Here is a 57,671-nt window from a genome sequence, read left to right as displayed (position 1 = left end):
GTCCTCAAACTTATATCATCTTAAAAAACTTTAGTGCCTCAGTAATAGCATTCTCCTTTTCTGGTGTTGTTCCAGGCTGTCTGCTATTCTCAGATTTTGGCTTATTGTAATTCTCGCGCTCTATGATTCCATGCTTCTGCTTTACCTGAGCGATATTAAGATTTGTTACATGAAATCCGTAGTGTTCCTGCACCCATTCTTCAATTTCTTTGTATGTAGCTTTAGCCTCAGCACTTGTAAGATCAAGTTCATCCATATCTAACTTAACATTGACATGATGTTTTGCTTCATGAAGGTTGGACAATAAACATACCGTCTCGAGTATTGTTTCATTTTCCAAGGACAATTCTCTAACATTCCTACCATTTATCGGAACGGGGAAATTGAAGACTATATTCTTTACCCAGCAGCCATTAGCAGGCTTTTCCGGATAGATGTCTATCCTGTCAATGAACGCTCTCATGAATTCCTTCTGCTCAGCTTCGGTAAAGTCCTTATAGAGTTTATTGAACACAAGCAGGAGATTGTAGACACTTGTTCCAGACAGATTTTCCTGCACGATACTGTCTATCTGCTTCTGTACTTCATCAATCTGGTTCTCTATATCCTCTATAATATCATACTGCTCATCATAACGGCTCTGCAGATCTGAAACTTTCCTGTCATAGTGCGGATCATCAACATCGAGGCAATCCATCTGCTTTGCCAGTCGATTCTTTGTGCCAACAGCCTGCTTAAGCTGCCCCCTGAGAACATCTTTCTCATTCTCAAGTTCCTCTGTATCCAAAGCATTTCCAATCTTTTCCTTGATAGCACTCTTGAATTGATCATCCTTTACCATTGCTGATATGATGGATGCGACTAGATTATTCATTTCATTCTGCTCAATGTTCAGCCTGAAAGTACACTTGTGTCCTGTTGCACCAAGAGTATTCTTACAATAGTAATAATACCTGGTCTTGTTATCCTTGCTATGAGCCTTGGCTATATTTCCATAGAGGCTTTTTACCACAACACGGGCATTTCAATATACCTGATAAGATGTGAGCATGATCAATGTCATGAACCTTCTGCCGTACATATGCATTTTCCTTTCTCTTAGCCTGAGCAAGATTCCAGTCCTCTTCAGAAATAATGGCTTCGTGAGCACCCTCGTAGATAGGGAACTCTGACTACTCCACCACATGCATCTCGTTACGTGTGCCTATCTTCTTTTCTGTCTTGCGTCTTCCATATGCAATTTTCCCCATATAAACCGGATTATCCAAAACATCCTTTACAAAACTGGATGAAAAGCCTGATATGGTGTTGTTCTGACGAAGTTTCTTCGTATAGCCATGACTGTTAAGATAGCTTGCCACACCATTGATACCGGAATTAGTGTGAATATAACGATCATAGATCAGCTTAATGATCTCCACCTCATCATCTGCTATCTCAAGCCCGCCTTCAACAAGCTTGTAGCCATAAGGGGCAAAACCTCCGTTCCATTTGCCTTCACGAGCCTTCTGCTCACGACCTGCCATTGTCTGAACTCTTATATTCTCACGCTCCATCTCAGCTACAGCAGCAAGGATTGATATAAGAAGCTTTCCGGCCTCCTTCGAGCTGTCGATGCTATCTTCTACACAGATAAGGTTTACACCAAAGTCCTGCATCAGCTGCAATGAATTAAGGATATCCGCAGCATTCCTTCCAAATCTCGACAATTTGAAAACAAGGACGTATTTTACCCCGTCCTTGCAATCTTCAATATCATTAAGCATTCTCTGGAATTCATGCCTGCCCTTTATGTTCTTACCGGAAAATCCTTCATCAGAATACTCGCCTGCAATTTCCATATCCTGGTATTCCGCATACTTTCTGATTTTCTCTTTCTGAGCTTCCAGAGAGTATCCATCAACCTGAATAGCGGTGGATACTCTTGTATATATGTAACACTTAGTTTTCTTAGTCTTTGTCATAAATTGTCATCTCCCTCCATTTTTCTGTTGACAACTGTAACAAACCTATTTAAGATAAAGATTAAGAAATGGGTTTTTCACCGGGTAGGGCTTCGGCCTGACAGGACTTGCTCGTTTCTTTTTTTATTTCCATAACATCATATAGATATTTCTTCCCACTGCCTGCATGTCTTATCAATAGTCTGGCGTGAAAAATATTGTATCCAGTGATTTCATCATCTTCACCATAGATTGGTAATCCAAAACGAGTATCATACCTATACCATCCATTCTTAGCATCACGGCCATGCTTTTTCTTCCTGTTTTCTTCGAACACCCCATTCGTAGCTATTTCAATCATTTCCGGTATTCCCTGTGCAGCATTTGCCTTAGCTTTAGCAACCGCACCTTTCAGCTTCTTGGTATAAACAGATCCGGCATATTCCCCTGGAAGAGTTGTCCCAATATATATGATTTCTCCATCCTCTGCTATTGAGTATAACTCTCCCACATAATCTTTAAGATACTGTTCGACATCTTCCCAGTTCAGGCTTCGCTTACCCTTAAAGATAATGTCATTTATCATGACAATGCTGTTTCCATCTGCATCCTTAATTACAGATACATTTCTTGATTTGTTTCCTTTTTCCATATTGCTCCTCACTTCTTTTAAACCCGTCGAATTCGAGGGGTTTAGGATCATTCAGATTATAAACAGGTCGATTTCGACCTGTTTAAACATACTGATTCCAAGACAATTATTCCTTCTCATCATCCTTTTTCAGCAGTTTTTCCATCCTTATGTAATACTCCAAAAGCCTCACAACATAATCAGGTGCATGCCTCATATCACGCTCCCACTCAGTAACTGTCCTGTAAGGAATATTAAAATACTCGCAGAATTCCTTGCGGTTCATACCAGTACTTTCGCGTAGTTCTTTTATTTTTTTCGCTTTATCATCCATGAGACGCCCCTTTCTCAATTACACGTTGTGTATAAGTTTACCATAAATAATTCTTGTACACAACGTGTAATTCATTGTTGTCAGGCAGCACTTACTACATAAGAATAGCCAAGTACAACATCAGGATCATTTGTGAAAGAATCTGATTCTGCCCCATCCGTGCAGAACTCGTAATCTATCATATACAAGACCATGTTTTCCTTCTCCAACCTCTTAAGCAACCCTGGGCCGTACTTCACCATCAGTCTTGCAGTAACATCTACCCATCTCTCAAAAGCAATGTTATCTTCCCTGTTATCATAGTACTTTTTCATCATTCCTCCTTTCCCAAGCTGGCAAGTTCCAATACTACACCTGCCATGCCTGTAAATAATATGATTTCTTCTGTGACACTACAGTGACATGCCCTTATCTTTGTCCTTTTCCTTGACTTTTCTGGGTATTCTTGCTGCAACCTCCTTATCTGCCCTGAGATCTGCAAGGAGAGATTTCTTCTTGTTTTCTGTCTCTGGCATTACAGATGGCTCAATCTCTGATAGTGTCGCATCCACTTCTTTAATAGCTTTAGCAAAAAGGTCCTTATCAGAGGATTTCTTTAGGCTATCGCTTAAAATCTGTCTTGCCTCATTGACATGTTCATCATGGATCTTTGTTCTTTCCTCAGAAATCTGAGCAAACATATCTGAGCTGAGAGCATGGATCTCAGCTTTATACTTTCCAAGAGTATCTTCCTTGGACTTTTTGATTTCAGGTATCTGACCACCCAGCTTTTCCACTATACCTTCAGCATCCTTGATTTCCCTTCTTATATCCGTGATCCTTGTTTCCACAGGCATGCCATATCTGGAAAGAGCAGCAGACCTTTCACTCTTAAACTCCTCAATTTCCTCAGTGAGCAGAGCTACCTGACTGGTATACTTTATGAACTGGATTTTCTGATATGGTTTCAAGTTCTTAAGCTTTCCGTTGAATTCTTTCCGCTCTTCAGCTCGGGAGCTTATCTTTGCGGTACAGTCTTCATAGATTTTCTTAAGTTCTTTCAGTTCACCAAGCCTTTTCTCGGCTGCTTTTTTCTGTTTCTTCTTCAAGTGTAGCTGAAAAGTGTAAACGACAAGGCTTTTAAAGAACTTTTCAAGCTTTGAAGCAATTGCCGGGATATTGTCAGATGCAGCTTTTGAGTACGCCTTTACTTTCTTCTGAAGTTTTCGAAGAAGGCTGTTATCTGCTTTTATCTGACGGTTGATCTCGCATCTGTCGGATACAAGCCCTTCTTTTTCCATGTTCCTTGCATAATAACCTTCGTGTATAGTCGGCTGTTCCTTGATGCCCCTTGCAGCATGGCTCTTGCAGCTAACCCGCTCAGCTATGCCATATCTTTCCTGATAGCTGTTTATGATATCTTCCCATGACTTTCGCCAGGTCTGCAGCTGCCTGTCGCTGTTCCATTCCTCGCATATGGGATTCTGTCTTCCATATTTTGAACTCTTGGGATACTTGGATGTCCTCTTGGAACCTTCGATAGTGGCAGCCTGAGCCGGAGTAAGATATATCTTCTTTTTCTTACCCGGGATACTGTAGAGATACTGCTTCTCCCATCCAAGATTCTTTGCAGCTTTAAATTCTTCAGCAGTAAAACCTTTTTCAACTCCGTCCTTATAACAGATGTATTCCTTCTGAGTCTTTGCCTGCCATGAGCCGTCATCGTTAAGAGGACGCATGGTTAGCATTATGTGGGCATGCGGATTGTACTTATTCACATCATGGATGCTGAAATCTGCGCACATCCCTTTTGATACGCATTCTTCATTAAGATATTTTTCAAGCATTTCTACCCATACGACGGGATCCAGCTCCCTTGGAAGGGCTACGACGAGTTCCCTTGACAGTCGGCTGTCCCTTGTTTTCTCAACTTCCTCAACTGCATTCCACAGCTTTTCCCTGTCAGCCCATTCTGCAGGTGCCATTGTTGGCAGCATAACTTCACTGTAAACAAGTCCTGTCTTCTTACGGTAATCATGGGTCACGCCATCATAATCGTTATATATCTCGCTGCAGGATGCATAGGCTGATGCTGCTACTGCAGAACGCCCGGATCCGCGGCTTATTACTTTTGCTTCAAGATGAAAATAGTTCATTGTGTCAATCTCCTGATATAAATGGAAAAGCCAGGAAAGGAGTTCTTTCCTGGCCGTAAAGCTTTTGACCTCGTAGAGCGCACGCCACCACCTGCCGAAGGCAGGTGGTGAGTAAGTGCGCCCTTCTTTTCGAAGGGAGGCCTATGTTATGTTTCTTAGTTCCTATGAGGCAAGCTTAAAGAGTTCTGTAAGATACTCCTCAAGTTCTTCCATTGTCATATGCTGGGATGCAGGAAACGCTTTTTCCAGTATCCTGCCCATATCTATGTGGCACTTTACCTTTGCCTTACTTTCCTTTGCCCTGTCTCTGTTCTCAGCCTGTTCCATGCGGTGTCTTGCCTGAATAGCTGCTTTTTCTTCCGGTGGCATTACTTTGTTTTCGTTATCACTCATGATTTTGGTCCTTTCTAAATTATTGAAGCAGTACCGGTTTGATACCACTTTGCTGTTTTTTGTCATTAAAAAAGCACCAATACGCTCTGATTGAATTTGGGGATCAGAAGGCAGGTGCCCAAATCCACTTATTTCAGTCAGTATTGGTGCCAAAACAATTCTTGTCTGGTGCTACAAATAGAATGCTCCAGACCATTAGTCATTTCTGTAAGAATATAATTCCACTTCATCTTATAAATATCTGCCATTTATCATCCATCAAGATAGTCCCATGGGATGTCTTCAGGATTTACTTCAATATCTGCCTCATCAGTCCCGCTTTTATCTGCGCTGTCCTCAGTCGCTATTCCTGCCGTACTTTTTTGAATGACCATCGTTCCATCCGGTGCTGCTGTGCATAAGGCAGTAGCATAGCCGGATAAAAACAGCGGCAGAGCATTCCCTAAGGTATGCTCCACCGCTTCCACGATCTTTTGTACAAATCTTTCTTCTTTTTCCCTGGTCTCCAGATAGGGATCATCTTTTGCCTTATAGTATCTGTCAAAGAAATAATTGACGCTCGTAGCAACAGCATGGCTGTATGAGCGGAATTCTTCTTTATCCATTGTCTGCAGATACTCCCAGGCCTTTCTATCAGCAGCCTTATCAAGATTAAAGCGAAGACTTGTGCTCTTTACATTTTCGCTCATGCACATTCCTTCTTTCTGTTAAGACTAAGATATGCTAGCAGTTCATAACCCTTGGCCGTTGCGCAGATATCATCGATGATCGTCACCCTGGAAGCATCATAATTTCCAAAGTTCTTGATAATACATCCTCCACCACCTACGATATAGAGCCTCATAAGATCAGGGTTATACCCATGTTCTCTCAAGGCAGTGAATACCTTCGCCGCATATTCCCTGGCGGTATTTCTAATCACCTCAAGATATGCCTCCGAAATATCAGCTTCGTTTTTCCTTAAAACCTGCTGGATCACGCGCTCATCAATTGTGGTCTGGAATTCTTTAGATACTGCATCTCTTACAGCTATGACACACTGGTTTACTCCAAGTTTTTCGGTGAAACTCCGCTTTTCATCTGGCTTTTTTCCATTAAGGAAAATGAGATTCATGGTTCCGTTCCCAATATCAGCAAGAAGATTCAGTCCCAGGCTGTCATTAATCTTTCCTATAATAGCAGGGTATCCCTGGGGATATACAGAGCAGCCTGTGATATGGATTTTGTACATCTCACTGTTCCATTTAAACTCAGCATAATCATTCTTAAGCATGTACTGTCTGAAGTCTTCCTTCTGCCTGTATATCCATGTAAGTAGCAGTCCTACAGCCAGATGCACTGTAGCTTCACGCACGTGCGCTGTATACAGTTCACGAGCTATTGCCATTAGTGTCAAAAGATAGTAGTCTTCATCAGATACCTTATTGTCAACAAATTCTTTATGGGTGTCACCGATGCGATAGTATACGCCTTTGTATTCCAGAATGTTTTCCGAAAAAATCGGCTCAGTATCATAAGCAGTGATACCAGTGGGAGTACATGTTGATGCTGTTTTGATGTTTCCGTAGCCATGGTCAATGCCGATGACTACAATTTCTCCATGCTCCTTCATTTCGCAGTTACCTCCTTTCCTTCAGTATTGCCGGACAATACGAAAAAAGAGACCAGGAAATCTGCATTCCCAATCTCTTTGCCGTAAGTTCCAAAATATTTAGTTGTAAATATACCGGTCATCTTTTGACCACCTTTCCGGATCAAGCAGATTTGGTATCAATGTGGAACTGTTTTGATACCACTCGATCCATTATAAGGATAAAACACATAGAATTGCTATGCATTGACCAACAATTGACCGACAATTGACTTTTTGGCATTTTTTCTGAAAACAAATTTATCCCAGCTTTTTATCACAAAGGCTTCTTGCATTATCCAATAATGGAAATCTTGCATCATCCGGCTTCGGAAAGTAAGTGCATAGTCTTTCGCATATCCTGCACAGGAATTCAGGATCATATTCGTATATTTCAGCATACGCCTTTAGAACTTCTCTAAAGTGGTCTATTGCATCCCTTGTTTTCCCGGCAGATGCAAGGATGCTTCCAATTGTCTCTTCTATGTTTGCATAGTCAGTTGAGTATATGGAAATTTCTCTAGCCACGACTTTCCCTGCCTTTTTCAAGATGCTAAGTGCCGCATCTACATAGCCATATGCCGCCTGCAGCTGGGCAAACAGACAGGTCTGTGGTATTGCATCATGCATATACAGAAGATCAAACTCCTGTAATATCCTGATACCTTCTTCAATATGAGGACGTGCATTATCAAGTTCGTCCCTCATAAAATATAGTGTTCCAAGATTGGCATGGATATTTGAATATAGCAGCGCATTGTCTGCGGTAACTTCTGTTATAAGTGAAGCTGCCTCTTTCTCAAATTTAAAGGCTTCCTCATTATCATCATCATCCTTTGCTTGGGATGCTTTATAATCAAGCAGAAGGATTCTATCCCGGACATCTCCGATACCTTCCTTTTCTATCATGCTTTTCATAAAAGAAATCCAGAATAACAAGTCAGCAGTAGAAATCGGTCTGTCAAAATATGCATATGCATCTTCCACGACCCTGAGTAAAATGAGGGGCTCGTCATAAACAAGGCTCAGTATTGCCTTATCAATCACATCAGGAATAGCATTATAATATGCAGGTTCATCATTTCCATGAAGAGTGCAGTCATACTGGATATTTTCCAAAAAAATCCTACAGCTGCTTATGCTTGGTTTAAGCTCAGCTATAATAAGTTTCTGTATGATCCCATGGATACTTATCCGGTGACCTTCACCTTCATGTATCAGCCCCATTTCTATAAGCTCGGTCACTGGATTAAGATTGGTAAGTCCCATCCATCTTGCAAAATATTTCTTGGATGCCCCGTCCTCAGGCATGAGCGTCATACATTTCAGAATATCGAAATATTCCGGTGACAGCTTATATAAACCGAAAAGAGTCCTGATATGCTCTGCATAAGTGGCTTTTTCGGTCTCACCATCCTTTGACACCTTTATCTTATCAGAGGATGACATATCCACCGGTGCAATGAACAGCCTTTCACTCAGTTCTTCAGGCGTCATTATTCCTTTCTGCAGCATTCGCGCAGCCAGTTCTATTGCAAAGGTATGATTTTGTACGTTAAAGATAATATTTGAGATCGCATGCGCATGATCAGCAGAGTCTTTATAAAGGTTCTGCATAAGTGCTTTCTGATCATCAATATCCAGATCATCCAGATAGATGCATTCTCCGCCACTTATAAGATTTCTTGTTGTAAAAAGAACGTGGCATGAATATTTCAGAACAACTGACAGGATGGGATCGGGATCGGATTCAATATTAAAGTTGTCAATGATAAGCAGGGTATCTTCCTTAAGAGTTCTGAGAAACCTATTATGCTGCCTGAACAGCTCATCTACTGTTGCACCAAAAGGATCATTAACAAATTCCAACGATGCAATGTCTTTTTGGAGACTTCCCGAATAGAAAATATAGATCTGATTTGTGTATTCTTTTCTGTAGGTCTTGGCATAAGCCTTCGCTGTCTCGCTCTTGCCCATACCTGCTATTCCATGCAGAAAAACCTTCCCGGAACCGGTCAGGACTTCTCTGATATTTTTAATCTCAGATTGCCTACCAACAAAGTATTTACATGGTAAAGGCGGATTGCTGCCTATTATATATTTTGAAACAGCAGGAGAAAGCTTTCCATCTGCAATGGAAAGCATGGTATCATCCGTGTGCTTTATAAAATTCCGCTGAAGCGTGAAGTAAAGAGTCCTGCCTATGAGTCTCGCTATTCCTTCAGGATCAGCGCATGGAGATTGTTCTGCAATGTGTGCCTTCATAGTTCCTGAGATCGTATCATCAAGCATAAGAAGATCATATATCTTCTCAGCGCACATAGGGGCATCATAAAACAACGAAACAACATTTTCCCTGATATCATGTATAAGAATATCTTCCATCTGATGTTCCTGATAATACCTGGATATCTTTGGCGTAATAGCCTTCTGACCATTAAACCATCTACATACAAGAGCTATATCAAAATCGTAGTCAGCGTTCTCTTTATCACTCATAAAAGTTGCAAACACTTCATAAAGAATATCCGTCTGGCTAAGTTCCCTCGAATCACTGATATACTCTTTTATTGTCTGCATTACAGAGCCGAAATCACATATCCTCAAAAGATCTACCTTAGTTAACCTTTCCATGATTCATTACTATCAATTTCTGATTATATATTATTTTCCGCTGCCTATCATACAAAATGTGGGGTCACAAAAAATAGACCATGGATTATCACCATGGCCCAGAGCGTTTTATATGTGCATTATTGGTTCAATCTTCCAGCCATTATCCTGTGAAATATACGTCATTCCAACCTCAATGCCTGCACCGAGGGTATCGTCTCCAGCATACCAGCAGATAAAGATTTCATCATTATCACCCTTAACCCTGTAGTGGTTAGCATACTGCTCTGTAGAAAGCTTATCTACTACAAAGCCGTACATATCATAATCATCAGACCTTCCTGCTCCGCCTGCAGCCTTAGCCATAGTTTCGTCTTTGAGTATCATGTTTTTGTTATCTGCCATTGTTATTACCTCCGATTTGTTAGTCATTACAAGATCTCTATTATCTTCCATCTTCCCTGACCTACAAGCTCTACTATTACTTCTGTACCGGGATTTATGACATTAATTGCGTCATAATGAGCTATGACATCCTGACCGCCATCCAAAGTAACTTCAATCATATCTTTGTAGTATGGATGTTCATGAATGCCTCGTACTATGGCATGTCTTGTGCGGCCTTTTTCCTCGTCGTCTCCACCAGCTACACTTGCCATGATTTCGTCATTAAGTTTTATGTTCCTCTCATCCGTCATCCTGCGCCCTCCTTTTATTGGTTCCATCAACATGCCGGAGTATACTCTGTCTGTTTGATCATCTATTCAAGTTCACACTCTTTATAGAACACCTCTATCCGTCTTCTTGCCTGCTTTTTGTCAATAACTCCAAGATCCAGGGATTTGGAGATCATGCCACTATAAAACTTGAACACGTCTCCTGCCACAAGAACCTTAAGATACTTTGACTGATTCTTTAGGCCATTTTTTGCATAGTCTCGAAGTCCTTTTATTATGATGGTTACAGCCTGAACCTCCGCTGATATCTGAGGGTCATTATCACTGTCGTCCTCAAACATTTCATCAATATATTTCACGCATGCATCATAGACTTCGTCAAAATATTCATGTCTGAACATCACAAAGTATCTGTCTACATATGCTAAAATCTGCTGTTTCCTGTCAAGTTCTTTGTTGATTCTTGGGCTTTCCACCCTCAACAGGTATTTATCTGCGTCAAAAAACAGTTTCATTTTTCACCACTCATTCGTTAGATTTAGTTCCATGTTTTTTCTGATATATAGCGACCAGGATAATTCTCTCCGCAAGTAATATTTGAGATCACGCCACACTATAATCATCTAGCTTATTCTGATTCCCGGTGCCAAAACAAAAAGATCTACGAGGAGCAGGATTATTGTTACTCCCCATAGAACATACCTTGGTTCTGATGGGAGCTTATACCTGAACCGGCTCTCTTTCGGGTGTTTTACCATTACCCATGTAAACATAAATCCCCAAAACAGCGGTATAAACATGAATCTGACCGCAATAGAGAAGAAAGGATTCGCATCAAAATATCCCTCTCTCATGAGTATTGAATTCATATCTACAATAACAGCAAAGACTGATGAAGCAATAAATGGCAGCAAGTGAAGTCCAAGAGCAACATGGAAACGCTCCTTCCTGTCATCAACATGCTTTACGAAGTAGTATGACATGTAGTTAAGAGCAAACATGGTAAATACTATACCGGTGCTTCCTAAAATTCCCAGTACAATTCTCATTATCACCACAGTGCTGTCCGGGAATAGTTCAAAAACATTGCCCCAATCCCCGAAAGCACCAAACAGCCCATTTACCATGAAATATCCAAAGCCAAGGCACATCTGCATGGCATAATACTGAATGAGAAAAACTCTAAGTCCTGGTCCCATCTGAATTTTTATGATCACAAAGAATAATAGAATAGCGACCAGCGCATTGATTACAGATGCACTTCCTCCAGCTGCCATGGCCCTGTGAAAAGGAGATAATGCCATAAAGTCATAATCATCCGAACTTAAAACCGCCACCGCTGAAAACCAGATCACTTCATGGTCATAGATAATATCTGTCAGAAAATGAATAAACTCGTGAACTGGCACTGACAGTACAAATGCCAGCATTCCACTCATAGTGCAGTTCAATAGTGAAAAATCTTTCCTATTCATGTCCATTCCTCTCCAAATCATCTTTCATCGCCAAGAGGGTCCATGATCCAACCACCAGCGAAGGCAAACAGCCCTACTTTTGCTCCTTCAGCTATAGATTTTCCATCCTTTGGACTTGCAGTAACTTCCCCGCCGTCATCGAAACGGACCATATAGCTTCCATCTTTAAGGAGCATGATAACTATGCCTACTGCATCATAGATTTTTTGACTGCTTGCAACACCAAAACCACCAGAAACATCTGCAAACAGTTCATCGGAAAGTGCCATGTTTTTGTTATCGTTCATAAGACAGGCCCTCCTACAAATATTAAGCCAGTTGAATGACATCAAAGAGCAATTTCAGGATACCAGTGCTCATATACCTTTCCATTAACTTCATATCGAACAAGATATTCCCATCCCCCCGGATTTGCACGCCTGTCATCAACAACACCTGTTACTGTTGTAACAACGCCCTCATCATTTGCAAACTTGAGCTGAACAGTATCACCAATCTCATATTTTGGCCCAGCAATCTCTCCGCCGTTTCCACCGGCTGCATTTTCCATCATCTCATCATTAAGTTTCATGTTCTTGTTATCTGCCATTTAAAATCCTCCGTTCTCCATTTTGTCCGAGGTACGTTATTTGTTACTGTCCTTTTTATCCAGTATTGATATTGCTGCTACTATGATGCCTCCTGCCATTACAGCCAGCCAGCTGTATTCAAATGATCCGATAAAGCCCCATACAAGCATTACAAATACCGATACCATACATATGATTGGAATAAGTTTCTTAGCGTTCATTGCACCAACCTCCCGAATTGTCACTGGTTATCTATGTTCTTGTCTTTTCTATCTTATGCCGGATGAATGTATCTCTCAGAAACGCATCCTATGGACTCCAACCAGCCAACATCGATCATATGGGCCTTTATTTCATAATCCCATCCTTCCTCTTCTGTCCACCACAAAATCTTTATTATGATCATCTCATCGAACTCTGGACAGTCATCTACAATAACATGCTGTCCAACACTAAACCTTGGTACAGGTGCTCCGTCCTGCGCTCCTCCCGAAGCCAATGCCATCTCTTCGTCAGATAGTGCTGAATTCTTATTCTTCTTTGCCAGAAGCTCTTCTACAGTTGGAAATTTTGAACTTGCCATTGCGTTTTCCCTCCATGTTTTCAGATTGCAATTTCAGGATACCAGTGCTCATATACATTTCCATTTACCTCATATCGAACAAGATACTCCCATCCCCCCGGATTTGCACGCCTGTCATCAACAACACCTGTTACTGTTGTAACAACGCCCTCATCATTTGCAAACTTGAGCTGAACAGTATCACCAATCTCATATTTTGGCCCAGCAATCTCTCCGCCGTTTCCACCAGTTGCCTTTGCCATCATCTCGTCATTAAGTTCCATGTTCTTGTTATCTGCCATTGTAATTTCCTCCTTGATTGATCTGTTTTTGTTAGTGTTTATCTGTGTTTCTTTTGTTTTTCGCTTCTTGATGATACGACTTTATCATGTGCGGAATTTCATAACAATAATTCCTGTCTATTCGGTCGTTTTTGATGTCTATTCGGTCTCCGCCTGCAGCGTCCATACATTACACCCTCATCACAGCATCCGTGTTATGTTTTTCAAGATACTTATCCCTTGCCTTTTCTCCTACTACGCAAACACATTTATATATACTTCCAAGCCTATCCTTTTCTCTCTTGACCGCCTCAGAATCATCTCCCCATATAAGCAAAACGGGCAACTCTTCCCTGATGTTTTCCTTAGAAATCTGTTTTTCCTGCGGGATATATTTCCTCAGAACCTCTTCCAATACCTTAATCTTTACAGGCTTACTGATATAGTCAGAAAAGCCCATGGAAATATAGCTTTCTTTTGCCCCAACTATTGCATCCGCAGTAAGCGCAATCACGGGCGTTCTCTTCAGGATATCTGCTTTTACCATTTCTTTAAGTGTCTCTTCACCGTTCATGCCGGGCATCATCTGATCAAGAAGAATGCAGTCATAACTTTTCTTCCCTGCCATTTCAATACACTCTCTTCCTGAAGTTACAAGATCCAGCTTTATTTCGGTATCCCGCAAGAGTCCCTCCATAACCTCAAGGTTCATATCGTTATCATCAACTACAAGGAGCCTTGCATCTGGCGCATACAGTTCCATATCTTCAGCTTTAGTGCTTTCCGTCTGCAAAAGAACCGCTTTCGAAAACTCACCTATCGGCGTAATGTCTACAACTGCCTGCGGAATATATACGGTAAATACAGAACCCTGCCCGTAACTACTTTCAACTTCAATCCTGCCATCCATCATTTCCACCAGTTTTTCAGTGATAGACAGCCCCAGACCTGTTCCCTCTATATTCCTGTTTTTCTCCTCATCCAGTCTCTGGAAGTTTGAAAAGAGCTTATCCCTGTCCTCATCTTTTATGCCTATACCAGTGTCAGAAACTTTTACCTGCAAAAGAACTTTCCCGTCATCCGGTATTTCTTTTGCATCGACATCGATTGTCACGCTGCCCTCACTGGTATATTTTATGGCATTGTTTATGATATTCAGCATCACCTGACGTATCCGTATCTCATCTCCATTAAGCTTTGAGGGGATATCCGGTGATATATTCATATAAAACCCAAGTCCCTTGTTTTCAGCTCTGGGCTCAGTGATGTTTTTTACATCATTGAGAACTGATGCAACGCCATAATCCATGGGAATGATTTCGAAATTTCCCGAATCAATCTTGCTCATATCAAGGATATCGTTTATAAGGGACAAAAGAGTATTTCCCGCGCCTTTTATATCAAGAGCATATCTCTTTATCCTGCTATCCTTTGCATCCCGTATTATCATCTCATCCATGCCAAGGATGCCGTTTAAGGGAGTTCTGATCTCATGGGACATCTTTGCCAGGAATTCAGACTTTGCATTATTTGCAACATCAGCTATGTTTCTTTGCCTCTCCAGTTCCTCCATAGTCTGTGTGAGTTGCAAATAGTCAGGCGTCTCGATTATGAACAGCATAGTCATGGCTGCAATTGAAGCCATATAGCAAGTTAAAAGAACCTTAGGAAAGAACACAGCCTGAAGAAAGAATCCCAGGACAATAAGAATCATGAACAGCCAGATGGCCATCTTCTGTCTTTTTTCAAGCCTGTCTCTGTAGGTCCACAATAGTATCGATGAAGTAGTCCCCACAATTATCTGAATCCCGTAAGACAAAAAATACGCCGGCCCATGAATGTACTGCCCGTTTCCGTCAAAGGTAAACACCCATCCGGTAAATACATTAAGCGTCATAATGCAGATGTACACTATAATCGCAGCCGTATTAAACGCCATATATATCCTGCTCTTTTTAGTTTTTACAAAGGAATTAAGATACCTTGCGAATCCCCAGAATGAACCCGCAGTAGTATAAAAATAGACAGTATTAACAAGGATATTAAGCACAGGAGGGATCATTTGACCGTAGTCAATCATCCGTCCTGTGATAATATCCATGATCTCACTTATAAGAATCCAGGTCACCCACTGCCTGTAGCGGATATTGCTCTCGGACGCCTTGGGATATTCCACGTGAAGATACAAAAGTAGTATTGCAACAAAGCCTGTTGCGGCCAGTTCAAAGTCAATATTGTACATAGGGTATAGTCCTATTATGTAGTTTTATTTCTTCTTTTTATTTACCTGGCTCCACCATACAGGATAAACAATTCCCTGTGTCTGACCTGCCTGTTCAAGCATCCTGATCATCTCGATGTATTCTGCATCTGATACGATCTGCATAGTGTCGTCATAAGGGCATTTCCAGAATGGATCACCATAGCCTGATTCAACCTTATTCATAGGCTTTCCGCAAACCGGGCATGTAGCCTCATTTGCCCCACCAACTCCACCAATTGCCTGCGCCATGTCTTCATCTGATACAGCGGCATTCATCTTTTTCTTGAGCTCGTTTGCCTCGTTACGGTACTTTCCAATAAACTGTGTGTACTTGTTTTCTTCCATGTTTTTTGCTCCTTTCCCGCTGCCTTAATGCAGCCTGCATGCTTGTTTAAAATTCTGTTACAACTGCCTTGTATATAAAAGCGCCATCATAGTAGAAAGACACTTCATCTCCTAGAGAAAGATTTCCCGGAGCAGATATAGTATATGCGTTCTGCGAGTACTCAAGCCCGGCGCCTACGATCTTTGGCGTCTCATTTACAGTGAAAACATTTATTTCTGTCCCATCATAGTTTTCAACCTTCAGCTTTGTAAGGTCAAATTCCTGATCTGATGATGTGGGATTTGCAAATATGATCTGGAAATTATAGGTATCGCTTATAAGCACAACCGCAAGGTCTTTTACCTCTACTCCGTTTTCATTAGTATAGATAACCTCCCCTGTCTGAGAGGCAGCGTCCTTGATATCATATGCAACCTCTATGTTGTACATTCCATCATCCACCATATACATGTAAACCCACGTGCCTTCCTCAAGTTCACCCTCACCGTTGTAATTGCAGATATAAATTTCGTCATTGTCGCCCTTAACGTTATAGTGGTTGTAATATTCATCTTCAGGAAGCTTGTCCAGAACTTTGCCTATCATATCATGGCTTTCACCGGTATATGTAAGCGTAGATATGATATCATCAGCAAGCTCCTCTGCGTCATCGCCGTCAAGCCAAAACACAAGCTCTCCAAACTCTGTAGTAGTTTCAAATATGTAATTTGCAACCTTGTACTTAACACCGCTATACTCTTCCTCTGAGTAGTACAGGGTTGCATCTATATCTCCATCACCCAGAAAGACCCTCTCAAAGGTCTCAGCTCCATACTGATGTGCTTCCTTCGCAGTATATTCATTAAGAGTCTGTCCTTCCTTTGGAAACTGGTATACATCGAAATCCATAAGATGCGCATCGCTCTTGTAATATGCGATCATGTCATCTCTTCTCTCCTCTTCAGTAACATCTGCACCGTAGTAGTCGGAGGGAACTGCTATGATATAGCCAGTGGTGCCAATAGCAATATCTACATATTCTTTTGTACTCTCATCTTCGGTAGCTGCCTGCTCCGTATTGAAATCTTCTACGATCTCATTATTTATGCTTTCCAAAGCTGCATTATTTCCCGCGTCAGATGTTTCTTTATTCATTTCATTGCCGCAAGCACAAAGCACCGAGCTTGCAACAAAGCAAGCTGTCATGATAACTGTTGTCTTTCTCATCAAGTAATCCTTCCCTTCACAGAACCTGTTATCTAACATCGTAAGTTCCTCCTTATTGATCGCTCTTTTGTTGGTGTTTATCCGTGTTTCATTTGTTACCGTTTCCTGATGAGATGACATTATCACGTGCTAAAAGAGCTTGCCATAATTCCCGTCTATTCGGTCACTTTTCATGCTTATTCGGTCGTTTTAAAGTAGGATTATCCCCCAACCTCAAACCTTCATAATTGCATCCACTTCATGCTTTTCAAGATACTTATCCCTAGCCTTTTCACCTAAAGCGCAGGTACATTTGTAAATATCTGACAATCTCTCTTTTTCTTCCTTAAGTCTCTCTGAATCTGTTCCCCAGATGAGAAGTGTCGGAAGCTCTCTTTCCGCACTTGGCCTCTCCTGCTGCTTATCCAGTGGAATATACTTTTTTATGGTATCCTCAAGTCTGTCATATTTGACAGGTTTACTTAAGTAATCGGTAAAGCCCTTTGCAATGTAGCTCTCTCTTGCTCCCATGATGGCGTCCGCAGTCAGCGCGATAACCGGAATATCTTTAAGGATATTTTCGTCCATCATTATCTTAAGGGTCTGCTCTCCGTTCATTCCTGGCATCATCTGATCAAGAAGTATCAGGTCAAAAGAACTTTCTTTAACCTTTTCAATACATTCAAGCCCACTGGTAACCATCTCAAGCTTGATCTTCGTGTCTCGAAGAAGTCCATCTATGACCTCAAGATTCATCTCATTGTCATCAACCACCAGTATTCTGGCCTTTGGCGCGTATAATGTAGGCTCCGGAGTTTCAATTTCTTCCACAAAATTCTTCACGGCTTCGCTGAAATCGCCTATAGGCTCGTTATTTACTACTTTCTGAGGAATTATAATGGTGAAAGTGCTTCCCTGACCATACTTACTGTCCACAAGTAACTTTCCGTTCATAAGCTCTGTCAGATGCTTGGTTATATTAAGGCCCAGCCCCGTTCCCTCGATATTCCGGTTTTCCTTTTCATCAAGTCTTTGGAACGAGGAAAAGAGCTTTCCCATATCCTCAGGCTTTATTCCCCTTCCCGTATCTGACACTTTAATTGTCAAAAGAGCCGTTCCTTCACTACCGGCTCTGTCCGCCATGACCTTCATATGTACAGAGCCTTTTTCAGTGTATTTAATAGCATTATTTATTATATTGAGCATGACCTGCCGGATCCTTATCTCGTCTCCGCAAAGTTCACTTGGAATATCAGAATCTACATCAAATCTATATTCAAGGTTCTTGCTAAGTGCCTTAGGCCTGGTCATGTTGATCACATCATTAATGACCGAAGCAACCCCATATTCCACAGGTATGATTTCAAAGCTTCCTGCCTCAATTTTACTGAGGTCAAGTATGTCATTTATGAGGGATAAAAGAGTATTTCCTGCACTTTTGATATCAAGGGCATACTTTTTGATCTGCCTGTCCCTGGTGTCCCTTATTATCATTTCATCCATTCCCAAGATTCCGTTTAATGGAGTACGGATCTCATGGGACATATTTGCAAGGAACTGATCCTTGGCCTTGTTGGCATTATAAGCTTCATTTGCCTCAATTCTGATCCCGATAAGCTGCTTGATGGTATGAACTGTAGCGCATATGAGGAATCCCAAAAGACCTACTGCCATAAGAAGTCCGGAAAAAACTCCATTATGTGCCAAAAGATACATCATTATCTGTCCCACAGCAGCTATAGCAAGCACCATAAATCCCACAGCCACATAACTGTAGTCTTTTGTAAGTCCCTGCGTAAAATCCTTTATAATGGTATATCCAATAACAACAATGCTTATAAGAGCGCAGCTTGCAGCAATAATAAAGCTCCTGACAAGCGGCATCTTTCCTAATATAAAGAAGATCATCAGCACCACAAAATCGACTATCTCAATGATCCCTGCAAGAGTCAGCAGTTTCGTATAACGCTGTTTTTGAAGTGAATCAATGAACACAAGGAATGGAATCGGTAGCAGTATTACCATAAGGAATGGAATGTCAGACATGACTGATGTGTTACGGGTATAGAACTGCCTGAAGATAGAATTTGACATTACCCAACACGCACCAAGAAGAACACCTATGGACAGGTGCTGCATTTCAAGATATTTCTTATATATAATCTGATAGACGACAGATGCCACCAGGCAGATTATTCCCAGAGACATTATAAGTATTCCCACAAAGAGCTCTGCACCATACTGGGAAAAGAAATGTGCCCATATCCCAAGCCTGGTTCCGTAGTAAACCTCATATACAACCCCGGAATTGTATTCATACTCCACGCGCAGAGTTTTCCCTGCGTCCTCCGGATAAAGCGGAGCCATAACAAATACTTCAGCAGATCTGTCTCCCAGCAGAAAATAATCTTTTGTTTTCTGCTCTATCCTTAGATTTCCATCCACGTAGACTTTCATGTCCATTCCTCTAAGACACATAGAAGAGATATCCTTATCAATCTCAGATGGAAGTGTTGTTTCCAGCGTGATGTCCCCATCAGCTTTCCCCGGGACAGCATAGGATACCCTGCTACCGTCTTCCCGGATCTCTACCCAGTTATCCCCGGGAAGCTGATAACAAATAAAGCCATCTCTTGGTGTGTTATGTGGAAATACTATCTCTCCGATGATTATGTATCCAAATACAAGAATGAGCATAACTGAAAGTGCATTCTTGATATACTTCATAGGCAAACCTCTAATGTAGGGCAGTACTGTTCTTAGGGTGTACTCACTCAATAGTCTCTTTTATTTCTCTGATGATCTCGGCTGCGCTGTCATAGTCAAAATCTGACACTAAAGAAGCTGCTGTTTTAAGTTTCTCTTTCTGCGTGATCCTGAAGGGATATCCGGAAAGCTTGCCAATAAGCTGCGATGACTTCTCATCATCGAAATCATCCAGCGCTTCAAGGAGCTGCTTAGAGATTTTCCTTGCTTCTTCACCTGTTATCTCATCAGCAGGAGGTGCCATATTTGCTTTGCCAATCGGTTTTATAAGGAGAACAAACTCTTTGTACATATCAAGAGTCTTTTCATGATTATTATTTATGGTATCCATGTGCTTCTCCCTGGCGGCCAATTCAAGAGTTTCAAAAGCCTTCGCAAGTTTTACATTGCCAACCATTTTTGAATTACTCTTAAGGGCATGGACATAGGTCATGTAATCTTCCAGATTATTACTCCCCAATGAATCTTCGACATTTTTCAGGTTCTTCTCATAGTTTCTGTAATAGCGTGAAAGGGCAGAGATATACTTCTCCTGCCCTCCCGTATATTCCATACCAAGTCCGGTATCTATCCCCGCTTTTTCCAAAAACTCAAAATCGTATCCCATAAATATCCTTCCTTATCCGAGAACATCGATGATCTTTGCTACAAGTTCTGATTTTTTTGCAGGCTTAACTACATAGCCCTGAGGTTTAAGTTCCACCAGCGTCTTAACTACCGTCTCCTTCTCTTTTACCCCTGTAAGGAATACCACCGGTATATCCTGTAGTTTCTCATCTTCCCTTATCAGCTTGTACACATCAGGTCCATCCATCTCTGGCATCATGTAATCTAAAAGGATCAGATCAACCTTTTGTTTTTCCAGAAATTTAAGCGCATTTTTTCCATTTCCAACCAAAGTCACTTCATAGAACTCTTTCAGATGCTCTTTTATCTGCATTAGCTGTTCTGCGCTGTCATCAACTGCCAGTATATGTTTTCTCCGGATACCATCGGGATTCGGATTTACATACTCTGATAAAAGGGCATAATCATCTTCCCCGGATGCGTACTTGCTCTCGACTTCATCCAGCTTGTCATACAGGACAAAAAGTGAGACCGGTCTTGACATAAAAAATATTTTCTCAAGAGTGGTGTACTTTATAAACAGGCTCTTATCCACAGAGTTACATACTACAATCAATGTCAGAGCACCAAGCTTTGCACACTCCTTTAATATGTTATAGTTTTTGACCGTTTCCTTAGTTTCATTCCCAAGGCATATGATGATAACTCTTGGCATCTCATTTGGGACAGTCTGAAAAAGCGCATCTTTCGTGGCTGCACACTTAATAACGTTATAGTCCCTGTCGTCTGCAAGATGATTGCATATATCAGAGGCTATTCTTCTGTTCTTTCCGGTTACCATGATCTTTAATTTTTTCATAGTTTTTCCCATCACTGTAAGACATGCATTGTCCAACCGCCGGCAATCGCAAATAGACCAACGTTTGTTCCTTCAGCAACACTTTCATCCGAATAGCTTGTAGCTATTAGTTCTGCCCCATCATCAAAGCGCACCTGATACTGCCTTCCTGGCAGATGCATGATCACTGTTCCTACCGCATCAAAACCCTTAGTTTCCTGATTACCGGAATTACGTCCCCCCGTAGCATTAAACATCTCCTCATCCAGCAGCTGAACATTCTTTTTATCTGCCATAGCCCTGTTCTCCTTCTTTCATAAAGCAAATCCTCTTACTCTTGATCATTACCACGCATAGTTTCCAGATCCCTGTTCATATCTTTTATCTGTTTTTTCCATATCAGGTACTCTGTAAGCCATATAAGCGCATAGGTGGCTGTAAACATGACAAATACTATAAACAGTATGTCATGGGGAAACCATCCAAGAAGTTCACTTATCACAAGCATAGTGATAACGGTCACTATGTAGTGTGAAAAAGTAGCTCTTCCCAAAGACCACTCCTCAACGTCATAAACGGTTGCTCCACCATATCCAACAAGTCCCATAAGAGCAGAGCCTATAAAATGAAGTGCCATATATGGTTTGTCAATGACAGTTCCCGCAGGCGTAAAGAGTATATATGTGGTCAGTCCTACAAGTATACCCAGCGTAAAGCCAAGTAACGCTCTGAACATAAATTTATTTCTTATATCCATCGTTACCTCCTTTCGCAAGAATCCTCTTGACATCTCTTACTCTTCTTCTGGCAACCCATGTACTCTCGCCGTTTTCCAGTTCGACACCTATAGTCCCTACTGCCGAAAAGTCAAAGCTCTTTACCTTGTGAAGGTTAAGGATCTCAGACTGCGATATGCGCACAAAACGATCAGGATCCAGGATTTCTTCCAGTTCCCTGAGATTCTTTTTTACCTCATAGACTCTATGCCCTGTTTCAACCATAACCTTCCTGTTGGTAATGTATAATCTTACAATCTGCCTTTGTGGTAGCATAACAACACTCTCCTTAAAATATGCCGGTACCATCGGAATCTTTTTGTTGGCATATCCCTGGATAGCAGCTATGACTCCCTCAACGTCATCATTGCGCTCATTATTTGTAATGAGTACGTTAAGTTTTGGGCAGTCCTTATCTATTACCAATTTTATATCCAGTAAATCAGACATTTTTTCCTGTCCCCATTCAATAATTTTTCAGTATCTTCACTTAAACCTGTTGTCCTGAAACCGCCGTTACATTATAAAGACCACAGAGCAGTATTCCGGCTATTACAGCCTCTACCAATCCGCTGAAAAGAAACAGCAAAACAGTTATTATGATAAAGCTTGTCTTTACTTTTGCTGCATCAGCTTCAGCATAGCTCCTTCCAGTGTCACGGATATTTTCCATGACTTTCTTGAGAACAGAAAAGAGGTAAACATACACAAATGCACTTACCGCAGCACAAAGAAGCTGTATTCCAAAGAATGCTCCATAAGCACCGGAATCTTTCAACGAATCAAAGGGAATAAAACCAAAGATTCCCATATCAGCATCAAGGGAATTCTGAGCTGCTACAAGGTTATTCGGATCCGAGTAATACTGAGCAATGAAACCTGACATAGCAAAGCTGAGTACCGCTCCTACTACACAGCCTATAAGTCCTACAATGCTGAGAGTTTTGAATACTCCTGCCACCTTTACTGCTGTGTTTGTGCTCTTTTTGATCTTTTCCATGCTATTTCTCCTTCTTGTTATAGGTTACTTGTTTATAGTTAGCTTACACTTATACTTATATGATTACCTTTTTGTTAAGATCTTTTCTGAGAATGGTATGATTACGTCCATCTATGTATTCATAGCTCATCTCATCCATGACCATCTTTGTCATATAAATTCCAAGACCACCCTTTTTACGCTGTTTAAGTGGAATTGTCACATCAGGATCTTCCTTCTTGGTTGGATCATAAGGAATTCCTTTATCCCATATATCAAGCTGTACCAGGCCTTCCTCAGGAAAGCTGATTTCCACCTTTGCTTCTCCCTTGCTCTCACCATACGCATAATGCGAGACATTTACCAGCATCTCCTCCAGGGCAAGATCGATCCTTTGCATGACATCAAACATGCATCCCTTTTTCTCCAGCTCAGAATTGATAAAGTCTATTGCTCTCTCTATGTTTTCAAGCCTTGCTTCAATTGTCAGCTCTTTTATATCTCCCATAAGCATTCACTCTATATTCACAAAATCTTTAAATCCGGTAATTTTCAGTATCTCAAGAACTTCCGCAGAAACGTTGCGAAGCACTGCTGTTCCGCCCTTTTCTTCAGTGTATTCGTTTGCCCAGTAAAGAACACGCAGACCTGCAGATGCAATGTAAATAAGTCCGTCAAGGTCAAAGTAAATGTTTCTTACCTCATCCGGAATGTCATTAAACTTCTCGTCAAGGTCCATAGCATTCATGGTATCAAGCTTACCGCTTATTCCTACAAAAAGATCCTCTCCTTTAACTTCCCAAGTTGTCTCCATAGATACCTCCTTACGCGTCAACTCTCTGTCTCTCAACAAGACTTGCAAAATAGCTATTATTACTTATCAGCTCTTCATAGGTGCCATCCTCAACGATATGACCACCATCAAATACAAGTATTCTGTCACACTGCCTTATGGTAGAAAGTCTATGTGCTATGACGATTCTGGTGCAATCCATTTCATCCAGAGCTTCAGAAACTTTCCTCTGGGTGATATTATCAAGTGCGGATGTGGCTTCATCAAAAATAAGGAGCTTGGGTTTTGGTGCTACTGCCCTCGCTATCATTAGCCTCTGTTTCTGACCGCCCGATATGCCTCCGCTTCCTTCTGAGATGAGGGTATTCATTCCCATTGGCATAAGCCGGATATCCTCATCAATTCCTGCAATCCTGGCTGCTTCCCAGGCTTCATCCAGAGTCAGCTGGGGCGCTGCAACAACAATATTTGAGTAAATATCACCCTGAAACAGCTTGCCGTTCTGGGTAACCACTCCTATGTGCTTCCTAAGTGATTTAAGGTCAATGGCATTTATATCCTTCCCATCATAGAAGATACCGCCCTTTGTAGGCTTCTCAAATCCAAGGAGCAATCTTACCAGTGTCGATTTTCCGCAACCTGTCTTTCCAACAATGGCTACATACTGCCCCGGAGTTATCTTAAGTGAAAGATTATCGATTATAACCGGCGTATTCTCCTTATACTTAAAGGAAAGATTTATAATCTCGATTCCGCCTGAGATTCTTGTGAGAGTTTCTTTGTTTTCAGAAACTTCAGGTTCTGTCCTAAGGATAGGCTGCGCCATCTCAAAAGTAGGCCTGATATTTGCAGCCGTAAGTGCAATTCCAAACAGTGACATGAAGGCACCTGATACCATTCCATAAGCTGTATTAAAGGCCATGTATTCAGCAGTAGATACATGCGTGACTATTGCCTGATTGTACATGACAATGGTTCCTGTAATAGAAATTGCTGAGCTTATCACGGAATTGATCTTTATAAACATAGGCGGATTATATCTAAGTTCCACACCCTTTGCGTAGAGGTTGCCCCACCTGGAAAATGCTCTTTTCTCTGCCCCAGTAAGCTTTATCTTCTGGATCCCTGAAACAAAAGCGTAGCTCATACCGTTTTCCCTGGATCCAAGCAGCATCTGCTTTTTTGTAAGTTTCATCTGAACCAAAGATGATATTACTGAAAATCCAACAGTAACTGTAATTATGATAAGTGCAGGTACAACCAGTCCCGGTGCATATGCAAAGATCTGCGTTATGTATACCAGCGAAAATAGAGATGTCAGCCCAGTGTTTAAAACAACCGAAACCAGAGTGGAACACAGTGAATTCACATAAGAGGCTCTTGATGAGAGTTCTCCTGAACTGTAATCCTTGAAAAAACCGGCAGGGAGTGACAATATTCTCATCATTGTGGCTGCTTCCACAGATATACTAAGTTTCGTATCTATTCTTGATGAAATCAGGCTCCTGGCCGAGCCTAGCATAAGAGCTCCCCAGGATGAACAAAGAAGGAACATAGCTGTCACCACAAGAAGTGATACATCTCCGCTGCCTATCACATCCCTGAACAGAAACAGATTTATTCTGGGAGTCAGCATTCCCACCAAAGTTACTGCAAGCGTTGCTAGAGCGATCAGTACATAATCCGCCGGTTCAATCACCCTGATTATGTATCCTGCCAGCTCCTTAATTCCAAGCTTCTTAAGTGGAAATGGTCTGTAAAAGGCAAAGGCCTCTCCTGTAAAAAGAGACTCATTCCTGCTGTCAACAATCGCATGTTTCCCAGACAGATCATCATAGAATCTGTAATGTGTAAGCCCATAAGGAAGAAGTGCAACCGGCGAGTTATCTCTTTTTCTAAAGCCCAGCATTGCTCCAAAAGCATCTTTTCTCCATCCAGGGGTTAGCTCAACTCTTCTGTACATTATTCCCGATGGGTGCAGAGCAAAATCCAGCTTTTCCTCTACTGTCACTATCTTTTTGGGAATATCAGCTTTCTTTACATGATAGTAGCTTAAGATATCATCTATGGCACTCTGAGCCTTCTCCGAATCATCCATGGAAGATGCAAAACCACCGCCTCCCGTAACTGCTCCGGCTATCTTCCTGAATGCAGAGTCAAAAGCGATTTCATCATTCTGTTTTCTGAGTTTAATCTGATCGTCAAACCAGCCCATATGATCACTTCCTCTTTAGGATATCATTCACTTTGTACAAGTTCTTTATAGTACCCGCCCTTTGCATAAAGCTCCTCATGGGTACCCCTGTCTACAACCTCGCCGTGCTTTAAAACTATGATCTCATCGCAGTCTCTTATTGTTGAAAGTCTGTGGGCGATAACAATGCAGGTAATGCCTCTATCCTTTATTGCATTGACCACGTCATATTCTGTCTTTGCATCAAGCGCTGATGTAGCTTCATCAAGGATGACTATTGTGGGATCCTGGGCCAGGACTCTTGCTATCTCCATTCGCTGTCTCTGTCCACCGGAAAAATCCTTACCACCTTCTATCATCCTGTATTCATAGCCACCATCTCTTGTCATGATGTCTTCATGTATCTGGGCATCTCTTGCTGCTACAATTACTTCGAATTCTTCTATGGAATCATCCCACATTCTGATATTGGATGATATTGTATCTTCAAACATGATAATGTCCTGATCAACCACTGCCAGAGATCCTGTAAATACACTTCTGTCAATATCCTTCATGGGACGCCCGTCAAAGAGAATTTCACCTTCCCAGGGACTATAAAGCCCCGACAACAACTTTGAAAGAGTTGACTTTCCACATCCGCTTTCACCTACAAATGCAACCCTGCTCCCTCTTTCAAGTTTTAGTGAAAAATCTTTAATAAGCGGATCTGCCAGTTTGGAATAGCCAAAGGTGACACTCTTCATCTCAACTTCTCCGCTCAGTTTCTTATATTCGCCTTCTCCTGTGGTATACCTTGCAGCTCCGTTATCATCCTCAGGATATTCCATAACATCCTCAATGCGCTCCATGTCAGTCCTAAGTTCCTGCATCGTCTGTCCCGTTGAGATAAAAGTTGAAGCCGGAGCTGAGAAGGAAGAAAGGAATCCCTGAAATGCAGTTATCATACCGATAGTGAACCTGCCATTTATCACCAGATACACTCCCATTGCAAGGACTATAGTATTGGTCAGTGCCGAAACAAGGCTCGGAATGCTTCCCAGATACTGATTAAGCTTTGCAAATTTTACTTTCTGAGTATTTACACTGGCCTGATAGCCTGCCCATTTCTGAAAGTATCCATCTTCAGCGCCACTGGATTTTATTGTCTCGATCATCTCAATCCCAGCTGTGGTGCAGCTTGAAAGCTTTCCTGCATCTCTCATCTGTATTCTCGAGATATTTACCCTGCGCGCAGAAATAATCCTGGAGATCAGCATATTTATCACTATGGAAGATATCCCGATCATGGTAAGAATCACGCTGTTTTTGAGCATTACAACCAGGTAAAACACCATCATAAAAGTATTAAGTGCCATTGGTGCGAAGGTATATATCAGGGAATTGGATATACTGGCATTTCCCGCTCTTCTGGATAAGATATCCCCGGCATATCTCTGGGAAAAGAAATCCATGGGAAGATTTAATACCTTCCACATGTATGAAGTTGTTCCATATATGGACATTTTTCCATCAATGCGCCTTGAATATATTGTGCTTATTAACTGACTTATAAGCTGAATGCAGCCAAAAGCTGCCATTACAATAATAAAGGGAATATGCCAGTCCGGATCCTTTCCGGTAAGAAGTCTGTCCATAAATATTCTGGAAAAGACAGGGTTAATAATACCTATAAGAGAACTTATAATGTTCATGGCAATCACAAAAGCTATTGCAACAGAGCACCCAACCAGTCTCTTTTTTGCAAACTCAAATGTTGACTTGGGTTTTCCACCGGGCTCAAATATTTCTGATGGCGAAAAGAGAACGCACAGCCCGGTAAACTTCTCATCAAACTCCTCAAAAGGCAGTGTTACTGTGCCTCTTGCCGGATCATTTAAATATACTTTTCCATTTTTAAACCCATCCACTACCACAAAGTGATTAAACTCCCAGTGTGCAATGCAGGGAAAAGTTCCATTATCCCTGAGATAATCAGGCTCATATCGGTAGCCGGTGGCTTCGAGACCGTAGTTTCGTGCTGCACGCATGATATTAAGAGCATTCGAGCCGTCCCTTGATACTCCGCAATCACGTCTCACCTGCTCTAATGGAATCCACTTATCATAATAGGCAAGGATCATGGCAAGAGATGCAGCGCCGCACTCTAATGCTTCCATCTGCATGATAAATGGCACCTTTGCCACCTTTCCCTGCACGGGTTGTTTAAGTTTGTTTTCCTTTGTCATTGTCCACCAAATATAAATGAAAGAGGCGAAATCCTCTCAGTTACCAGCCTTGCCTCATAAACACCTTCAGGAATCTGTCCGTCTACATCTATCTCATACACCCATTCACCAACTTCCATATTTCCCACAAAAAGGGTATAAGAATCTACGTCAGGGTTTATGGCAACTGGCTTAGCAGCCTTAAGTGAAACATTATATTCTGTTCCATCAACTTTTACATGCATATCATCAGTAAATTTCTCGCCATATTCTCTCTTAACAAGGCACACTGATGTCTCTCCATCAGAGATCAAAGCACTGGGGACAGATGAATCTATGTGACCTACAGTTCCAAATACAATGGTACCTATAAGGATTATCAGAATCGCGGAAGACACAAACCAAACACCAGGATTTGTGAGCTTTACATAATCATTCAGCTGCTCTGGTGATGATATACGTTCAATGGACTTGTCTCTGAATATTGTTTCATTTGCCATACACGCAGTTCCTTTCCGGTTTCATCAAATACAAATTCAGATACTATTGACATTTTATCGCAAGTTTCCAGCAGCTTATATAGTTTATGTCTATTCGGTCGTTTTTTATGTCTATTCGGTCATTTTCGCGTGGTTAAGCCTTTTTTAATTCGAATGTGTGTTTGTTTTTTGCCCGGTTTAGAGTTATTTTAGTTTTCGTTCAATATTTGAGATATCGATTTATGTTATGATGATATTCAGTAAATTGCGTGTTTTTTCGGATGAACCAGAGGTGATTTTTATGCTTATAATGATCATCAAAATGATGTCTATTGTTGCCGCACATATCCTTTTAACAGTACTTCTATGGCGCAGATTCCAGGGCAGAAAACTTCCTGTGCATCAAAAAATACTGATAGGCGTTATATTTGGACTTTGCGGTGTTCTTTCCAACCACTTCAATGTGAACTATGGTCACAGCCTTTTAAATATAAGGGATCTTAGCCCCCTGGTAGCCGGTCTTTTCTTTGACCCTGTATCCGGCATTATTGCAGGTTTCATTGCCGGGATAGAAAGATATATAATCGGTACTTATTTTGGAATCGGCTCTTATACAAGAATTGCCTGCAGTGTTTCGACATGCATGGCAGGTATCCTTGCTGCCTTCATGTCTGTCTATCTCTTTGATCGAAAAAAGCCATCAGCAATCTATGGTTTCTTTATGGGTGCCGTTGTAGAAGTGTTTCATATGTACATGGTTTTTTTGACCCACAGAAGAGATATCACAACAGCTCTCATGGTTGTAAAAAACAACTCTATTCCAATGATCTTTTTTACAGCGTTTGGATTATTTCTGACTTCACTGTTTCTTCAGATTTTAGCCAGGGAATGGGTGAACCCCTTTACTTATAAATCCCTGGATAAGGTTCATGTTTCACAAAAATTCCGCTTCTGGCTCTTTGTATTTACTGCCGGAGTGTTAACTCTCAACTTTGCCATATCACATATGATGCATACACAAAAGGCAGTTGAAGATGCAAATGCGAAAATGGAGACATCAATTTCTGACATTGTCACACAGTATTCGCATCTAAAATCATTTGATGAGGAGATTCTGGAAAAGCTTGAATTCCACGTAGGAAGCGAAGGAACCTTCGATATTATAAGAAACAGATCAAGATATCTGGCTGGAACACATAAGGGCTATCTCGTATCCAATGAAGTTCTGGAAGCAATTAAGAAAAATGAATCATCTGATTATTTCAATATGATTTTTTATGGTGTTGATTCAAGGTGCAAAATAGTTTCACTTGATGAGAACACTTTTCTTCTTGTAACTCTCCCATTAACAGAGGTATTTGATGACAGGGATACAAGAAGCTATGAGTCACTGTTTGCAAATATCATAATGCTGGCAGTTCTGTTTGTTCTGATCACGCAGCTTGTAAAAAACATAGTTGTAGACAACCTTGATACAGTTAATGAATCCCTTAATAAAATAACAAATGGAAATCTGAAGGAAGAAGTATCAGTATATGACTCATCAGAGTTTGCTTCACTCTCCAATGATATAAATCAGATGGTAACAGCACTAAAAGGATATATTACTGCTGCAGAAAAAAGAGTTGAGCAGGAACTGTCCTTTGCAAAATCCGTTCAAGCCTCAGCCCTTCCAAAGAATTATAACTTTAACAGGGACGATTTCGAAATCTACGCAACAATGGATCCTGCAAAACAGGTCGGCGGTGACTTTTATGATTTCTTTTTTGTAGGGCCAGGGAAGCTTGCCCTTGTTATAGCTGATGTATCAGGTAAAGGAATCCCGGCAGCTCTTTTTATGATGCGGAGTAAAACTGCCATCAGGACTGTTGCCGAGCAGGATTACTCTCCTGTAGAAGTTCTTGAAAAAGCTAATCTGTCCCTTTGTGAGGGAAACGATGAAAAGATGTTTGTATCAGTGTGGCTTGGGATAATTGATTTGAATACCGGTGTGATGAAATGCTGTAACGCAGGGCATGAATATCCCATGATCCGCCGCGAGGATAAATCCTATGAACTATATGAAGACCCGCATGCTCCTATCCTGGGCCTAAAGAAAAAGCTAAATCTTACTGAATACGAGCTCATAATGAACCCCGGTGACAGCATCTTTGTCTATACTGATGGAATTCCCGAAGCAGCAGATGTCTATGAAAGTCTCTATGGCCTGGACAGGCTAAAAAAAGCCTTGAATGAAACAAAGAAGGCCACCATGAAGGAAACCCTTCTGGCAGTTACTAAGGATATTGAAAGCTTTACTACTGATGCCGAACAGTTCGACGACATCACAATGCTTGGCTTTAGATTTCTGGGGTCAGAGCCGTAATCAGTCATTTAAAGTCAGAGCCGTGGATTTTCTCCACGGCCCCTCTTTATTATTCTATATCATATTAAAGTGTTTTAGTGCTTCTGTGATGGCCTTCTCCTTTTCCGGAGTTGTTCCTGGCTGCTTGCTATCTTCGGACTTCGGCTTATTATAGTTCTCTCTTTCAATAATGCCGTTCTTTCTCTTGATCTGTGCTATATTCAGGTTAGTAACATGTATACCATACTTTTCCTGTACCCAATCTCTTATCTCATCGTAGGTAGCTCCATCCTTGAAACCATCAGTATCCATGCCCTCTAATGAGAATTCAACCTTGACTTTCTTACTGGGTATCTCGCCCTTGGAAAGCAAAACCACCGTCTCCACGTGATTTGTCCATGGGAACTGATCTACTGCGACTGCTCTTTGAACATAGTAGCCGCCCTCTGCAAGGGTTTCGAGATCCCTGGCGAGAGAAGTAGGTTTGCAGCTTACGTAGATCATGTGCTTTACGCCGTAGTCGATGATCTTTTTAAGTGCCTTGGGATTGATGCCTTCACGGGGAGGATCAAGGATGATGAGATTGGGCTTGTCCACGATATCATCAAGGACTTTCAGCACATCTCCGGCGATAAATTCACAGTCCACAAGCTGGTTTCTCGCTGCATTCTCCTTCGCGGCCGCTACAGCTTCCTCAACGATTTCAACACCGATAACCTTGTTGGCAATCGGCGCGATTATCTGGGCAATGGTACCTGTGCCGCAGTATAAATCGTAGATAATCTTGTCACCGGGATCCTCAGTCATGTTGTCATAAAGTCCATCGATGTATTCCCTGACAGTGCCATACAGAACCTCTGCACTAAGAGAATTTGTCTGGAAAAATGAGAAGGGTGTGATCCTGAATTTAAGTCCAAGAAGTTCCTCATAAAAATAGTCCTGTCCATAAAGCACAGTCGTACCTTCATCAATTACGGCATCTGCCTTGGCATCATTTTTTGTATGTAGAATACCAACGATATGCCCGGAGAGCTCAAGTGTAAGAAGCATCTCCGCGTAATTCATGAGATTGTGGTCTTCCTGTGTCGTCGTCACTATGTCTATCAGGATGTCGCCTGTCTTCTGAGCCTTTCTTACGAGAAGGTGTCGAAGATAGCCCTCCTGTTTCATTCTATGATAAAAAGTGATTTTTTCCTGTCTATATAATTCTCCAAAATACGAAAGTGTGGCGCTTAAGATGTTGTTGTAATCATCATCCACAATTCTGCAGCCTGTTACGCTGACAATATCATGCATGCTGTTTCTTTTGTGCATGCCAAGAGTGAGGGGACCGCCTATCTCCTCATCTCCAAAAGTAAATTCCATCTTATTTCTGTATGCAAATTTGATGGGGCTTGTCTTAATGCCCTCCCAGGTGTAACTCTGAGTCTGCTTCTCCAGAATAGGATTAAGAATATGCCTTACCTGCTGTTCCTTCATGCCAAGTTCTTTGACATAAGGCATGGTAAGATAGCTGCAGCCTCCGCATTTGCCAAAATGCATGCAGGGGCTTTCTATAGCATCAATAGGCTCTTCGAGAACCTCGAGGAGCCTACCTTCTGCTCTGCCATTTCTGTTTTTAATAATCACACATGACACCTTCTGACCGGGAAGTGTATTCTTAACTATCACTTTTCCCTCAGGTGTCTCCATAATGCCTTTGTTAGGGAATTCAACCCTAACGATTCTGCCCGATACTATATCTTTTTTCTTCATTTCTCCAAATCCAGATCAACGAAGTCGTCGTCATCAAAGTCGTCGAAATCGTCATCATCATAATCGTAATCATCCTCGTACTCGGGCATCATGTAATTGAATACCAGATAAGCGATTGTTGCTACAGCAGCAATTGCTCCGAAAACTGCAAGGCACCACAAAACAATGTTTGATGGCTTTTTAGCGTTTGCAGCTTCTTTTTTCTCTAAAAGCTCATTGATTCTGACTGTTTCAAGAAGTTCTTCGATTCTGTTCTTATCCATTACTTACCCCTTTCCAAGATGTAGTTAGTGGTTAATACCCCTCATCCGGCACTTCGTGCCACCTTCTCCCAGCGGGAGAAGGCATAAAATGTTATATATATTATAACATTTATTAATTCACAATCTATTGAATTGGCAAAGTTTATACTTTTTTAAGCTTCGCAAATGCAGCGAACATGATTTTCTGTCCGTAATCGTCAAAATCGATTGTGACCTTATAGTCTCTCGGTTCCTTGACGATATCAAGGACAGTTCCTTCACCGAACTTAACATGCAGGACTCTGTCACCTACGCCGTAATCAAGTGCTGCTCCGGCTGTCGGCATTCCTTTGGATAATCCGGCGAGTCCCGGTTTTCCGAGATAGGCCTTGCTGTGTGCACTGGCAGCGCCTGCGATAAAAGGTTTGTCCTTCGGTACCGCTCTCTTTTTGGGAGGTGCCGGCTTTGCAACAGGTCTTCCGTAAGCTGGCTGGGTAGCAGCTTTTGTCCCGGCATAAGCACTCCTCTTAAGAGGTGAGTTTGCTGTACCGGCTGCATAGGTGGGTTTTGAGAAATCCATCTTTTTCTTAAAAATGCGACCTGTATCAAGATCGATATCATCGTCGTCATCAATGGATTCTCCGCCATCATACATGAAGGAGGCTTCAGCCGCTCCGACCTTTTCAAGAAGCTCAGCCGGAATCTCAGTTACAAATCTGCTCACAGGGTTGTACTGGAGCTGACCTCTTGTCATTCTGCTTCTGGCACTTGTGAGTGTGAGATGTTTTCTTGCTCTGGTTATTCCAACATAAGCAAGTCTTCTCTCCTCCTCGAGTCCCTCGGGATCTACTCCTTCGTCCATCAGCGCCATGAAGCTGGGGAAAACATTCTCCTCCATACCTGCGAGATACACATGATCAAACTCTAGTCCCTTTGCACTGTGAAGTGTCATGAGGAGCACCTTGTCGTCATCCTCGGATACATTGTCAATATCCGCCACCAGAGCAACCTCTTCCAAGAATCCCGTAAGCGTAGGCTCATCCTCTTTTTCCTCGTAGCCGGCCATTTTGGATATAAGCTCGTCCACGTTCTGCTCACGCTCGTTATCCTCGGTGTTTGCATCCTCATCGATTGTATAGAGATAATCTATGTAGCCGATTTCTCTGATGATGTGCTGCATAAGCTGATCAAGTCTTGCCTCTTTTGCAAAGGCTCTGAAAGCTCCGATCATTGACGCAAATGCCTTGCACTTTGCCTGCGCTGTCTTATTAAGTCCCGGGATCATATCAGCCTCGGCGCACGCCTTCAGAAAACTGATATTGGCCTTATCTGCGTATTCCTGAACATGAGTGATACTTGTAGCTCCGATTCCTCTTTTCGGAACATTTATGATACGTCTCGCTGCCAGATCATCCGCACCGGAATCAATGGTCTTCAGATAGGCAAGACAGTCCTTGATCTCACGTCTGCCGTAGAAGTTCACTCCACCCACAAGGTCGTACGGAATTCCTTCATACACGAATCTCTCTTCCAGAAGTCTGGACTGCGCATTTGTTCTGTAGAGAACTGCGATATCCTTATAATCCGCTTTGCCTGATTTTTTGAGTTTGCAAACTTCAGAGGCTATAAACTCAGCCTCCTCCGGAGCCTGATTCACAACCTTTAATCTGACGAGTTCGCCTTTTCCTTCATCTGTCCAAAGGGCTTTGTCTTTTCTTCCGTAGTTATTCTTTATAACAGCGTTAGCCGCATCAAGAATACTCTGTGTGGATCTGTAATTCTGTTCCAGTTTTATCACTGTCGCATCGGGATACACTTTTTCAAAATCAAGGATATTCCTGATGTTCGCTCCGCGGAATCTGTAAATACTCTGATCATCATCACCGACCACGCAAAGGTTCTTATACCTGTCTGCAAGAAGCCTTACAAATTCAAACTGTACGTTGTTGGTATCCTGATACTCATCAACCATTATGTACCTGAAGCGTTCCTGGTACTGCGCAAGCACCTCCGGCTCGTCCTTGAAGAGCTTCACCGTGTTAAGAAGAAGGTCATCAAAATCCATTGCATTATTCTTCTTAAGCGTATTCTGATACTCGATGTATGCCTTCGCAATTTTCTGCTTCTTAAAGTCGTTTCCCGATGCCAGCATGTATTCATTGGCATCGACGCAGTTGTCCTTTGCATGCGATATCGCAGTCTGGATGTTGCGGAGCTTTAGCTGAGTTGTTTCAAGCTGATATCTTTTGCAGATATCCTTAAGTACCGACTTGGAGTCATCCGTATCATAAATCGTAAAATTGTTGCTGTAACCGATTCTGTCAGCATAACGTCTTAAGATTCTTACACAGGTTGAGTGAAAAGTCGCAACCCATATGCTCTCAGCGCCAAAGCCTACAATCTTATCAACTCTTTCGCGCATCTCGCCGGCCGCCTTGTTGGTAAAGGTGATCGCGAGAATGTTCCAGGGATTAACTCCGCATTCGTCAATTAAATAAGCGATCCTGTGCGTCAGGACTCTGGTCTTTCCCGAACCTGCTCCGGCAAGTATCAGGACCGGACCGTCTGTCTGCAGAACCGCTTTTTTCTGTTCACTATTCAGGGTGTCGTAAATGCTCATTAAATATGTACTACCTTTCGAAAATTACCCTCATCCGTCGGCTTCGCCGACACCTTCTCCCAGAGGGAGAAGGCATTATTTTTTCTTCTTCTTTGTCTCTTTGTCGCCCTCGCGCTCCTCTTCGATGTGATCGATGATGTTCTCGATAAGAAGCATCTTCATGAAAACATCGTAAGCGAGCATTGAGACAAAATTGAACATCTGAAGTTCGTTCTTGTCCTCGCCCTTCGCCTCGGGAAATGATGCCTGGGCGGTCTTATATTTTTCCTCGATGTCAGTTTTAAGATGGGCGATAATATCCTTCTGCTCATCGTAGATTGTCTTGTAGATATCTTTTAAATTTATGTCCTCATCGTCTTTTCCAAAACGTTTGTAAACAGGCTCAAACAAGGTCTGGATATCGCTGAAGGATAGCATGTTCTTATAGTAATAGATGAACATCAAAAGTATGATGTGATCCTTGGAATACTTCTTCTTTACCGGAGGAGGAAGCAGATTATTTTTGGCATAGTTATTGATCATGGTCTTCGTGAGTATCTTATCCACTCCGGGATGCCTTGAGGACTTCCTAAGGCTTTCATCCATAAAAGTAAGCAGCTGGTCCATATACAGGTTGATGTTAGGGATATCATTAACATCAACCTGAGTGGTTCTGTCCATGCTGGCCATTATGCTGTTAAGAAAATCATCATAGTCTAGTGTCATATATTGTCTCCGGCTATTTTGCTTTAACTTTTTCTGCCTGGCGCATCATCTCCCTCGCATTCTCCATTGCAGAATCTGTGATTGTAGCGCCGCCAAGCATTCTTGCAAGTTCTGATGCTCTCTCATCATCCGAGAGTTTTCTGATCCGGGTTACGGTTCTCTCGTTTCCGCCCTCTTCATGAGTTCCCTTCGCGATCTCATAATGAGTGTCAGCCATAGATGCAATCTGAGGAAGGTGTGTGATGCAGATTATCTGGTGACCCTTTGCAAGAAGTCCAAGTTTCTCCGAAACCTTCCATGCAGTCTGTCCGCTTATTCCCGCATCTATCTCATCAAAAATGAGTGTGTCTATGTCATCCTTTTCAGCGACAACGGTCTTGATCGCAAGCATGATTCTTGAGAGCTCACCGCCGCTTGCCACCTGGTCGAGGGGTCTTATCTTCTCTCCGGGATTTGTGGAAATCATGAACTCCACATCATCATAGCCTCCCGCGGAAACTCTCTCTCCGTCAGGCTTAACATCAATCTCGAATCTTACATCTATGAAGTTAAGGTCCTCCAACGCTTTGCGGAGAAGCTCCGATAAAGCTTTGGCGTTTTCTTTTCTCAGGTCTGAGATGCTCTTGCAGGCGGATAACAACTCATCATGGAACCTCTTCTCATCAGCAAGAAGACCGTCTCGGTATGCTGCAAGGTCCTCGAGTTTTTTTAGTTCCTCTTCCTTCTCATTCCTGTACTTTAGAACTTCCTCAATGCTTCCGCCATACTTATCCTTGAGATGGTTTATGGTGTTGAGTCTGTCCTCTGTTATCGCAAAATCTTCGGGATCAAACTCAAGCTCATCGATATAGGATGAAATAGCATGCCGAAAATCAGATAATAAATTATCGATATCAGAGAGCTGTCCCAAAAGCTCCGCAGCCTTATCGTCATAGCTGCTAACCGAGGAGAGCTCACGCACTGCTCTTCCTATAGCATCCGCAGCGCTTTCACCGGAGTCGCCTGCTCCCGTCACCTCAGCGGCAATACCTGCTGCCTCGGCAATCTTCCTGGAATTGACCATTCTTCTGTATCTGGTCTCAAGCGCCTCATCCTCACCCTCTTTGGGGTCTGCATCAGTAATCTCATTGTATTCGAAATTCGCAAGATCCTTTTGTCTCTCACGTTCTCTCTCGTCTAAGTTGGTCTCATCGAGAGCCTTCAGGACATCCTTCCAGCTTCCGTAAGCCTTTGCACACTTTTCCTTAAGCTGCAAAAGCTCCTCACCTGCAAAATCATCCAGTATCTCCAGATGCTTTTTCTTGTGAAGGAGTTCCTGATGGTCATTCTGACCGTGAATATTTATAAGTATGTTTGAAAGATCCCGAAGCTGCCTTGCGCTTACTGTCTCACCATTTGCCTTGCAGACACTTCTGCCCTCCATGATTTTTCTCTGCAAAATAAGTGTTCCGTCTTCTTCTACAGGAATATCAAGATCCTTAAGGCTTCTTAGCTGCGCTTCATTTTTGATTCCAAAGGTCAGCTCGATAAGAGCATATTCAGCTCCCGTGCGAATCATACCACTGTCAGCTTTAGCACCGAGCGCCAGATTCACACTGCCGATAATAACTGATTTACCGGCACCGGTCTCGCCACTCATTATGTTAAGACCGTTTTCAAACTCAACCTCCTGCTCATTTATCAGAGCAAGATTCTTCACATGTAGATTGTATAACATATTTACCTCTTTCCTTTTTGCTTCTTCGGGCAAGTCAAGGAAATGTATATAATAACTGTCCGTTTAATGGGACAGGTACTATCAGCCTATTATTTCGTTCAGGGCATCCATAACCTTCTGAACGTCATTATTGGTACGTATAGCTGCCATGATGGTATCATCACCGGCAATACATCCTACTACCTCTTCAAATTCCATGGCATCAAGAGCAGCGGCTACAGCCATCGCCATTCCCGATACCGTCCGGATAACCAGAATATTCTGAGCATGATCCATACTGATAAAGCCTGCTCGCAGGACATCCGCATACTTGTCAGTCATTCCGGCACTGTCCTGAACAAAAACATATTTATGCCTTCCGTCAGGAGTAGCTCTTTTTGTAAGTCGGAGCTCTCTTATGTCTCTGGATACGGTCGCCTGGGTAACCTTAAAACCCGCAGCATTGAGCATATCCGCGATCTGCTCCTGAGTTTCGATAACATTGTTTTGAATTATTTCGATCAGTTTGCTGTGACGTTTTTTCTTCATACGAGTTTTTTCCTTAAAATGTTTAAAAAGCTTTCACTGCTTAGTTTCAATATCTTGGTAACCTGTTTTGCTGCGGTGATATCTATTCTGTCCCCGCTCTTCATCATCATCCTTTTTCTTCCGTCAAGGGACGCTTCCAGCTCCAAAGTACAGTCTCCGCTTCCTTTTCCGATTTCTATAGTGACCTTATCATTCTCGGAAAGAACTATTGTCCTGCCGTTAGCCGCATGCGGACATATCGGTGTCAGAAGAAGTATCCGCGCCTTGGGATCCACAATCGGTCCGCCTGCAGACATATTATAAGCCGTCGAACCCGTAGGCGATGAAAGAATTATTCCATCGGACTGGTAGGTTGTAAGCGGCAGATCATTAACATACACATTAAAATTGAAAACCCGGAGTGATGAACATCTCGCGATTACGATGTCATTTAAGGCGTAGTTGATAACGCCTTTTTCTTCTCCCTGACAGAGAACTCCCTGAAGCATCATGCGGTCTTCTATTTCATATTCATCATTAAGAAGCTTATCCATGGCGCTTTCGACTTCAGAAAGATCAACCTCCGCCATGTATCCCAGCGTTCCGAGATTAACTCCTATAAGCGGGATATTTTTCCCAAGGACATTACCCGCAGCCTGCAGCATCGTTCCATCGCCTCCAAGGACAATACAACACTCTACGCAGTCCGGAACCTTGCAGAAATACTCCTTGCCGTTTTTATTCGCCGTGCTCTCTATCTCGGCGACCTCGCAGAATGCCCCCTTCTGCTCAAGGTAATCCCTGATGCGCAGGGTGGCCTTCATTCCGGGATCTTTGCCTCTGTTAGTGATTATGAAAAACCGTCTCATAGACCTTATAACTCCCCGTGTGCTCTTCCTACCGTCTCCTCAATAAGTTCCTTCATATCAGGCTCCGTTGAAAAACCATTGCCTGCACTCAAAACCTCTGACAGCAAATGAAGTCCCTCGCCTTCATTGATTTCAGACACCTCATCGTTTCTGCTCTCATCCTTTTTGATATAAAGAAGGTATTCTATATTTCCCTCCGGTCCCCTAACCGGTGAAAAATCGAGATTTAAAACCTTAAATCCGATTATGTGGGCAAAATCTATTACCTTGCAGATGACCTCTTTGTGAGTCTCAGGTTCTCTCACAACTCCCTTTTTACCTACCTTCTCGCGGCCAGCCTCAAACTGGGGCTTGATAAGACATACCATCTCTCCGCCATCCTTAAGAAGCTTTCTCGCGGGAATAAGTATTTTGGTAAGTGAGATGAAAGACACATCAACCGATGCAAAATCAAGATCATCATCTATATCATCTCTTGTAAGATATCTGAAATTGGTTTTCTCCATGCAGACAACGCGCTCGTCGGATCTAAGTTTCCAGGCAAGCTGACCATGTCCCACATCCACCGAGTACACCTTCACTGCTCCGTTTTGAAGCATGCAATCCGTAAAGCCTCCGGTGGAAGCTCCTATGTCCATGCATACAAAGCCGTCGAGTTTTAGCTCAAAGCTCTTCATAGCCTTCTCAAGCTTGAGACCGCCTCTGCTGACATAGGGGAGTTGTTCTCCCTTCACTTCAAGAGATGTGATTTTTGATTCATCAAAGGATGTTCCGGGCTTGTCTTCTCTCTGACCGTTTACAAAAACATCGCCTGCCATAATGACAGCCTTTGCCTTCTCACGGGAAGTGGCAAGACCTCTGGAAACCAGAATTACATCCAGTCTTTCCTTAGCCATCTACTGTTATTTCCTCATATTTTCTCATTACTTTTTTGGCAATCGACTCGGCATCAACGCCAAGTGCCTTATAGAGCTGATCACATGAGCCGTGAGTTACAAACTCATCCGGAAGAGCTATACAAAGATGATGAATGTCAATTCCCTCATCATAGATAAAGCGTCTTACCTGATCTCCGAAACCGCCGTTCTCAACGTTCTCTTCCATCGTAACTATAAGCTTATGCTTTTTCGCTGCGTCCCGCACATGCTCTCCGTCAATAGGCTTAGCAAATCTCGCGTTGGTAAGTGAACAATTGTAGCCTTTTTCAAGAAGTATCTCTCGAACTTTCTCCGCGGTTTTCACCATACTTCCCAATGCAAAGAGGATGATATCTCTCTCCTTGTACAATGGCTCTGCCTTACCCATCTCAATAGGTGCACGGAAGTCTGCAAGTCCATCGTATGCTGTCCCCCTCGGATATCTGATCGCCGAAGGTTCATCGAAAGCAATCGCGAACTTAAGCATGTCGGAAAGCTCCCATTTATTCTTGGGCGCCATTATATGCATATTGGGCATACTGGAAAGGTAGGACAAATCAAATATTCCCTGGTGAGTCTCACCGTCGCTTCCAACAAGTCCTGCCCTGTCTATCGCAAAGGTAACCGGAAGATTCTGAAGACAAACATCCTCCAGTACCTGATCGTAAGCTCTCTGTAAAAATGAACTGTACACCGCAAAAATCGGATGAAAACCGCCGACTGCAAGTCCTGCTGCAAAGGTAACCGCATGTTCCTCCGCGATTCCCGCATCAAAAAATCTGTCGGGGTACATATTCCTGAATCTCTTAAGTCCGGTTCCGTCCGCCATTGCTGCTGTAATTGCCACCGCCTTGGGCTCGCGTTCACCTATTTTGCACATAACCGTGCTGAAAATATCCTGATAATTGGCTGTTGTTCTGGGATTCCTTGGAATTCCGTTCTCAATAAGAAACGGCTCCGTACCATGGAAGCGCGCAGGATGCCTCTCTGCAGGTTCAAAGCCCTTACCCTTCTTGGTAACCACGTGAATCATAACAGCCTTACGAACCTTCTTAGCCTCGCGGATAGCAGCCCGCAGTGCTGTGATATCGTGTCCGTCGATCGGTCCAAGATATGTGATGCCGAGATTCTCAAAAACCATTCCCGGAACAAAGAGCTGTTTAAAACTGTTCTTTGCACGTCTAATTCCCTTGACCATCTTGGGACTGGAATTCTTAAGGGAGTTGTATATATCATCCCTCAAATTAAGGTATCCCTCATTGGTTCTTACAACATTGAGATATTTTGCCATTCCTCCAACATTCTCGGAAATAGACATCTCGTTGTCGTTTAGTACCATGATAAAATTCGTATCAAGCTTTGCCGCATTGTTAAGGGCTTCGTAGGCAAGGCCACCTGTAAGTGAACCATCACCGATTACAGATACGATGGTAAACTTCTCATCGGAGAGCTGTCTTGCTCTTACCATACCAAGTCCCGCTGATAAACTGGTGGAACTGTGGCCTGTGTCAAAGCAGTCACACTCCGACTCCGATCTCTTGGGGAATCCACTCATCCCACCGAATTTCCTCAGATTATCAAAGCCGTCCTTACGACCGGTTAAAAGCTTATGTGTGTAGGACTGATGTCCGACATCCCAAATAATTTTGTCCTTCGGAAGATCTAGTTCTAAGTGAAGAGCCATGGTAAGCTCAACCACGCCAAGGTTTGATGCCAGATGTCCACCGGTCACACTTATCTTTTCTATGAGAAAATCACGAATCTCCTGAGCAAGCTCTCCCTGCTTGTTTTTCGGTATTTTCTTTATGTCGTTTGGTTTCTTTATACTGTCGAGTAACATGTTAATCCTCATCCGTCAGCTTCGCTGACACCTTCTCCATAGGAGAAGGCATAAATGTTATCACTTTTGTCTTGAGATCATCCACTTTACAAGAGGTATCAGGAATTCTTCGCTGCCATCGTATTTTGAAAGGATGGAGGCTGCTTCGTCCGAAAGCTTCCTGACTTCTTCTTTTGATTCTTCAAGTCCGTGAAGTGTCACATATGTAGTCTTCTCATTCTTTTCATCTGAACCGATCGGCTTTCCAAGCTCCGCTTCGTCGCCCGTAACATCAAGAACATCATCCTGAATCTGGAAGGCAACTCCTATTTTCCTCGCAGCCTGTTCGATATCATCAAGCGCCTTTTTATCGGCTCCTGCGAGAATCGCTCCTATCATCATGCTGCTCTCAAGCATTGCAGCTGTCTTATTCTCATGAATGAAAATGAGTTCCTCGGAGGCCGCTGCAGCCTTTCCCTCAGCCTCTATGTCTGCGCACTGTCCGCCGACCATTCCGTATATGCCGGCTTTCCTGGCGAGGATTTCAAGTGCCTTAGCTCTCCTGTCACTGATATCTCCGTCGAAGGGATCGGTATTTGTTTTGCATAAAAATACCTTCAGAGCGGTCTCGTATGCATAATTTAAAAGTCCGTCTCCTGCAAGAGTAGCCATTCCCGCACCGTATACAACATGCGTGGTCTTCCGGCCTCTTCTGTATTCATCGTTATCCATCGCCGGCAGATCGTCGTGCACAAGAGAATAGGTGTGGATCATCTCAATAGCCGCCGCAAAGGGAGCTACAAGATCCTTGTCCTTTCCGGAAAAGATCTTAAACATCTCTAGCATCAGAACCGGTCTGATTCTCTTGCCACCTGCCATGACACTGTAATTCATGGCTTCGATTACTTTTTTCTGATAGCCTTCCTCAGCGGGAAGAAAGCTCTTTATGATATCCTCTGCTTCTGCCGCTCTGCAATCCAGCATCTTATCAAAATCGGACATTACTCAAAATCCTCCGTGCTGCCGTCAGCCATAACCTTCTGAACCTTTTTCTCAACCTTGTCGATGGAATCGTTACAGTATTTAAGCAAATCCATGCCTTCCTTGAAGAATTTAAAGGATTCCTCAAGAGTGACATCGCTCTTTTCAAGAGCCTTGATGCGCTCGTCTACTTCAGCGAAGGCTTCTTCTATTGTGATTTCTTTTTCTTCGTTTTTCTTAGCCATATTTTCTCTTCTCCGCACCTATAACTTCTGCCCCGATAACACCGTCGCTGACATTTATTTCAATCTTATCGCCGGGCGAAACATTTTTGATGCTCCTGACATTTTTGCCTTCGGAATCAGCCACATAGGAAAATCCCGACTGCAGTTTATCAAGGGGGCTGAGCGCTTTCAGCCTCTCTATATCGACATCCAGGCGATGCCTGTTGTCCCTTATGCGGTCTGTCATCAGGCGCTCAAGTCTGTCAGCAGCCTGCGCAGCTCTCATTCTCTGGTCGCGTATTCTCGCCTCCGGTGAAAGGTGTTCCAAAAGGCGTCTATCGGAAGCTGCCTTCTCTCGAAGTCTCATTATCCTGTCGTTCATCATGCGGGTAAGAATATCGCGGTAGGCATCGATATCCTGAAAAAGCAGATCGATCTCATATACCGCCAGTTCTGCCGCTGCAGAAGGTGTAGGTGCTCTTAAATCAGCCACATAATCGGCAATCGTAGTATCCGTCTCGTGACCTACTGCCGAGATGATGGGAATCGGACAATTAAAAATCGCTTCCGCTACAACCTCCTCATTAAATGCCCACAGATCTTCAATAGATCCGCCGCCTCTTCCTACAATGATCACATCAACATTCATTGCTGTGAGAGTTTCTATACCGCGGACTATACTTTCCTTCGCCTGATCTCCCTGAACTATTGCGGGATATAGATATATCTGCACATAGGGATTTCTTCTGGTGGAAATATTTATAATATCTCGCACAGCCGCGCCTGTAGGAGCTGTCACAACCCCAAGCGTTTTTATATGCTTTGGTATCGGCTGTTTATATTCATTGGCAAACATTCCGCGCTCTGACAGCTCTTTTTTCAAGGCCTCAAAACGCTCAAACAAAGCACCTGCTCCATCCAGTTCAATTTTTCTGGCATAAAGCTGGTACTTCCCGTCCCGTTCATATACATCTATTGATCCGGTCACGCAGACCTGTTGGCCCTCCTTCATACGGAATCTAAGCCCCGTAGCAGCACTCCCGCGGAACATCACACAAGAAATCGCTCCGGACGCATCCTTAAGCGTGAAGTAGATGTGACCGGAGGAGTGATATTTGCAGTTACTGACCTCGCCCTTCACCGTAAGTGATGAGAGCAGGAAGTCCTGCGTGAACATATTTTTAATATAGGAATTTATCTGCTCAACTGTATATACATTACGCAAGTTTTGCCAGCACTCCGTTTACAAAGGAAGAAGCGCCGTCCTGGCCGAATTTCTTGGACAGCTCAACTGCCTCGTTGATTGCTACCCCTGTGGGGATAGATTCATCGAATTTAATCTCATAGACAGCGAGTCTCAGGATTGCGAGCTCCACTTTTCCGATACGCCCTGTATCCCATCCCGTTGTTACTTCATTGATGAGCTTGTCGATCTCGGGGAGCTTCTCTGCGATGCTCTCGTAGCGCTCCTTAACATAATCAACATCCTTAGCACTCATCTCTATGTCGCTTGTTTCAATGAACAGGTCCTCCTGCTCACGCATCTCCTCGGGTGTATTGAATTCTACACGAAAAAGAAGCTGAAAAACCTGTTCTCTAAGTTCTGATCTTTTCATAATATCCTCTGTAATCCTTAATCAGGCATCTTGATGCCGGCAATACGTACGTTGACGTCAGTAACACTAAGTCCTGTCATGCTCTCGATGGAGCTCTTAACCTTATCCTGGACCTGCTTACTTGTAGCGGGAATGTTGTAGCTGTAATCCATAAGAATGGACATATCCACGCGTACCTTACCTTCATTCAAAAAGATCTTGGAACTCTTCTGGATGTTCTTCGGACCTGCCTTATCTATATTTTCACTGGTATAACCACCTGCCATCTCACTTACTCCGTCAATCTCAAGAGCAGCAAGCGCAGCAATCTTGGCAACAACGTCGTCAGCAATTTTTACAGAGCCGATTCCCTTAGCCTTTAATAGTGTATTATTCTGTACTTCCTTTTCCATAATAATCACGTTCCTTTCATACTGAAATCCTTATAATTATACAAGATAGAAAAGCGGAGGGCAACTTTTTATGTATACCCTCCGCCAAAGCTTCAATATGTTTTTTCGTAAAATTTCGTGCTATTATTTGTCGCTCTTTTTGTTCTCTTCAATGTACTTGTCGAGCTTATCAAGCTGCTTTGTAGCGAATGCCTTTCCGCCGATACCGAAGGAAATTGCAAATGCAACAGCAAGTGCTGCAACAATGATAATGAATGCTGAATTAACGATTGTAGTAGCAATTCCGAGCTGGTTGAGAACCATGAAAATGCCGATTACAAAGATAACTGCCTTGGAAACAAGTGCATAGCCGTCCATTCCGTTCTTCTTAAGAGCCTTCTCTGCAAGGATTGCAGCAAAGTATGTAAGTGTAAGAACGATGATAGCAGCAAGGGCCTTAGGCATATAGCCGATAACAGCAGCACCGATGTCTGTAAGGAGTTTAAGGTCTACTACTGCAAAGCCCTGTACGATGAACATGATGTTGATAACAACCTGAACAACAGTACCTGTAACCTTTGAAAGAACGAACTTCTCTGTCTTACCCTCTGTTGCGTCTGTGAGCTTCTTATCAATGCCTGTTGAAGCAAGGAGCTGAGTAACGATCTGACCTGCGAATCTGCCGATAAGGTAGCCGACAAATACAACAAGGCAAGCTACTACTATGCGAGGGATGTATTCAACAACAACTGTGAGCATGCTTACAGCGGGTGCTGTGATAGCGTCAATCTTAAGAACGTTGAGTGCTACGATGAAAACAGGGATCATGATAAGAACATATACGATGTAAGCAAGTGTATATGAAAGCTTAGCTGTGTCCTTAACCTCAATGCCTGCCTTAGCCTGAAGCTCATCAACCTTAAGTCTTGCAAATACAGGAACAAGAAGTGTTCTTACTGTTGTAGCGATAAGGTTACCTACAAAGATAACGATAAGTGCTGCAAGAACGTTGGGAACATATCCCCAAATTGTGTTAAGCAGTCCCATTACAGGAGATGTAACACTGTCAATTCCCAATGTGTTAAAAATCTGTGGAATAAAAAGTAAGAATACCAGGAAGTAAACAAGCTTACTGATGTAAGTAATTGTAACTCCGGGTCTCGGACCATCTGCTCTGGAAACAATGAATCCAAGCTTAGTGTGTGTCATCAACTTAATGATGAGTGTCTTGGCAATTGAAGCCGCGATGTAGGCTATAAGCAGGATAACAAGCGCTACTATCACTTTCCCCAGGCCCCCAAATATGCCGGTCATGAAACTAGTAACATCGAACAAATTAAACATACCATTTCCTCCTTGGTGTTTATATAGTTACCCGGTCCTTACGAATGTATGAAAACATGTAGATAATCATAAAAACCGAACGATACAATTTTACCACCGGGGAACGCTCTAATCAAGGAAATATCTGTATTCGCAAAAAGAAACTTCGTACCAAAAATGCAATTTCCAGCAGCATTTTAAAGTACGAAGTTTTAATATAACCAGATTATAAGAATGTATTGTTCATCAAAGGTCGTATATGAAACTGTATTATTTGAGCCCTCCATATATCCGAATACCTGCTGATCGGTTATGAGCCTTCTTATGAATTCGTCGTATACGGCTCTTGTACTGCATTTTATCGTGACATTGTTACTTCCGTCGGCGTATCTTCTTGAGAAAAGATTCCCCAGCGCAGTCATGTCATTTTCCGTAAAGTACTCACCTTCCCTTACGTAATAATTGTTGCGCATTGAAGTGCAATCCGGCATTGGAAGCGTCTCGGATATGGTATGTGTCTTACTGATATCCTGGGTTGTACAGCACAAATAGGTGTAGTTGATCAGCGGAAGTTTTTGCGAATCAGCTCCTCCGCTCTCATACTTCTGATAAGAGGAATCTCCCCAGGTCGTATCGACGTAGGTATACTCTCCGTCAGCATATACAAGGTTCCAGGCGTGGCCGACACCATTCACTTTGCCTGTGACCATTGTGGTCGGAACCCCAAGTTTATTAAGAATATACTGCGTAGCCTTGGCATAGCCCTGGCAGACCGATTTTCCATATAAAAATACCGAGCAGATATTCTGATTATCCGGCGCACTCGCGTCGTATTCAGTATTGGTTATAAGATAATCATAGACATACTTGACCTTCTCATAATCATCAGCATCCTGCGGAGCTCCTGCCAGACAGGTATCCACATATGCATCGATTTTGGCCTGACGTGAGTCAATCTCCTCGTCGCTGTATATGTAATTGCCGGTAAACGATATCTTCTTCAGAACTCCTGCTACTGTATAGCGGGTGTAGGTATAACCGTCCATATAGAAAAGTTCGGGATGATCGGCAAGTACAAACTGACATACCACATCGAGAACCTCTTCATCAAGTGTTGATACAACTACGTCCTCGGCGCGTCTCTCAATAATTCTAAGAAGCTCGACGTATAAGGTCTGTCCTTCCTTTGTCAGGTGTTCATAGGCGTAGTTGCCCTGCTGAGCCTTCTTTAAATCCTCTATATCAACTACAGATAAACCGAGGGATTCTCTCTGCGCCTGCTGGAAGGAGTCACTAAAATAGGTTGTCGCATCTTTCCCCTGTTCCTCGTCGGTTTCCTCAACATCCTTGCGGCGTCCTGTTCTTCCTGTCTCCTTCTCAATCTGAGTGATGAGATCATCGATAGCCTGGTTAACCTTATCGGGATCAAATGTACCTGAATGGGAGGCATCGTCATTAGAGACTTCAACTGAATCTACAGAAGCGTCGGTTGTAGGGGCATCTGAAGCTTCTGCCTCCGCGGCTGCAGGTTCAGATTCTGCTGCTACTTCTTCTCCTACCAAAATCTCTTCATCGGAATTAATAAGATTGTTGGCCTTAAAAAAATCCGTGACCGAATCATTACATCCTGTCAGAAATGCCGCCATAAAAACGGATGCAAAAAAGACAGATGCTTTCCCTATTAAGTTTTTAAAACATCTGTCTCTTCTCATTAGTTTTTCCTAAACTCGCTAAGCGATAATCCTTTGTTTCTGTCGAGAACCATCTGGGGACTCCACTCGTTAATAAAGATAAGAAGCGGTCTTCCGTTCATATCCTTTATCTTCTTCATATCAGAGGTGCCCACAAGTGAATTCATGTCGACATCCTCGTTATCAACCCAACGTATATACTCATATGGTAACATATCCAGGATAATTTCGACATTATATTCGTTCTCAAGTCTGAATTTAAGTACGTCAAACTGAAGTACGCCGACAACGCCTACGATGATCTCCTCCATTCCCATGTTGAATTCCTGGAAAATCTGGATAGCACCTTCCTGCGCAATCTGCTCAATGCCCTTGACGAACTGTTTTCTCTTCATGGTATCAACCTGACGAACCCTTGCAAAGTGCTCGGGTGCGAAGGTCGGGATTCCCTCATAGGTTACGGAATCCTTGGGCATGCATACCGTATCACCGATTGAAAAGATACCGGGATCGAATACACCCATTATATCACCTGCATAGGCCTCACTTAAAATCTTACGCTCATCGGCCATAAGCTGCTGAGGCTGTGAAAGTCTGAACACTTTTCCTGACTGAACATGCTTAACTTCCTTGTCAGCATCGTAACGTCCGGAGCATATTCTCATGAAGGCAACTCTGTCTCTGTGTGCCTTGTTCATATTGGCCTGAATCTTGAAAACAAAAGCTGTAAACTCATGCTCCTTGGGATCGATAACCTCTCCCTCTGAATCAGTTCTTCCGCTCGGAGGTGTTGCCATCTGGAGGAAGTTGTGAAGGAAGAGCTCAACACCGAAGTTCTGAAGTGCAGAACCGAAGAATACAGGCGTAAGCTTACCTGCTCTGACCTCTTCAAGATTAAATTCAGCACCTGCACCGTCCATAAGCTCGATCTCACCCTCAAGATTCTCAAGCGCTTCCTCACCAATTGTGGAAACAAGCTGATCCCTGTCTTCCATAGGGATTATGGTCTCTGTACCTTCCTTTGTTCCCTTCATTGTATCCTGGAAAGTTACGACATGCTTCTCCGCTCTGTCATAGATTCCCTTGAAGTTCTTACCTGATCCGATAGGAAGGTTCATAGGACATGTAGCAATTCCAAGGTGATCTTCGATATCATCAAGAAGCTCGTATGTATCCATCGCATCTCTGTCGAGCTTATTTATAAATGTAAAGATCGGAATATGTCTCATGGTGCAGACCTTGAAAAGCTTCTTAGTTTGGGGCTCAACACCCTTACTTGCATCAATGACCATGACTGCGGAATCAGCAGCCATAAGTGTTCTGTAAGTATCCTCTGAGAAATCCTGGTGTCCTGGTGTATCAAGGATATTGATGCAGCAGTCCTCAAAGTTAAACTGAAGAACTGAGGATGTAACCGAAATACCTCTCTGTTTCTCAATCTCCATCCAGTCTGAAACGGCGTGCCTTGCTGTAGCCTTACCCTTTACGGATCCCGCAAGATTGATGGCTCCACCGTAGAGGAGGAACTTCTCTGTGAGTGTGGTCTTACCTGCATCGGGGTGGGAAATGATTGCAAAGGTACGTCTCTTATTTATCTCTTCTGTGATCTGGTTGTTACTCATTTTAAAACCTTTCAAAAAAACGCAAAAATTACTATTACTTCCAAAATATCTGCCGTGCGCTCATAAAAAAATATCTCACCTATAAAAATGCGCACCCAACCTATTTTAAGGAAAGGTGCGCGTAAAGTCAATTACTGACTTAATCTATTTGTATTTTCTCTATAAAAACGGGTTATAGAACCTGCTACCGTTTATGTGCGTAAGTGTAATCGATGCCACCAAAAGCAATGCACATACGACGATGCAAAGATAGTCTATCAATCTGAATTTCCTCTCCATATACCAGGTTCGCTTTTTGTTTTTCCCAAAACAGCGAAGCTCCATAGCATTCGCAATTACTTCGATTCTGTCCATGCTGCTTAGTACCAGCGGAATCAGAATTGAAGAAGCCGACTTAAGCCTGCTTACAAGTGACGCTTTTTTACTAAGCTCTATCCCTCTGGCCTGTGATGCCTGGCTAATCTCGTGATACTGTTTCTGTATGTCCGGTATGTAACGAAGTGCCAGAGCCACAGAATAGGCAACGGAATACGGAACTCCTATCTTATTAAGCGACGCCGCAAATTCGCTGGGATTTGTGGTGCATACAAACAGCAGCACAAACGGAATTGTCGCAAAGTACTTCAGAATATAATTGAGCTGAAAAAACAGCTGCTCCGCGGTGGGCGCGAAGTATCCCGATAGTCCAAAAAGAAGGGTTGTACTGCCGTAAACTCCGCAGCCGTGGCGAGGCGAAAACAGATAAACCAACGTTGTACTCAATGCAAGATAAACCAGTGTAAATACAAGCATAAAGGTTACATCCTTAAGTTTTATCCTGCCTACAGGGAAAAGCGCGACTCCCAAAACCGACATAACAGCAAGAAGTCTCGTGTCATATGTAGTCATGGCGGCAAGGCTCCACAAAAGAAGACACACCAGCTTGGTAGCCCCTGTAAGCTCATGAATCGGAGACTCTCTTTCTATATAATTAAAAAGATTATTCATCCCATAATCCTCTCACATTCTCTCGCTCATAGTCGATAAAGTCCTGAACAAAGGTGGCAGCATCTTCAATACCGCACAAATTTGCCAGATCGTAAAGACTGGTCTCTTTAAGGCTTGCCCTGTCGACAATTTCAGAATCAGTCAGAATCTCTGCACAGGTTTTATCCGCGATTATCTTCCCGCCGGAAAAGACTATGCCTCTGTCAGCATATTCCAGCATAAGATGCATATCATGAGTTATCATGATTATCGTGATTCCCTGCTGATTCAGCTGTCTCAAAAACTCCATGATTTTGGTGTAATGCCTATAGTCCTGTCCTGCAGTGGGTTCATCGAGAATAAGCACCTTGGGCTCAAGCACAAGAATGGAGCAAATGGTAACTCGCTTCTTTTGTCCATAGCTAAGCGCTGATATAGGCCAGTTTCTCATCGTATAGAGTCCGCAGATTTTGAGCGCTTTTGTGACCTTTTCCTGAACCTCTTCCTCCGGGACTCCCCTGAGCCTTAAGCCCATAGCGACTTCGTCCATTATCATGACCTTGGAGATCATCTGATTCGGGTTCTGCATTACATAGCCCACATAGGCTGCCCTCTCCTTGATAGACAATGCGGAAAAGTCGTTGCCTTCAAAGAATATCTGCCCTTCATCTTCGTTTTCCATTCCGCAGATAACCTTGGAAAAAGTGGATTTCCCGGCACCGTTGGTTCCGACGATTGCCACCATTTCACCCTTAGAAATCGCGGTGGAAATATTGTCAAGGGCCCGTTTTTTCATCTTTTCATAAGTAAAGGAAAGTCCTTTTGTTTCAAGGAGCTTTTCTTTAGATAAAGGCTTTTTATCCTTGTGAACCTCCTTCATAAACTTCTTAAGCTGAGCTTTGTCAGTATCGGAAAGAACAAGATTTTCTATGGAAGAAGGTCGCATTTTGCTCTCTATACTCACTCCTGCATATTTAAGAGCAGTAAGATACAGCGGCTCTCTTACTCCGCATTCGGAAAGGAGCCCTTTTGAAAGAAGCTCATCAGGACTTTCATCTGCAACTATATGTCCCTCCTGCATCAGAACAATTCTGTCAACACTTCTGTGAAGGACATCCTCAAGACGGTGCTCAATTATGATAACCGCAGCACCTGTCTTTTTTTGAAGCTCGTCGATAAGTTCAATTGCCTGTTTTCCCGTCCTGGGATCAAGATTTGCGAGAGGCTCATCAAACAAAAAGAGATCCACATCGCTGGCAAGAACTCCTCCGACGGATACTCTCTGCTTCTGCCCACCGGAAAGCTCCCCGGGCGCGTGAAGCAGAAAGTCCTTTAGATTCAGAGTTGTCGCAACTTCATCCACTCTCTTTCTCATATCCGGAAGAAACACACAGTCATTCTCAAGAGCAAAAGTCAGATCTTCCGCAACAGTCATCCCTACAAACTGGGCATCACTGTCCTGAAGAACAGTTCCCACGATATGCGAGATATCAAAGATTGACATTTCCTTCGAGTCTTTACCGTTTATCAAAAGAGAGCCGGTGATATCACCCTTATAGGACGACGGAATAAGACCGTTTATAAGACTTCCCAGAGTGGACTTACCGCAACCGGAAGGCCCCGCTACAAGCAGCTTTTCGCCTTTTTTTATTTTGAGGTCAATATTATAGAGCGTAGACTTAGCCTGCGCCCTATATTTAAATCCAAGATTCTTAAATTCCAGTATATATTCGCTCATATTATAATCAGTTTTCTTCCGTAAGGCTGCCCTTCTTCGGGATTGCCTTAGAATATGCTATGCAAAGAATTGTTCCAATAATGGCAGTTGTAATGATGTTAATGATAGCGCCGGTGACACCCTGAACAAATACCTTATTTGCAGGTTCCTGGAACATAAGGATGTCCAGGATCGGTGCAACAACTATCCATGAAATAGCATGTGCAATAGCCTGACCTACGTTAAAAGTGATAATACCCTTTGTACCGAACTCACCCTCATCTATCTTCAGTTTCATAGTTACGATTCCCATGAGGCAACCAAATACCGATGAAGCGATAACCCAGCTCCACCATACTCCCCAGCCGTAACTGAAGTCGATAAAGAAGTGTCCGATAAGGCCTGCGAGAGCTCCCGGAATCGGTCCGAAAACAGCAGCTATAAATGCAAGCAGACCATACTGGATTGAAATGTTAGTGTTGGGCACAGGACTCGGGATTGCAACGAATCTTCCGAGCACAAAGAAAAGTGCCGCACCGATACCAATAGCTACAATTGATTTTACCCCTAGTTTTTTCATACTTCTTCCTCCTAAATATACGTTTTATAGCATTGATGTTCCTTCAAACTCCGGTTTAATTCCAAAGTAGTCAAGAACAGTGGCTCCTATATCAGCGAAAGTACTTCTGGTTCCGAGGTTCTTCGGTGTTACATTCTTGCCATACATAATGAAAGGTATGTATTCCCTGGTATGATCCGTGGTCTTCTGGTATGCGGGATCACAGCCATGGTCAGCTGTCATCATAATGATGTCATCATCGCGAAGCTTAGCGACCATCTCGGGAAGCTTGTTATCAAAGTAATTAAGCGCCTTTGCGTAGCCGTCGATATCTCTTCTGTGTCCGTAAAGCATATCGAAATCTACCAGATTCACAAAGCAGAGTCCGTCGAAATCCCTGTCCATATATGCGAGTGTCTTTTCGATTCCATCGGCATTGCTCTCGGAGAAAACAAACTCCGTAAGGCCTTTTCCTTCAAATATGTCTCTTATCTTACCAACTCCCAGAACATCCTTGCCTGCTGCCTTCAGCTGATCAAGCATGGTTGTCTTCGGAGGCTCAAGTGAATAATCGTGTCTGTGAGGAGTTCTTGTATAATTGCCGCTTGTACCGACGAAAGGTCTTGCAATTACACGTCCCACGCCAAGGTCTCCCTGAAGCATTTCTCTTGCAATATGGCAATACTCATAGAGGGTCTCCAGCGGAACTATGTCCTCATGTGCTGCAATCTGGAACACACTGTCTGCAGATGTATAGACGATAAGATTTCCTGTCTTTACATGTTCATCGCCGTAATCATTGATTACCTGAGTGCCTGAGTAAGGCTTATTACAGATAACTCCTCTTCCGACGCGCTTACTGAATGCATCCAGGAACTCCTGTGGGAATCCGTCGGGGAATTTCGGCATGGGTTTGGGTGATATCACACCTGCGATTTCCCAGTGACCTGTCGTTGTATCTTTATCCTTACTTGCCTCCTGGCATTTGCCATAAGCTGCTGTGGGATTGGGAACGGAAGGCACACAGTCAACTCCATCAATATTGAAAAGTCCCATCGCTCCCATATTAGGCATGCTGAAATACTTGCTGGTAGCGCATGACCTTATTGTATTTACATCAAAATCTCCGTACTCTGCAGCATCGGGCTCTTCTCCGACACCAAAGCTATCAAGCACTATTAGAAAAATTCTTCCCATATTTGTATCCTCCGGAAAAATTAGAAATAGTAGGTAAATCTTTCTTTCCTACCCTATTAGTTTATCATGAAATAGTATCAAAACATTATAATTTTTTGATAAAATGAGTTTTTTCCATATTAAAAGAACTGAGAAAATGATTCAAGGTCACTTTCTCAGTTCTTCTTATTTTGTATTTATCGCAGCAAATCTGCTTTTGATTATTTCTGTGCAACATCCTTCATTGAGAAGCTGATTCTGCCCATACGATCCTTGCCAAGGCATACAACCTTAACCTCATCGCCAAGAGTAAGAACATCCTCAACGTGATCGATACGCTCGTTAGCGATCTTGCTGATGTGTACCATACCCTCTTTACCGGGTGCAAACTCAACGAATGCGCCGAATTCCTTGATGCTTACAACTTTTCCTGTGAAGATCTGGCCCTTCTCGAAATCTGTTGTAATGATATTGATCATATCAATAGCCTGCTGCATCTTACCCTTATCTTCACCGCAGATGCTTACCTTCCCGTCATCTGTGATGTCGATCTTAACGCCTGTGCGGTCGATGATCTCGTTGATCGTCTTACCTCTCTGACCAACAACATCGCCAATCTTGTCAGGATCGATCTCTATAGAGATGATCTTGGGAGCGTACTGGCTAACTTCCTTACGAGGCTCAGCGATAGCCTTGCTCATGCACTCATCCATGATGAAGAGACGAGCTTCGCGGCACTGTGAAATAGCCTGAGTTACGATATCCTTTGTAAGACCGTGGATCTTGATATCCATCTGGATAGCTGTGATACCTTCCTTAGTACCTGTTACCTTGAAGTCCATGTCTCCGAAGAAATCCTCAAGACCCTGGATATCTGTAAGTACTACGAAATCGTCATCTGTATCGCCTGTTACAAGACCACAGCTGATACCTGCAACCATCTTCTTAATCGGAACACCTGCTGCCATAAGTGACATACATGATGCACATGTGGAAGCCATTGATGTTGATCCATTAGACTCAAAGGTCTCTGATACGCAGCGGATTGCGTAAGGGAACTCTTCCTCTGAAGGAAGTACAGGGAGAAGCGCTCTCTCTGCAAGTGCACCGTGACCAATCTCACGACGTCCGGGTCCTCTTGAAACCTTTGTCTCACCTACTGAATAAGCAGGGAAATTGTACTGGTGGATATATCTCTTACCTGTTACGAAAGGATCAAGTCCCTCAACCTTCTGCATCTCTGAAAGAGGAGCAAGAGTTGTTACGTCACAGATCTGAGTCTGTCCACGTGTGAACATAGCACTTCCGTGCACTCTCGGAATAAGATCAATCTCTGCTGCAAGAGGACGGATCTGATCAAGTGCTCTTCCGTCAGGACGCTTGTGATCCTTGAGGATCATCTTACGTACTGTCTTCTTCTCATACTGATAAATAGCCTCTCCGAGGATTGCAAGCCACTCCTCGTTGTCAGCGAACTTCTCTTCAAGACGAGCTGTGATCTCAGCGATGTTAGCCTCACGCTTCTGCTTCTCATCTGTGAATACAGCGTTCTCCATCTCTTCCTGAGGAACAACTTCCTTGATTGCTGCAAAAAGCTCTTCCGGTACTGCGCAGCTAGCATACTCGTGCTTCGGCTTACCAACCTCTGCAACAATGCCCTTGATGAACTCGATGAGCTTAAGGTTTACATCATGTGCAAGGTAAATAGCTTCCTTCATCTTATCCTCGGGAACCTCGTTACAACCTGCCTCGATCATGATAACCTTCTGACCTACTGAAGCAACTGTAAGGCGCATATCACCCTTATCCCACTGCTCCTGTGAAGGGTTGATAACGAACTCGCCATCGATAAGTCCAACCTGTGTCATAGCGCAGGGGCCATCGAAAGGAATATCTGAAATAGAAACTGCTACAGATGCACCGATCATAGCCACAAGCTCAGGTCTGCACTGTGTATCTACAGACATAACCATAGTCTCAATTGTTACATCGTTGCGGTAGTCCTTAGGGAAAAGAGGACGCATAGGTCTGTCGATAACACGGCTTGTGAGAATAGCATTCTCAGAAGGCTTTCCCTCGCGCTTATTGAATCCTCCGGGGAACTTACCGATAGAATAGAATTTCTCACCGTACTCTACGCTGAGAGGGAAGAAATCAATTCCGTCTCTGGGCTTGTCGGAAGCTGTTGCTGTACAAAGAACGGTTGTATCGCCGTACTTCATGAATGCGCATCCGTTAGCCTGTTTTCCTACCTTGCCGATCTCAATTGTAAGAGTTCTTCCTGCAAGTTCTGTTGAAAATGTTTTCATGTTTTTCTCCTTCTCGCGCCATCCTCGGGCGCATTATGTATATAAAAATAGTTATTTATATTAATCCCTCATCCGGCACTTCGTGCCACCTTCCCCCCAAGGGGAAGGCACGAAGGTATTAATAATTCCACATTTTAAATTGAAACCATTTTTGTCTTGAAAAAGAAACAAGGCGGAACAGGCCGACTATTTCTAATCGGCATCCCCGCCCTATTCTCCCATCGGAAATTATTTTCTGAGTCCAAGATCAGCAATAAGCTTACGATACTTCTCAAGATCCTTCTTCTTAAGGTATGCAAGAAGAGCACGTCTTCTACCTACCATCTTAAGAAGACCTCTTCTTGAGTGGTGATCCTTCGGATGTGTGTTAAGGTGCTCGTTGAGCTCCTTGATTCTGGTTGTAAGAATAGCAACCTGAACCTCCGGTGATCCTGTGTCGCCAGCTGTTCTAGCGTACTGATTGATAACCTCTGTCTTCTTTTCCTTTGTAATCATGTTTCATTCTCCTTTAATTACAATGTGCCGAATACACAGAAGCGGCTGGAGTATCCTACCTCCGAGTATCGGTAATAACGTTACTGTTCCTCATGCGAGAAACCAATTGATTTTAACACAGTAAGCACTAAATGTAAAGTAAAGGCCACTGTCATTTAGGGTTGTTTCATGAAGAAGTTTTTGTGCAGGAGAATGCCATAATCAGGTGGAGTAGTTGCTTTTTGAGATGTTATTATCCTATATTCAGCATAAAAAAGCGCATAGTTATCCCTATGCGTCATCAAAAGGAGTAAAGGTATTGTTATTCTCAAAAATCAATACATACTGGGAATTGGTTCAAAAATAAACTTTGCCACACATGTAAGATCCGAGTCCACTTCATCCATTATATCTATCATCTGTATCCGGTTCACAGGATCTTCTAATTGCATCAGCCTTGCTACGTTATATGATATTTTTCGCAAAACGGATAAAGCATCTTTGCTCTGTC

The 57,671-nt window shown here is 42.8% G+C and carries 57 protein-coding genes and 1 pseudogene; 1 reads left to right on the top strand and 57 read right to left on the bottom strand.

Features of this window, described 5'->3' with window-relative positions; all coding sequences use genetic code 11:
• Positions 1-10: 10 nt before the first annotated feature.
• The 34 genes and pseudogenes from BLR42_RS24065 to BLR42_RS10455 all read right to left on the bottom strand — a co-directional run bounded on the left by BLR42_RS24065 (position 11) and on the right by BLR42_RS10455 (position 28,657).
• Positions 11-1,964, bottom strand: a pseudogene (locus tag BLR42_RS24065) (recombinase family protein).
• A 61-nt stretch (positions 1,965-2,025) separates the two neighbouring features.
• The gene (locus BLR42_RS10605; protein WP_091868900.1) at positions 2,026-2,595 is read right to left on the bottom strand and encodes a hypothetical protein; all 570 of its coding nucleotides are present in this window, start codon (positions 2,593-2,595) and stop codon (positions 2,026-2,028) included.
• A gap of 106 nt (positions 2,596-2,701) precedes the next feature.
• The gene (locus tag BLR42_RS10600) at positions 2,702-2,908 is read right to left on the bottom strand and encodes a helix-turn-helix domain-containing protein (protein WP_026528699.1); all 207 of its coding nucleotides are present in this window, start codon (positions 2,906-2,908) and stop codon (positions 2,702-2,704) included.
• A gap of 80 nt (positions 2,909-2,988) precedes the next feature.
• Complete coding sequence (locus BLR42_RS10595; RefSeq protein ID WP_091868897.1) at positions 2,989-3,222, bottom strand: hypothetical protein; 234 nt, start codon at positions 3,220-3,222, stop codon at positions 2,989-2,991.
• A 78-nt stretch (positions 3,223-3,300) separates the two neighbouring features.
• Entirely contained in the window at positions 3,301-5,043 is a 1,743-nt protein-coding gene (mobQ, locus tag BLR42_RS10590) for a MobQ family relaxase (protein WP_091868894.1), read from the bottom strand.
• Between the two features lie 162 nt (positions 5,044-5,205).
• Positions 5,206-5,436: a DUF3847 domain-containing protein gene (locus BLR42_RS10585; RefSeq protein WP_242879296.1), complete on the bottom strand. Its 231-nt coding sequence runs from the start codon at positions 5,434-5,436 to the stop codon at positions 5,206-5,208.
• 251 nt (positions 5,437-5,687) lie between these two features.
• Positions 5,688-6,125 (bottom strand): adenylate cyclase, encoded by a 438-nt coding sequence (locus BLR42_RS23290; RefSeq protein ID WP_207648534.1) that lies wholly within the window; start codon positions 6,123-6,125, stop codon positions 5,688-5,690.
• Positions 6,122-7,048, bottom strand: coding sequence for a ParM/StbA family protein (locus tag BLR42_RS10575; RefSeq protein WP_091868891.1), 927 nt, complete (start codon positions 7,046-7,048; stop codon positions 6,122-6,124). Before BLR42_RS10575 ends, BLR42_RS23290 begins: the two co-directional genes overlap by 4 nt.
• Positions 7,045-7,170: a hypothetical protein gene (locus BLR42_RS23800; RefSeq protein WP_278289267.1), complete on the bottom strand. Its 126-nt coding sequence runs from the start codon at positions 7,168-7,170 to the stop codon at positions 7,045-7,047. The genes BLR42_RS10575 and BLR42_RS23800 overlap by 4 nt, the downstream gene beginning before the upstream one ends.
• A 157-nt stretch (positions 7,171-7,327) precedes the next feature.
• Positions 7,328-9,700 (bottom strand): tetratricopeptide repeat protein, encoded by a 2,373-nt coding sequence (locus BLR42_RS10570; RefSeq protein WP_091868889.1) that lies wholly within the window; start codon positions 9,698-9,700, stop codon positions 7,328-7,330.
• Positions 9,701-9,808: 108 nt separating this feature from the next.
• Positions 9,809-10,084, bottom strand: a complete 276-nt coding sequence (locus BLR42_RS10565) for a hypothetical protein (RefSeq protein ID WP_091868887.1) — start codon at positions 10,082-10,084, stop codon at positions 9,809-9,811.
• Positions 10,085-10,110: 26 nt separating this feature from the next.
• Positions 10,111-10,377 carry a hypothetical protein gene (locus BLR42_RS10560; protein ID WP_091868885.1) on the bottom strand — a complete coding sequence of 89 codons (267 nt, stop codon included), beginning with the start codon at positions 10,375-10,377 and terminating at the stop codon, positions 10,111-10,113.
• A gap of 62 nt (positions 10,378-10,439) precedes the next feature.
• Positions 10,440-10,871, bottom strand: coding sequence for a hypothetical protein (locus BLR42_RS10555; RefSeq protein ID WP_091868883.1), 432 nt, complete (start codon positions 10,869-10,871; stop codon positions 10,440-10,442).
• A gap of 108 nt (positions 10,872-10,979) precedes the next feature.
• On the bottom strand, positions 10,980-11,831 hold the full coding sequence (locus BLR42_RS10550; RefSeq protein ID WP_091868881.1) for a hypothetical protein: 852 nt from the start codon (positions 11,829-11,831) through the stop codon (positions 10,980-10,982).
• 17 nt (positions 11,832-11,848) lie between these two features.
• Entirely contained in the window at positions 11,849-12,118 is a 270-nt protein-coding gene (locus BLR42_RS10545) for a hypothetical protein (RefSeq protein WP_091868879.1), read from the bottom strand.
• Positions 12,119-12,159: 41 nt separating this feature from the next.
• Positions 12,160-12,420 (bottom strand): hypothetical protein, encoded by a 261-nt coding sequence (locus BLR42_RS10540; RefSeq protein ID WP_091868877.1) that lies wholly within the window; start codon positions 12,418-12,420, stop codon positions 12,160-12,162.
• 36 nt (positions 12,421-12,456) lie between these two features.
• Positions 12,457-12,621 carry a hypothetical protein gene (locus BLR42_RS22705; protein ID WP_170832729.1) on the bottom strand — a complete coding sequence of 55 codons (165 nt, stop codon included), beginning with the start codon at positions 12,619-12,621 and terminating at the stop codon, positions 12,457-12,459.
• A 53-nt stretch (positions 12,622-12,674) separates the two neighbouring features.
• Positions 12,675-12,983: a hypothetical protein gene (locus tag BLR42_RS10535; protein WP_091868875.1), complete on the bottom strand. Its 309-nt coding sequence runs from the start codon at positions 12,981-12,983 to the stop codon at positions 12,675-12,677.
• 20 nt (positions 12,984-13,003) lie between these two features.
• Positions 13,004-13,264, bottom strand: a complete 261-nt coding sequence (locus BLR42_RS10530; RefSeq protein ID WP_091868873.1) for a hypothetical protein — start codon at positions 13,262-13,264, stop codon at positions 13,004-13,006.
• A 169-nt stretch (positions 13,265-13,433) separates the two neighbouring features.
• Positions 13,434-15,485, bottom strand: coding sequence for an ATP-binding protein (locus BLR42_RS10525; RefSeq protein WP_091868871.1), 2,052 nt, complete (start codon positions 15,483-15,485; stop codon positions 13,434-13,436).
• Positions 15,486-15,509: 24 nt separating this feature from the next.
• Complete coding sequence (locus BLR42_RS10520) at positions 15,510-15,851, bottom strand: hypothetical protein (protein WP_091868869.1); 342 nt, start codon at positions 15,849-15,851, stop codon at positions 15,510-15,512.
• A 46-nt stretch (positions 15,852-15,897) separates the two neighbouring features.
• Complete coding sequence (locus BLR42_RS10515) at positions 15,898-17,097, bottom strand: hypothetical protein (RefSeq protein WP_091868867.1); 1,200 nt, start codon at positions 17,095-17,097, stop codon at positions 15,898-15,900.
• A 174-nt stretch (positions 17,098-17,271) separates the two neighbouring features.
• Positions 17,272-19,764: an ATP-binding protein gene (locus BLR42_RS10510; protein WP_091868866.1), complete on the bottom strand. Its 2,493-nt coding sequence runs from the start codon at positions 19,762-19,764 to the stop codon at positions 17,272-17,274.
• A gap of 43 nt (positions 19,765-19,807) precedes the next feature.
• Positions 19,808-20,410 (bottom strand): hypothetical protein, encoded by a 603-nt coding sequence (locus BLR42_RS10505; protein ID WP_091868864.1) that lies wholly within the window; start codon positions 20,408-20,410, stop codon positions 19,808-19,810.
• A 12-nt stretch (positions 20,411-20,422) separates the two neighbouring features.
• Complete coding sequence (locus tag BLR42_RS10500; RefSeq protein ID WP_170832728.1) at positions 20,423-21,229, bottom strand: response regulator; 807 nt, start codon at positions 21,227-21,229, stop codon at positions 20,423-20,425.
• An 11-nt stretch (positions 21,230-21,240) separates the two neighbouring features.
• On the bottom strand, positions 21,241-21,504 hold the full coding sequence (locus tag BLR42_RS10495) for a hypothetical protein (protein WP_091868860.1): 264 nt from the start codon (positions 21,502-21,504) through the stop codon (positions 21,241-21,243).
• Positions 21,505-21,539: 35 nt separating this feature from the next.
• Complete coding sequence (locus BLR42_RS10490) at positions 21,540-21,965, bottom strand: DUF3021 domain-containing protein (RefSeq protein ID WP_170832727.1); 426 nt, start codon at positions 21,963-21,965, stop codon at positions 21,540-21,542.
• Positions 21,949-22,434 carry a LytTR family DNA-binding domain-containing protein gene (locus tag BLR42_RS10485; protein ID WP_091868855.1) on the bottom strand — a complete coding sequence of 162 codons (486 nt, stop codon included), beginning with the start codon at positions 22,432-22,434 and terminating at the stop codon, positions 21,949-21,951. Before BLR42_RS10485 ends, BLR42_RS10490 begins: the two co-directional genes overlap by 17 nt.
• Before the next feature lie 40 nt (positions 22,435-22,474).
• Positions 22,475-22,984: a hypothetical protein gene (locus BLR42_RS10480; RefSeq protein ID WP_091868853.1), complete on the bottom strand. Its 510-nt coding sequence runs from the start codon at positions 22,982-22,984 to the stop codon at positions 22,475-22,477.
• A 55-nt stretch (positions 22,985-23,039) separates the two neighbouring features.
• The gene (locus tag BLR42_RS10475; RefSeq protein WP_170832726.1) at positions 23,040-23,471 is read right to left on the bottom strand and encodes an ATP-binding protein; all 432 of its coding nucleotides are present in this window, start codon (positions 23,469-23,471) and stop codon (positions 23,040-23,042) included.
• A 6-nt stretch (positions 23,472-23,477) separates the two neighbouring features.
• The gene (locus BLR42_RS10470; RefSeq protein WP_091868849.1) at positions 23,478-23,777 is read right to left on the bottom strand and encodes an STAS domain-containing protein; all 300 of its coding nucleotides are present in this window, start codon (positions 23,775-23,777) and stop codon (positions 23,478-23,480) included.
• A gap of 10 nt (positions 23,778-23,787) precedes the next feature.
• Positions 23,788-25,971, bottom strand: a complete 2,184-nt coding sequence (locus BLR42_RS10465; RefSeq protein ID WP_091868847.1) for an NHLP bacteriocin export ABC transporter permease/ATPase subunit — start codon at positions 25,969-25,971, stop codon at positions 23,788-23,790.
• A gap of 23 nt (positions 25,972-25,994) precedes the next feature.
• Positions 25,995-28,178 carry an NHLP family bacteriocin export ABC transporter peptidase/permease/ATPase subunit gene (locus tag BLR42_RS10460; protein WP_091868845.1) on the bottom strand — a complete coding sequence of 728 codons (2,184 nt, stop codon included), beginning with the start codon at positions 28,176-28,178 and terminating at the stop codon, positions 25,995-25,997.
• Positions 28,175-28,657: a hypothetical protein gene (locus BLR42_RS10455; protein WP_091868843.1), complete on the bottom strand. Its 483-nt coding sequence runs from the start codon at positions 28,655-28,657 to the stop codon at positions 28,175-28,177. Before BLR42_RS10455 ends, BLR42_RS10460 begins: the two co-directional genes overlap by 4 nt.
• A gap of 280 nt (positions 28,658-28,937) precedes the next feature.
• On the opposite strand from BLR42_RS10455, the gene BLR42_RS10450 reads away from it, so the two are divergent.
• The gene (locus tag BLR42_RS10450) at positions 28,938-31,001 is read left to right on the top strand and encodes a SpoIIE family protein phosphatase (protein WP_170832725.1); all 2,064 of its coding nucleotides are present in this window, start codon (positions 28,938-28,940) and stop codon (positions 30,999-31,001) included.
• Positions 31,002-31,055: 54 nt separating this feature from the next.
• Here the strand turns inward: BLR42_RS10450 and rlmD are convergent, their stop codons facing one another.
• The 23 genes from rlmD to rpsO all read right to left on the bottom strand — a co-directional run bounded on the left by rlmD (position 31,056) and on the right by rpsO (position 57,181).
• Positions 31,056-32,735: a 23S rRNA (uracil(1939)-C(5))-methyltransferase RlmD gene (rlmD, locus tag BLR42_RS10445; protein WP_091868839.1), complete on the bottom strand. Its 1,680-nt coding sequence runs from the start codon at positions 32,733-32,735 to the stop codon at positions 31,056-31,058.
• Complete coding sequence (locus BLR42_RS10440; RefSeq protein ID WP_091868836.1) at positions 32,732-32,998, bottom strand: DUF4366 domain-containing protein; 267 nt, start codon at positions 32,996-32,998, stop codon at positions 32,732-32,734. Before BLR42_RS10440 ends, rlmD begins: the two co-directional genes overlap by 4 nt.
• A gap of 142 nt (positions 32,999-33,140) precedes the next feature.
• Complete coding sequence (locus BLR42_RS10435) at positions 33,141-35,597, bottom strand: ATP-dependent helicase (protein WP_091868833.1); 2,457 nt, start codon at positions 35,595-35,597, stop codon at positions 33,141-33,143.
• A 75-nt stretch (positions 35,598-35,672) separates the two neighbouring features.
• Positions 35,673-36,302, bottom strand: a complete 630-nt coding sequence (locus tag BLR42_RS10430; RefSeq protein ID WP_091868831.1) for a DUF1836 domain-containing protein — start codon at positions 36,300-36,302, stop codon at positions 35,673-35,675.
• A gap of 13 nt (positions 36,303-36,315) precedes the next feature.
• Positions 36,316-38,019 (bottom strand): DNA repair protein RecN, encoded by a 1,704-nt coding sequence (gene recN / locus BLR42_RS10425; RefSeq protein WP_091868829.1) that lies wholly within the window; start codon positions 38,017-38,019, stop codon positions 36,316-36,318.
• 81 nt (positions 38,020-38,100) lie between these two features.
• Positions 38,101-38,547, bottom strand: a complete 447-nt coding sequence (gene argR, locus BLR42_RS10420) for an arginine repressor (RefSeq protein WP_022761932.1) — start codon at positions 38,545-38,547, stop codon at positions 38,101-38,103.
• Complete coding sequence (locus BLR42_RS10415) at positions 38,544-39,395, bottom strand: NAD(+)/NADH kinase (protein ID WP_091868827.1); 852 nt, start codon at positions 39,393-39,395, stop codon at positions 38,544-38,546. The genes argR and BLR42_RS10415 overlap by 4 nt, the downstream gene beginning before the upstream one ends.
• A 5-nt stretch (positions 39,396-39,400) precedes the next feature.
• Positions 39,401-40,291, bottom strand: a complete 891-nt coding sequence (locus BLR42_RS10410) for a TlyA family RNA methyltransferase (RefSeq protein WP_091868825.1) — start codon at positions 40,289-40,291, stop codon at positions 39,401-39,403.
• On the bottom strand, positions 40,284-42,152 hold the full coding sequence (gene dxs, locus BLR42_RS10405) for a 1-deoxy-D-xylulose-5-phosphate synthase (protein ID WP_091868822.1): 1,869 nt from the start codon (positions 42,150-42,152) through the stop codon (positions 40,284-40,286). Before dxs ends, BLR42_RS10410 begins: the two co-directional genes overlap by 8 nt.
• A gap of 60 nt (positions 42,153-42,212) precedes the next feature.
• Complete coding sequence (locus tag BLR42_RS10400; RefSeq protein WP_091868820.1) at positions 42,213-43,133, bottom strand: polyprenyl synthetase family protein; 921 nt, start codon at positions 43,131-43,133, stop codon at positions 42,213-42,215.
• Complete coding sequence (gene xseB, locus BLR42_RS10395; protein WP_026498100.1) at positions 43,133-43,357, bottom strand: exodeoxyribonuclease VII small subunit; 225 nt, start codon at positions 43,355-43,357, stop codon at positions 43,133-43,135. The genes BLR42_RS10400 and xseB overlap by 1 nt, the downstream gene beginning before the upstream one ends.
• A complete protein-coding gene (gene xseA / locus BLR42_RS10390) occupies positions 43,350-44,561 on the bottom strand; it encodes an exodeoxyribonuclease VII large subunit (RefSeq protein WP_091868818.1) in 1,212 nt (403 codons plus the stop codon). Before xseA ends, xseB begins: the two co-directional genes overlap by 8 nt.
• Positions 44,554-44,952 (bottom strand): transcription antitermination factor NusB, encoded by a 399-nt coding sequence (gene nusB, locus BLR42_RS10385; protein WP_091868815.1) that lies wholly within the window; start codon positions 44,950-44,952, stop codon positions 44,554-44,556. The genes xseA and nusB overlap by 8 nt, the downstream gene beginning before the upstream one ends.
• Positions 44,953-44,969: 17 nt before the next feature.
• Positions 44,970-45,344: an Asp23/Gls24 family envelope stress response protein gene (locus tag BLR42_RS10380; protein WP_022761940.1), complete on the bottom strand. Its 375-nt coding sequence runs from the start codon at positions 45,342-45,344 to the stop codon at positions 44,970-44,972.
• Positions 45,345-45,467: 123 nt separating this feature from the next.
• Positions 45,468-46,667 carry a mechanosensitive ion channel gene (locus BLR42_RS10375; RefSeq protein WP_091868813.1) on the bottom strand — a complete coding sequence of 400 codons (1,200 nt, stop codon included), beginning with the start codon at positions 46,665-46,667 and terminating at the stop codon, positions 45,468-45,470.
• 191 nt (positions 46,668-46,858) lie between these two features.
• Complete coding sequence (locus BLR42_RS10370) at positions 46,859-48,358, bottom strand: transglutaminase domain-containing protein (protein ID WP_091868810.1); 1,500 nt, start codon at positions 48,356-48,358, stop codon at positions 46,859-46,861.
• The gene (locus BLR42_RS10365) at positions 48,358-49,959 is read right to left on the bottom strand and encodes a peptide chain release factor 3 (RefSeq protein WP_022761943.1); all 1,602 of its coding nucleotides are present in this window, start codon (positions 49,957-49,959) and stop codon (positions 48,358-48,360) included. The genes BLR42_RS10370 and BLR42_RS10365 overlap by 1 nt, the downstream gene beginning before the upstream one ends.
• Before the next feature lie 159 nt (positions 49,960-50,118).
• Positions 50,119-50,946 carry an energy-coupling factor transporter transmembrane component T family protein gene (locus BLR42_RS10360; RefSeq protein WP_091868808.1) on the bottom strand — a complete coding sequence of 276 codons (828 nt, stop codon included), beginning with the start codon at positions 50,944-50,946 and terminating at the stop codon, positions 50,119-50,121.
• Positions 50,939-52,663, bottom strand: coding sequence for an ABC transporter ATP-binding protein (locus tag BLR42_RS10355; RefSeq protein ID WP_091868806.1), 1,725 nt, complete (start codon positions 52,661-52,663; stop codon positions 50,939-50,941). The genes BLR42_RS10360 and BLR42_RS10355 overlap by 8 nt, the downstream gene beginning before the upstream one ends.
• A gap of 7 nt (positions 52,664-52,670) precedes the next feature.
• Positions 52,671-53,222: an ECF-type riboflavin transporter substrate-binding protein gene (locus BLR42_RS10350; RefSeq protein WP_091868804.1), complete on the bottom strand. Its 552-nt coding sequence runs from the start codon at positions 53,220-53,222 to the stop codon at positions 52,671-52,673.
• 24 nt (positions 53,223-53,246) lie between these two features.
• Positions 53,247-54,398: a phosphopentomutase gene (locus BLR42_RS10345; protein WP_091868802.1), complete on the bottom strand. Its 1,152-nt coding sequence runs from the start codon at positions 54,396-54,398 to the stop codon at positions 53,247-53,249.
• Between the two features lie 200 nt (positions 54,399-54,598).
• On the bottom strand, positions 54,599-56,686 hold the full coding sequence (locus BLR42_RS10340) for a polyribonucleotide nucleotidyltransferase (protein ID WP_022761948.1): 2,088 nt from the start codon (positions 56,684-56,686) through the stop codon (positions 54,599-54,601).
• Positions 56,687-56,914: 228 nt separating this feature from the next.
• On the bottom strand, positions 56,915-57,181 hold the full coding sequence (gene rpsO / locus BLR42_RS10335) for a 30S ribosomal protein S15 (protein WP_022761949.1): 267 nt from the start codon (positions 57,179-57,181) through the stop codon (positions 56,915-56,917).
• Positions 57,182-57,671 lie beyond the last annotated feature (490 nt).

Origin of the sequence: Butyrivibrio sp. INlla16, from assembly GCF_900104155.1 — a bacterium.
Lineage (GTDB): Bacteria > Bacillota > Clostridia > Lachnospirales > Lachnospiraceae > Butyrivibrio.
This window is presented reverse-complemented; position numbering and strand designations above follow the sequence as displayed.

What these genes read in the sequence shown, in the direction of transcription:
- BLR42_RS10605 (WP_091868900.1), bottom strand. Translation starts at nt 2,595, where the DNA reads ATGGAAAAAGGAAACAAATCAAGAAATGTATCTGTAATTAAGGATGCA.
- BLR42_RS10600 (WP_026528699.1), bottom strand. Translation starts at nt 2,908, where the DNA reads ATGGATGATAAAGCGAAAAAAATAAAAGAACTACGCGAAAGTACTGGT.
- BLR42_RS10595 (WP_091868897.1), bottom strand. Translation starts at nt 3,222, where the DNA reads ATGAAAAAGTACTATGATAACAGGGAAGATAACATTGCTTTTGAGAGA.
- mobQ (WP_091868894.1), bottom strand. Translation starts at nt 5,043, where the DNA reads ATGAACTATTTTCATCTTGAAGCAAAAGTAATAAGCCGCGGATCCGGG.
- BLR42_RS10585 (WP_242879296.1), bottom strand. Translation starts at nt 5,436, where the DNA reads ATGAGTGATAACGAAAACAAAGTAATGCCACCGGAAGAAAAAGCAGCT.
- BLR42_RS23290 (WP_207648534.1), bottom strand. Translation starts at nt 6,125, where the DNA reads ATGAGCGAAAATGTAAAGAGCACAAGTCTTCGCTTTAATCTTGATAAG.
- BLR42_RS10575 (WP_091868891.1), bottom strand. Translation starts at nt 7,048, where the DNA reads ATGAAGGAGCATGGAGAAATTGTAGTCATCGGCATTGACCATGGCTAC.
- BLR42_RS23800 (WP_278289267.1), bottom strand. Translation starts at nt 7,170, where the DNA reads ATGACCGGTATATTTACAACTAAATATTTTGGAACTTACGGCAAAGAG.
- BLR42_RS10570 (WP_091868889.1), bottom strand. Translation starts at nt 9,700, where the DNA reads ATGGAAAGGTTAACTAAGGTAGATCTTTTGAGGATATGTGATTTCGGC.
- BLR42_RS10565 (WP_091868887.1), bottom strand. Translation starts at nt 10,084, where the DNA reads ATGGCAGATAACAAAAACATGATACTCAAAGACGAAACTATGGCTAAG.
- BLR42_RS10560 (WP_091868885.1), bottom strand. Translation starts at nt 10,377, where the DNA reads ATGACGGATGAGAGGAACATAAAACTTAATGACGAAATCATGGCAAGT.
- BLR42_RS10555 (WP_091868883.1), bottom strand. Translation starts at nt 10,871, where the DNA reads ATGAAACTGTTTTTTGACGCAGATAAATACCTGTTGAGGGTGGAAAGC.
- BLR42_RS10550 (WP_091868881.1), bottom strand. Translation starts at nt 11,831, where the DNA reads ATGAATAGGAAAGATTTTTCACTATTGAACTGCACTATGAGTGGAATG.
- BLR42_RS10545 (WP_091868879.1), bottom strand. Translation starts at nt 12,118, where the DNA reads ATGAACGATAACAAAAACATGGCACTTTCCGATGAACTGTTTGCAGAT.
- BLR42_RS10540 (WP_091868877.1), bottom strand. Translation starts at nt 12,420, where the DNA reads ATGGCAGATAACAAGAACATGAAACTTAATGATGAGATGATGGAAAAT.
- BLR42_RS22705 (WP_170832729.1), bottom strand. Translation starts at nt 12,621, where the DNA reads ATGAACGCTAAGAAACTTATTCCAATCATATGTATGGTATCGGTATTT.
- BLR42_RS10535 (WP_091868875.1), bottom strand. Translation starts at nt 12,983, where the DNA reads ATGGCAAGTTCAAAATTTCCAACTGTAGAAGAGCTTCTGGCAAAGAAG.
- BLR42_RS10530 (WP_091868873.1), bottom strand. Translation starts at nt 13,264, where the DNA reads ATGGCAGATAACAAGAACATGGAACTTAATGACGAGATGATGGCAAAG.
- BLR42_RS10525 (WP_091868871.1), bottom strand. Translation starts at nt 15,485, where the DNA reads ATGTACAATATTGACTTTGAACTGGCCGCAACAGGCTTTGTTGCAATA.
- BLR42_RS10520 (WP_091868869.1), bottom strand. Translation starts at nt 15,851, where the DNA reads ATGGAAGAAAACAAGTACACACAGTTTATTGGAAAGTACCGTAACGAG.
- BLR42_RS10515 (WP_091868867.1), bottom strand. Translation starts at nt 17,097, where the DNA reads ATGTTAGATAACAGGTTCTGTGAAGGGAAGGATTACTTGATGAGAAAG.
- BLR42_RS10510 (WP_091868866.1), bottom strand. Translation starts at nt 19,764, where the DNA reads ATGAAGTATATCAAGAATGCACTTTCAGTTATGCTCATTCTTGTATTT.
- BLR42_RS10505 (WP_091868864.1), bottom strand. Translation starts at nt 20,410, where the DNA reads ATGGGATACGATTTTGAGTTTTTGGAAAAAGCGGGGATAGATACCGGA.
- BLR42_RS10500 (WP_170832728.1), bottom strand. Translation starts at nt 21,229, where the DNA reads ATGAAAAAATTAAAGATCATGGTAACCGGAAAGAACAGAAGAATAGCC.
- BLR42_RS10495 (WP_091868860.1), bottom strand. Translation starts at nt 21,504, where the DNA reads ATGGCAGATAAAAAGAATGTTCAGCTGCTGGATGAGGAGATGTTTAAT.
- BLR42_RS10490 (WP_170832727.1), bottom strand. Translation starts at nt 21,965, where the DNA reads ATGGATATAAGAAATAAATTTATGTTCAGAGCGTTACTTGGCTTTACG.
- BLR42_RS10485 (WP_091868855.1), bottom strand. Translation starts at nt 22,434, where the DNA reads ATGTCTGATTTACTGGATATAAAATTGGTAATAGATAAGGACTGCCCA.
- BLR42_RS10480 (WP_091868853.1), bottom strand. Translation starts at nt 22,984, where the DNA reads ATGGAAAAGATCAAAAAGAGCACAAACACAGCAGTAAAGGTGGCAGGA.
- BLR42_RS10475 (WP_170832726.1), bottom strand. Translation starts at nt 23,471, where the DNA reads ATGGGAGATATAAAAGAGCTGACAATTGAAGCAAGGCTTGAAAACATA.
- BLR42_RS10470 (WP_091868849.1), bottom strand. Translation starts at nt 23,777, where the DNA reads ATGGAGACAACTTGGGAAGTTAAAGGAGAGGATCTTTTTGTAGGAATA.
- BLR42_RS10465 (WP_091868847.1), bottom strand. Translation starts at nt 25,971, where the DNA reads ATGGGCTGGTTTGACGATCAGATTAAACTCAGAAAACAGAATGATGAA.
- BLR42_RS10460 (WP_091868845.1), bottom strand. Translation starts at nt 28,178, where the DNA reads ATGACAAAGGAAAACAAACTTAAACAACCCGTGCAGGGAAAGGTGGCA.
- BLR42_RS10455 (WP_091868843.1), bottom strand. Translation starts at nt 28,657, where the DNA reads ATGGCAAATGAAACAATATTCAGAGACAAGTCCATTGAACGTATATCA.
- BLR42_RS10450 (WP_170832725.1), top strand. Translation starts at nt 28,938, where the DNA reads ATGCTTATAATGATCATCAAAATGATGTCTATTGTTGCCGCACATATC.
- rlmD (WP_091868839.1), bottom strand. Translation starts at nt 32,735, where the DNA reads ATGAAGAAAAAAGATATAGTATCGGGCAGAATCGTTAGGGTTGAATTC.
- BLR42_RS10440 (WP_091868836.1), bottom strand. Translation starts at nt 32,998, where the DNA reads ATGGATAAGAACAGAATCGAAGAACTTCTTGAAACAGTCAGAATCAAT.
- BLR42_RS10435 (WP_091868833.1), bottom strand. Translation starts at nt 35,597, where the DNA reads ATGAGCATTTACGACACCCTGAATAGTGAACAGAAAAAAGCGGTTCTG.
- BLR42_RS10430 (WP_091868831.1), bottom strand. Translation starts at nt 36,302, where the DNA reads ATGACACTAGACTATGATGATTTTCTTAACAGCATAATGGCCAGCATG.
- recN (WP_091868829.1), bottom strand. Translation starts at nt 38,019, where the DNA reads ATGTTATACAATCTACATGTGAAGAATCTTGCTCTGATAAATGAGCAG.
- argR (WP_022761932.1), bottom strand. Translation starts at nt 38,547, where the DNA reads ATGAAGAAAAAACGTCACAGCAAACTGATCGAAATAATTCAAAACAAT.
- BLR42_RS10415 (WP_091868827.1), bottom strand. Translation starts at nt 39,395, where the DNA reads ATGAGACGGTTTTTCATAATCACTAACAGAGGCAAAGATCCCGGAATG.
- BLR42_RS10410 (WP_091868825.1), bottom strand. Translation starts at nt 40,291, where the DNA reads ATGGCTAAGGAAAGACTGGATGTAATTCTGGTTTCCAGAGGTCTTGCC.
- dxs (WP_091868822.1), bottom strand. Translation starts at nt 42,152, where the DNA reads ATGTTACTCGACAGTATAAAGAAACCAAACGACATAAAGAAAATACCG.
- BLR42_RS10400 (WP_091868820.1), bottom strand. Translation starts at nt 43,133, where the DNA reads ATGTCCGATTTTGATAAGATGCTGGATTGCAGAGCGGCAGAAGCAGAG.
- xseB (WP_026498100.1), bottom strand. Translation starts at nt 43,357, where the DNA reads ATGGCTAAGAAAAACGAAGAAAAAGAAATCACAATAGAAGAAGCCTTC.
- nusB (WP_091868815.1), bottom strand. Translation starts at nt 44,952, where the DNA reads ATGAAAAGATCAGAACTTAGAGAACAGGTTTTTCAGCTTCTTTTTCGT.
- BLR42_RS10380 (WP_022761940.1), bottom strand. Translation starts at nt 45,344, where the DNA reads ATGGAAAAGGAAGTACAGAATAATACACTATTAAAGGCTAAGGGAATC.
- BLR42_RS10375 (WP_091868813.1), bottom strand. Translation starts at nt 46,667, where the DNA reads ATGTTTAATTTGTTCGATGTTACTAGTTTCATGACCGGCATATTTGGG.
- BLR42_RS10370 (WP_091868810.1), bottom strand. Translation starts at nt 48,358, where the DNA reads ATGAGAAGAGACAGATGTTTTAAAAACTTAATAGGGAAAGCATCTGTC.
- BLR42_RS10365 (WP_022761943.1), bottom strand. Translation starts at nt 49,959, where the DNA reads ATGAGTAACAACCAGATCACAGAAGAGATAAATAAGAGACGTACCTTT.
- BLR42_RS10360 (WP_091868808.1), bottom strand. Translation starts at nt 50,946, where the DNA reads ATGAATAATCTTTTTAATTATATAGAAAGAGAGTCTCCGATTCATGAG.
- BLR42_RS10355 (WP_091868806.1), bottom strand. Translation starts at nt 52,663, where the DNA reads ATGAGCGAATATATACTGGAATTTAAGAATCTTGGATTTAAATATAGG.
- BLR42_RS10350 (WP_091868804.1), bottom strand. Translation starts at nt 53,222, where the DNA reads ATGAAAAAACTAGGGGTAAAATCAATTGTAGCTATTGGTATCGGTGCG.
- BLR42_RS10345 (WP_091868802.1), bottom strand. Translation starts at nt 54,398, where the DNA reads ATGGGAAGAATTTTTCTAATAGTGCTTGATAGCTTTGGTGTCGGAGAA.
- BLR42_RS10340 (WP_022761948.1), bottom strand. Translation starts at nt 56,686, where the DNA reads ATGAAAACATTTTCAACAGAACTTGCAGGAAGAACTCTTACAATTGAG.
- rpsO (WP_022761949.1), bottom strand. Translation starts at nt 57,181, where the DNA reads ATGATTACAAAGGAAAAGAAGACAGAGGTTATCAATCAGTACGCTAGA.